The organism is Peribacillus sp. YIM B13472 (assembly GCF_042788005.1).
Classification (GTDB): Bacteria; Bacillota; Bacilli; order Bacillales; family DSM-1321; genus Peribacillus; species Peribacillus simplex_E.
Genome location: NZ_JBHZPG010000022.1, coordinates 1 through 57671, shown reverse-complemented (window position 1 = coordinate 57671; position 57671 = coordinate 1). Strand labels below are relative to the sequence as shown.

At 38.8% G+C, this 57671-nt stretch carries 49 protein-coding genes, 2 pseudogenes, 3 riboswitches and 1 other annotated feature (1 of these 55 running past the window's edge); of the genes and pseudogenes, 41 read left to right on the top strand and 10 right to left on the bottom strand.

Translation table 11 applies throughout. From position 1 onward, the window contains the following. Positions 1 to 240 carry the 3' portion of a hypothetical protein gene (locus ACFX4I_RS16905; RefSeq protein ID WP_230304023.1) on the top strand. The gene continues 39 nt to the left of window position 1, outside the view, so 240 of the gene's 279 nt are visible here — the last part of the coding sequence; its start codon lies beyond the left edge, outside the window; its stop codon occupies positions 238 to 240. A gap of 326 nt (positions 241 to 566) precedes the next feature. On the opposite strand, the gene ACFX4I_RS16900 is transcribed toward ACFX4I_RS16905, so the two are convergent. From ACFX4I_RS16900 to ACFX4I_RS16890, 3 genes are all read right to left on the bottom strand, one after another. Beyond that, positions 567 to 2003, bottom strand: a complete 1437-nt coding sequence (locus tag ACFX4I_RS16900; protein ID WP_230304022.1) for an amino acid permease — start codon at positions 2001 to 2003, stop codon at positions 567 to 569. A 371-nt stretch (positions 2004 to 2374) separates the two neighbouring features. Then, positions 2375 to 3328 carry an arginase gene (gene rocF / locus ACFX4I_RS16895; protein WP_377421897.1) on the bottom strand — a complete coding sequence of 318 codons (954 nt, stop codon included), beginning with the start codon at positions 3326 to 3328 and terminating at the stop codon, positions 2375 to 2377. Between the two features lie 623 nt (positions 3329 to 3951). Next, a complete protein-coding gene (locus tag ACFX4I_RS16890; RefSeq protein ID WP_377421895.1) occupies positions 3952 to 4683 on the bottom strand; it encodes a hypothetical protein in 732 nt (243 codons plus the stop codon). A 190-nt stretch (positions 4684 to 4873) separates the two neighbouring features. On the opposite strand from ACFX4I_RS16890, the gene ACFX4I_RS16885 reads away from it, so the two are divergent. From ACFX4I_RS16885 to ACFX4I_RS16835, 11 genes are all read left to right on the top strand, one after another. Continuing rightward, complete coding sequence (locus ACFX4I_RS16885) at positions 4874 to 5758, top strand: hypothetical protein (RefSeq protein ID WP_377421893.1); 885 nt, start codon at positions 4874 to 4876, stop codon at positions 5756 to 5758. A gap of 304 nt (positions 5759 to 6062) precedes the next feature. Then, a complete protein-coding gene (locus ACFX4I_RS16880) occupies positions 6063 to 7682 on the top strand; it encodes an amidohydrolase (protein ID WP_377421891.1) in 1620 nt (539 codons plus the stop codon). Between the two features lie 91 nt (positions 7683 to 7773). Continuing rightward, positions 7774 to 9006: a Zn-dependent hydrolase gene (locus tag ACFX4I_RS16875; protein ID WP_377421889.1), complete on the top strand. Its 1233-nt coding sequence runs from the start codon at positions 7774 to 7776 to the stop codon at positions 9004 to 9006. Positions 9007 to 9142: 136 nt separating this feature from the next. Continuing rightward, on the top strand, positions 9143 to 9343 hold the full coding sequence (locus ACFX4I_RS16870) for a DUF3311 domain-containing protein (protein WP_095393819.1): 201 nt from the start codon (positions 9143 to 9145) through the stop codon (positions 9341 to 9343). Then, positions 9340 to 10824 carry a sodium:solute symporter family protein gene (locus ACFX4I_RS16865; protein WP_230302876.1) on the top strand — a complete coding sequence of 495 codons (1485 nt, stop codon included), beginning with the start codon at positions 9340 to 9342 and terminating at the stop codon, positions 10822 to 10824. Before ACFX4I_RS16870 ends, ACFX4I_RS16865 begins: the two co-directional genes overlap by 4 nt. A gap of 51 nt (positions 10825 to 10875) precedes the next feature. After that, positions 10876 to 11742 (top strand): nitrilase-related carbon-nitrogen hydrolase, encoded by an 867-nt coding sequence (locus ACFX4I_RS16860; protein WP_377421887.1) that lies wholly within the window; start codon positions 10876 to 10878, stop codon positions 11740 to 11742. 311 nt (positions 11743 to 12053) lie between these two features. After that, the gene (locus ACFX4I_RS16855; protein WP_377421885.1) at positions 12054 to 12371 is read left to right on the top strand and encodes a DUF3870 domain-containing protein; all 318 of its coding nucleotides are present in this window, start codon (positions 12054 to 12056) and stop codon (positions 12369 to 12371) included. 170 nt (positions 12372 to 12541) lie between these two features. After that, positions 12542 to 13702: a DUF819 family protein gene (locus tag ACFX4I_RS16850; RefSeq protein WP_230302879.1), complete on the top strand. Its 1161-nt coding sequence runs from the start codon at positions 12542 to 12544 to the stop codon at positions 13700 to 13702. A 15-nt stretch (positions 13703 to 13717) separates the two neighbouring features. Continuing rightward, positions 13718 to 14800 carry a dipeptide epimerase gene (locus ACFX4I_RS16845; protein ID WP_377421883.1) on the top strand — a complete coding sequence of 361 codons (1083 nt, stop codon included), beginning with the start codon at positions 13718 to 13720 and terminating at the stop codon, positions 14798 to 14800. A 25-nt stretch (positions 14801 to 14825) separates the two neighbouring features. After that, positions 14826 to 15824, top strand: a complete 999-nt coding sequence (locus ACFX4I_RS16840; RefSeq protein WP_377421881.1) for a C40 family peptidase — start codon at positions 14826 to 14828, stop codon at positions 15822 to 15824. 813 nt (positions 15825 to 16637) lie between these two features. After that, a complete protein-coding gene (locus tag ACFX4I_RS16835) occupies positions 16638 to 18437 on the top strand; it encodes a S9 family peptidase (protein ID WP_377421879.1) in 1800 nt (599 codons plus the stop codon). Positions 18438 to 19131: 694 nt separating this feature from the next. On the opposite strand, the gene ACFX4I_RS16830 is transcribed toward ACFX4I_RS16835, so the two are convergent. Next, entirely contained in the window at positions 19132 to 19791 is a 660-nt protein-coding gene (locus tag ACFX4I_RS16830) for a formylglycine-generating enzyme family protein (protein ID WP_377421918.1), read from the bottom strand. Between the two features lie 321 nt (positions 19792 to 20112). Between ACFX4I_RS16830 and ACFX4I_RS16825 the strand changes: the two genes are divergently transcribed. From ACFX4I_RS16825 to ACFX4I_RS16805, 5 genes are all read left to right on the top strand, one after another. Further along, the gene (locus ACFX4I_RS16825; protein ID WP_377421877.1) at positions 20113 to 20910 is read left to right on the top strand and encodes a DUF2935 domain-containing protein; all 798 of its coding nucleotides are present in this window, start codon (positions 20113 to 20115) and stop codon (positions 20908 to 20910) included. A 237-nt stretch (positions 20911 to 21147) separates the two neighbouring features. Further along, positions 21148 to 21798: a GntR family transcriptional regulator gene (locus ACFX4I_RS16820; RefSeq protein WP_377421875.1), complete on the top strand. Its 651-nt coding sequence runs from the start codon at positions 21148 to 21150 to the stop codon at positions 21796 to 21798. Between the two features lie 113 nt (positions 21799 to 21911). Beyond that, positions 21912 to 22700: an SDR family NAD(P)-dependent oxidoreductase gene (locus ACFX4I_RS16815; RefSeq protein WP_230302885.1), complete on the top strand. Its 789-nt coding sequence runs from the start codon at positions 21912 to 21914 to the stop codon at positions 22698 to 22700. A gap of 34 nt (positions 22701 to 22734) precedes the next feature. Further along, entirely contained in the window at positions 22735 to 23487 is a 753-nt protein-coding gene (locus ACFX4I_RS16810) for an SDR family NAD(P)-dependent oxidoreductase (protein WP_309518967.1), read from the top strand. Between the two features lie 52 nt (positions 23488 to 23539). Next, a complete protein-coding gene (locus tag ACFX4I_RS16805) occupies positions 23540 to 24325 on the top strand; it encodes a glucose 1-dehydrogenase (protein WP_230302887.1) in 786 nt (261 codons plus the stop codon). 245 nt (positions 24326 to 24570) lie between these two features. Here the strand turns inward: ACFX4I_RS16805 and ACFX4I_RS16800 are convergent, their stop codons facing one another. Continuing rightward, positions 24571 to 24726: a DUF4021 domain-containing protein gene (locus ACFX4I_RS16800; RefSeq protein ID WP_230302888.1), complete on the bottom strand. Its 156-nt coding sequence runs from the start codon at positions 24724 to 24726 to the stop codon at positions 24571 to 24573. Between the two features lie 228 nt (positions 24727 to 24954). Between ACFX4I_RS16800 and ACFX4I_RS16795 the strand changes: the two genes are divergently transcribed. Beyond that, complete coding sequence (locus tag ACFX4I_RS16795) at positions 24955 to 25602, top strand: lysozyme family protein (protein WP_230302889.1); 648 nt, start codon at positions 24955 to 24957, stop codon at positions 25600 to 25602. Positions 25603 to 25691: 89 nt separating this feature from the next. Here the strand turns inward: ACFX4I_RS16795 and ACFX4I_RS16790 are convergent, their stop codons facing one another. The 4 genes from ACFX4I_RS16790 to ACFX4I_RS16775 form a co-directional block, all read right to left on the bottom strand. Beyond that, positions 25692 to 26243: a DUF402 domain-containing protein gene (locus ACFX4I_RS16790; protein ID WP_377421872.1), complete on the bottom strand. Its 552-nt coding sequence runs from the start codon at positions 26241 to 26243 to the stop codon at positions 25692 to 25694. Between the two features lie 233 nt (positions 26244 to 26476). Further along, positions 26477 to 26977: a VOC family protein gene (locus tag ACFX4I_RS16785; protein ID WP_377421870.1), complete on the bottom strand. Its 501-nt coding sequence runs from the start codon at positions 26975 to 26977 to the stop codon at positions 26477 to 26479. A gap of 264 nt (positions 26978 to 27241) precedes the next feature. Continuing rightward, positions 27242 to 27655: a VOC family protein gene (locus ACFX4I_RS16780; protein WP_377421868.1), complete on the bottom strand. Its 414-nt coding sequence runs from the start codon at positions 27653 to 27655 to the stop codon at positions 27242 to 27244. Positions 27656 to 27720: 65 nt separating this feature from the next. After that, a complete protein-coding gene (locus ACFX4I_RS16775) occupies positions 27721 to 28188 on the bottom strand; it encodes a DinB family protein (protein WP_230302893.1) in 468 nt (155 codons plus the stop codon). A 470-nt stretch (positions 28189 to 28658) separates the two neighbouring features. On the opposite strand from ACFX4I_RS16775, the gene ACFX4I_RS16770 reads away from it, so the two are divergent. Further along, positions 28659 to 29039: a VOC family protein gene (locus ACFX4I_RS16770; protein ID WP_230302894.1), complete on the top strand. Its 381-nt coding sequence runs from the start codon at positions 28659 to 28661 to the stop codon at positions 29037 to 29039. A gap of 82 nt (positions 29040 to 29121) precedes the next feature. On the opposite strand, the gene ACFX4I_RS16765 is transcribed toward ACFX4I_RS16770, so the two are convergent. Continuing rightward, positions 29122 to 29442, bottom strand: a complete 321-nt coding sequence (locus ACFX4I_RS16765; RefSeq protein ID WP_377421865.1) for a 2Fe-2S iron-sulfur cluster-binding protein — start codon at positions 29440 to 29442, stop codon at positions 29122 to 29124. Between the two features lie 270 nt (positions 29443 to 29712). Here ACFX4I_RS16765 and cdaS point away from each other — a divergent pair, with 270 nt between their 5' ends. The 22 genes and pseudogenes from cdaS to ACFX4I_RS16655 all read left to right on the top strand — a co-directional run. Further along, complete coding sequence (gene cdaS, locus ACFX4I_RS16760; protein ID WP_377421863.1) at positions 29713 to 30339, top strand: sporulation-specific diadenylate cyclase CdaS; 627 nt, start codon at positions 29713 to 29715, stop codon at positions 30337 to 30339. Positions 30340 to 30630: 291 nt separating this feature from the next. Beyond that, positions 30631 to 31377 carry a type I methionyl aminopeptidase gene (gene map, locus ACFX4I_RS16755; protein ID WP_377421861.1) on the top strand — a complete coding sequence of 249 codons (747 nt, stop codon included), beginning with the start codon at positions 30631 to 30633 and terminating at the stop codon, positions 31375 to 31377. Between the two features lie 245 nt (positions 31378 to 31622). After that, positions 31623 to 32375 carry a PadR family transcriptional regulator gene (locus ACFX4I_RS16750; protein ID WP_181762328.1) on the top strand — a complete coding sequence of 251 codons (753 nt, stop codon included), beginning with the start codon at positions 31623 to 31625 and terminating at the stop codon, positions 32373 to 32375. 126 nt (positions 32376 to 32501) lie between these two features. Beyond that, positions 32502 to 33749, top strand: coding sequence for a GTPase family protein (locus ACFX4I_RS16745; RefSeq protein ID WP_230302897.1), 1248 nt, complete (start codon positions 32502 to 32504; stop codon positions 33747 to 33749). 115 nt (positions 33750 to 33864) lie between these two features. After that, positions 33865 to 35007 carry an acyl-CoA dehydrogenase family protein gene (locus ACFX4I_RS16740; protein ID WP_377421859.1) on the top strand — a complete coding sequence of 381 codons (1143 nt, stop codon included), beginning with the start codon at positions 33865 to 33867 and terminating at the stop codon, positions 35005 to 35007. Positions 35008 to 35222: 215 nt separating this feature from the next. Continuing rightward, the gene (locus ACFX4I_RS16735; RefSeq protein WP_377421857.1) at positions 35223 to 36494 is read left to right on the top strand and encodes an ATP-binding protein; all 1272 of its coding nucleotides are present in this window, start codon (positions 35223 to 35225) and stop codon (positions 36492 to 36494) included. 107 nt (positions 36495 to 36601) lie between these two features. Then, entirely contained in the window at positions 36602 to 38590 is a 1989-nt protein-coding gene (locus tag ACFX4I_RS16730) for an acetoacetate--CoA ligase (protein WP_377421855.1), read from the top strand. A gap of 326 nt (positions 38591 to 38916) precedes the next feature. Further along, positions 38917 to 39169, top strand: a binding site (T-box leader). A 47-nt stretch (positions 39170 to 39216) separates the two neighbouring features. After that, a pseudogene (locus ACFX4I_RS16725) lies at positions 39217 to 40213 on the top strand (tryptophan--tRNA ligase). Positions 40214 to 41347: 1134 nt separating this feature from the next. Further along, on the top strand, positions 41348 to 41569 hold the full coding sequence (locus ACFX4I_RS16720) for a hypothetical protein (RefSeq protein WP_377421853.1): 222 nt from the start codon (positions 41348 to 41350) through the stop codon (positions 41567 to 41569). Between the two features lie 216 nt (positions 41570 to 41785). Then, entirely contained in the window at positions 41786 to 42973 is a 1188-nt protein-coding gene (locus ACFX4I_RS16715) for an amidohydrolase (protein ID WP_377421851.1), read from the top strand. A gap of 717 nt (positions 42974 to 43690) precedes the next feature. Further along, on the top strand, positions 43691 to 43936 hold the full coding sequence (locus ACFX4I_RS16710; protein ID WP_377421849.1) for a hypothetical protein: 246 nt from the start codon (positions 43691 to 43693) through the stop codon (positions 43934 to 43936). Positions 43937 to 44194: 258 nt separating this feature from the next. Next, positions 44195 to 44294: riboswitch (glycine riboswitch) on the top strand. 3 nt (positions 44295 to 44297) lie between these two features. Continuing rightward, positions 44298 to 44354, top strand: a riboswitch (glycine riboswitch). 301 nt (positions 44355 to 44655) lie between these two features. Then, positions 44656 to 46035: an amino acid permease gene (locus ACFX4I_RS16705; protein ID WP_377421847.1), complete on the top strand. Its 1380-nt coding sequence runs from the start codon at positions 44656 to 44658 to the stop codon at positions 46033 to 46035. 327 nt (positions 46036 to 46362) lie between these two features. Next, positions 46363 to 46467, top strand: a riboswitch (glycine riboswitch). Between the two features lie 180 nt (positions 46468 to 46647). After that, complete coding sequence (glyA, locus tag ACFX4I_RS16700) at positions 46648 to 47898, top strand: serine hydroxymethyltransferase (protein ID WP_377421845.1); 1251 nt, start codon at positions 46648 to 46650, stop codon at positions 47896 to 47898. A gap of 367 nt (positions 47899 to 48265) precedes the next feature. Next, positions 48266 to 49375 (top strand): glycine cleavage system aminomethyltransferase GcvT, encoded by a 1110-nt coding sequence (gcvT, locus tag ACFX4I_RS16695; protein ID WP_377421843.1) that lies wholly within the window; start codon positions 48266 to 48268, stop codon positions 49373 to 49375. A gap of 161 nt (positions 49376 to 49536) precedes the next feature. Further along, the gene (gene gcvH, locus ACFX4I_RS16690; RefSeq protein WP_377421841.1) at positions 49537 to 49932 is read left to right on the top strand and encodes a glycine cleavage system protein GcvH; all 396 of its coding nucleotides are present in this window, start codon (positions 49537 to 49539) and stop codon (positions 49930 to 49932) included. A 1-nt stretch (position 49933) separates the two neighbouring features. After that, complete coding sequence (gcvPA, locus tag ACFX4I_RS16685; protein WP_377421839.1) at positions 49934 to 51286, top strand: aminomethyl-transferring glycine dehydrogenase subunit GcvPA; 1353 nt, start codon at positions 49934 to 49936, stop codon at positions 51284 to 51286. Continuing rightward, on the top strand, positions 51279 to 52769 hold the full coding sequence (gene gcvPB / locus ACFX4I_RS16680; protein WP_377421838.1) for an aminomethyl-transferring glycine dehydrogenase subunit GcvPB: 1491 nt from the start codon (positions 51279 to 51281) through the stop codon (positions 52767 to 52769). Before gcvPA ends, gcvPB begins: the two co-directional genes overlap by 8 nt. Before the next feature lie 249 nt (positions 52770 to 53018). Beyond that, positions 53019 to 53897: a lipoyl synthase gene (gene lipA / locus ACFX4I_RS16675; RefSeq protein ID WP_377421836.1), complete on the top strand. Its 879-nt coding sequence runs from the start codon at positions 53019 to 53021 to the stop codon at positions 53895 to 53897. Between the two features lie 39 nt (positions 53898 to 53936). Next, complete coding sequence (locus tag ACFX4I_RS16670; protein WP_377421834.1) at positions 53937 to 54248, top strand: iron-sulfur cluster biosynthesis family protein; 312 nt, start codon at positions 53937 to 53939, stop codon at positions 54246 to 54248. A 110-nt stretch (positions 54249 to 54358) separates the two neighbouring features. Further along, positions 54359 to 55756 (top strand): dihydrolipoyl dehydrogenase, encoded by a 1398-nt coding sequence (gene lpdA, locus ACFX4I_RS16665; protein WP_377421832.1) that lies wholly within the window; start codon positions 54359 to 54361, stop codon positions 55754 to 55756. A gap of 307 nt (positions 55757 to 56063) precedes the next feature. Further along, positions 56064 to 56933 (top strand): formyltetrahydrofolate deformylase, encoded by an 870-nt coding sequence (gene purU, locus ACFX4I_RS16660; protein WP_377421830.1) that lies wholly within the window; start codon positions 56064 to 56066, stop codon positions 56931 to 56933. A gap of 665 nt (positions 56934 to 57598) precedes the next feature. After that, positions 57599 to 57671 (top strand): annotated as a pseudogene (locus ACFX4I_RS16655) (L-serine ammonia-lyase, iron-sulfur-dependent subunit beta); the annotation flags it as partial.

Below are 57671 nucleotides of genomic sequence, written 5' to 3'. Positions count from 1 at the left end.
TTGTGCATTGCGTTTGAAAGTTGTCTTACGAAACATGACATTACATTTAAATATGTAGATATGACGGAAGATAACGGAATCATATCGTTTATTTTTTGTAATGACCCGGAAAACGCGAGATCGGTCGACATGGAAAGTGAACGTTTCATTGGATTGGATACGGATTACATAGCCAAGGAAATTTTAGAGCCTATCCTGCCTAGATTAAAGGAATATGCACAAAATAAAATCATCGATTAAGATGATTTTTTTGTTTTCATATTTGTTTTTATTGACTAAATGGAACTGGAAATTTAATTTCCTATTATATGCCTATTATCATAGACAGGGAGATAATATTTCTTTGATCAGAAAGTGTATAGTTAGGGGAACTAAAAAAGATGGAAGGGAAAAGGAAGAATTTATAAAGCGGTTTAGCATTGGATAGCTATGCAGGATATGGTGATTAAATAAAAGAAAAACCCTGGGTGTGAAAAAACATCCAGGGTTTTTCTTCTTTGAAAAGCAATCTTTATGGATTGTAAAGATCGCTTTTCACCACTTACTCTACTCCGCAGCGTTCAGGATCAAATGACCATTTTTTTACCGGCAGTTAATTCAACTTCCTGCATTGGAGATTCCACTTTCTTGTTTTTCTTCACTTTAAAGTGATAAACCGCATAACATCCAAGGAAGAATGCCCCCCCGCAATAAAGGGCCATTCGCTGCTCAGGAACAAAAGCTAGACTGATCATGACGATGCAGTTTGCTATCAAGGCAAGAATGGGGATGAATGGATATAGCGGTACTTTGAATTTCAAGTTTTCCACCTGTCCGCCTTTGCGGATATATGATCTTCTGAAAGCAAGAAGACAAGCCGCGATTGCAATCCAGCCAATTTGTGCTCCTAATCCTGCAAGGGAGAGAAGAAAGACAAACACTGTTTTGGCAGCTACTACACTTGAAAGTAAAGACAAACCAGCTATTGCAAGGGTGATAAGCAAGGCATTAAGCGGAATTCCTCGCTTATTTACCATACCGAGCTTTGGACTTGCCATGCCTTCCTTAGAAAGCGAGTAAAGCATACGTGTTGCCGCATAAAGGCCGGAGTTTGCAACGGACAAAAGCGCTATAAGAATGATGAAGTTCATAATGTCAGCCGCATAAGGAACTCCGATACTATCAAGTACAACAACGAATGGACTTTCAACGATCCCTGCCTGTTCCCTTGGAATCATTGCTGAAAGAACAAAGACAGAAAGAACGAAGAAGAAAAGGGTACGCCAAACGGTTTGTTTGATCGATTTAGGTATGACCTTTTCTGGATTTTCACTTTCTCCCGCGGCAATTCCGATTAGCTCTGTGCCCTGGAAGGAAAAGTTCACTGTAATCATTGTGATAAGCAGGGCCGATATTCCATTCGGGAAGAGGCCTTCACTGAAAAAGTTGGAGAAAAATGGTGCTTCTTGTCCACCTTTCATATCAATAAGACCAAACATGGCAGCACCGCCAACTACGATAAACAGGATTATGGCCAATACTTTTATGCTTGAAAAAACAAACTCAGATTCGCCAAATGCCTTTGCTGATAATGCGTTCAGTAAAAATATGAGTAAAGCAAAGATTGCACACCACATCCAAACAGGTGATTCAGGGAACCATCTTTGCATAAGCTGTCCAGCTGCCAAAAACTCCAAGGCGACCGTAACTGCCCAACCTAACCAGTAAAGCCATCCTATGGCAAAGCCGGTTCCGGGACCGATGAATTTAGTCGCATATGTCTGAAACGAACCGGAAACAGGCATGGCAACCGATAGCTCCCCGAGACAAAGCATCGTTAAATACATGATAAAACCGCCGACTATGTAAGAGAGGATAGCCCCGATGGCCCCAGCTTCATGAATGGTGTAGCCTGAACCAATGAAAAAGCCAGTACCAATACATCCCCCTATTGAAATCATAAATAAATGTCTTGCTTTCATGCTCCGTTTTAATTCATTTGGTTGATTTTCTATTGTCTTCATTGAAAAACTCCTTTACCTGATGGGTGCAAACGGTTTCATTTATGTCTGACGTTATTAGGGAATTTGTGTATTTTACTCACAAATGTAAAAGATTTAATTTGAATCTTAGATGTGGTTGAATTCCCTAGAATAAGAGATTATTTCTGCATTTAGAGATAGATAGGTTCCAATGCAGAATTAATATCAGGTAGCGCCGCTTATAAAGAAAAGGAAGCCAAGCGTCAGGAAACTAGGGATGAATGGATTCATGTGGACCATCCTTCAATGGGTAACAAGCACCCTGTTGAAGTAGGGGCTATTTCCACTGGGCCATCTATTTAACGAAATCTCTCATAAGTTTCTACAATACCAGTTATCTAAAAAGATGTCTACTATTTAACATCAACCAGTAAATCAGTGGTATTAAATTGCTCTTCCGCTCCATAAAGTAATTTTTCCCCAAGCAATGAGCCCATTAACGCGACAGCAACTTCAGCCGTTTTGTTATGCTCGTCCAATATTGGGTTTATCTCAACAAATTCTGCTGATGTAATGATATTAGCTTCAGCTAGCATTTCCATGGCAAGATGGCTTTCACGGTAACTAATACCTCCCATTACAGGCGTTCCGACCCCTGGTGCATCATCTGGATCAAGACCATCAAGATCAAGTGATAAATGAACAAGATCCGTACGTTCCTTCAGATAGGCAATCGATTCTTCCATCACTTTTGTCATACCCATTCTATCAATCTCATGCATCGTATAGACTTTAATTCCTTTTTCCCTGATTAACTCTTTCTCACCTTGGTCTAAAGAACGTGCACCAATAATGACAATATTTTCTGGTTTGACCTTTGGAGAATATCCGCCAATGTTAGTCAGTGCAGGGTGGCCAAGACCCAAACTTACTGCTAGGGACATACCATGTATGTTTCCAGATGGGGAAGTTTCGGCAGTGTTTAAATCTCCATGTGCATCATACCATATTACCCCTAAGTTTTCAGTATGCTTCGCTAAACCGGCTAATGTCCCGATAGCGATACTGTGATCTCCGCCCAGTACTAAAGGAAAACGATTTGATTGGATGACTTCATCCACTTTTTGACTCAATTTTTCATTGCCTTCTGCTACATCCTGTAGATTCTTTAAATTTGTGTCTAAATCACTTTGTGCTCTCTCTTGAATTTCTACTTTAATATCACCTTCATCACGAACAGTGTATCCTATGCTTTCAAGTCTTTCACTCAATCCTGCATATCTGATTGCGCTAGGACCCATATCGACTCCTCTTCTAGTTTGACCAAGATCCATTGGAACACCAATGATTGAAATTTCCTTCTTCATGTATAATTCTCCCCTTTCAATTTTTCTTCCCTAGTATAAGGGTAAAAGTATAGATGACTCAACTCAACATTTTTTTGAATATTTATACGATTAAGAAAAGGGTGAAAGTCTTGGGTTAATATCCCTATTTTTAATTTTGTGAAAATGCCGAAAGTTTTACAGGATAGGGTATATTGTATGATTGGAAAGTGCGTTAAATACAATAAAATCCCCACTCCAATTGAATTTTAAAATTCAATTGGAGTGGGGGGGGATCTTCCGATTAACATTTATCGTTAATGGTATTAAAGAGTTAGTGAATAGATTTTACTAGGTACATTTATTTATAAAATAAGGCTATAACTCAGATGGAAGGATTAATAATTTTCATAATGAATAATAAGAAAGTCTAAAAATAGATGATTTTACACTTCATTTCACTTTGTTAGCATAATATATTTTCCCGAAATATATATATATTATCTGAAATATAATGTACTTTTTACCAAAAGTAAGGATGAAAACAGTGGGAAAAAGGCTTGGAGTCAAAGGTTTGAAAATATTTGGTATTTATCGAACCGCTGGTCTAGAAAAAATTGATAAAAATTTTTGCTGTGTATTTTATTTAAAAAAATCTCAAACCTTTAAAAAGATTTGCTCCATTCCTCATCTTCTAAAAGCACACCATTGGTACTAATATATTCTACAATCATATTTCCATGTTTAAGAACGCCATCTTTTATTAGGGCATTGATAATTTCGATAAAGCGGTCTTCATCTGCGTCCTGTTTCTTACGTGAAAGGGTAATCCGAATGGTTGGGGAAACTTCGTAATCTTTATAGCTGGCCGGTTTATTCGGATCAATCTTCAATTTTTTCCCGATCTCCTCATCAAAGACCAAGAGTAATTGATTATGATCACCTATTTCTTCCTGAATCTCCTTCCACTCATTACTCTCTGCAATATCTGCCATTTCCTTGGAAATCAATACGTCACCAAGTTCTTTTTCAACATAAGGCCTGATTTCTTTTTCTGCATCATCTTGCCATTTATCAGATATGAATGTATCCTCCATTTCCCCTGTTTCATCATTAAAGAAAACTAGAAATTGAGTATCATATTTTTCATGTTTCACTTTAGCTGCGTATTTAAAATAGCCCCGGTTTCCCAAATTGTCGTATAGGACATCATATATTTCCGTTCGGTCAAGAAAAGTTTTTTCTAAATATCGTTCAGCTTGATCCCGGACCTTCTTTTCTTCAGCGGGATCTGCTTTCATACTCTGTGTGAATGAAAACACAAGTATCACCACTCCGGCGACGATGATTGAAAAAATACCTAGTAAAGTAAGTAAAATCTTTTTTGTTTTGCTCAAGGAACACCCTCCTGTAATCGCTGCTACATATCAATAATTACCATATTATTCTAACATTATTATGGATCATTTTACTATGGAAATTGAGCCGATCTTTTCCAGTGCGAAATCTAAATTGCCCGCCCTCCAAAATATCGGGATACTTTGTTACAATAAATAAATCGTTAGTACCCTAAAGGGAGAGATTGACTTGGAAATCTATCAAAGAAAAATGAATCATAATCGGGATGAATACAGAAAGTTGCGGTGGCAACCGCATCGTATACAAGTTACAGGGCTATTCGATGCCGTTTTTTCGAAAAAAGCGTTCGCAGATAAAGTGGCTATCGTTGGTGCAGGCAATTGCGATGATTTGGATTTAGAGTATCTGGAGGCTAAATGCAACTCCATATATTTATTTGATATTGATATGGAAAGTATGGAAAAGGGTACGGCGAATTTGCCTGAACGGATCCGTAAGAAAATTCAACTTGTTGAAATCGATGTAACAGGCCTCGATAAAGTGGATTTTGATCACCACCTTTCTTCCATGCTGAATCGTGGTGAAGTGGAAAAGGGAATCATTCAATATTTAAAGGAAACCGAAAATCTGTTAGGCCAGCTTTCTGAAAGTGTTTTTGCTAATTATTATAATGATTTTGATATCGTGGCAACATCCGCCATTTATACCCAACTATTTTATAATTGGGCCAAGGAACTGTTTTCTGATTATGAACACCAATATCAAAAAAAAGGCGCAGAAGAGATCAAGAATGGAATTTTAGATTTAAGGGATGAAATCGTACGTAAAATGAATCACTCTATTTCTAAATGTATCAAGCAAAATGGATTCTGTATTACATGGACTGATATCTTAAAAATCGAACCTGAATATATGGATACAATTAATGAAGGGATGAATGCCATCTTTGCATTAGCCTCGAACGTGGGATATGGGGCAGCATTGATTGGGGTAAAAACGTTTATTGAAAAAGTGGATAAAAGTGAATTAAGCCTTCGCTACTGGACTTGGGATTTTAATGCAAACAAACAGTATTTGACCATTGGCATTATTGGAAGATTGAATGGATTGTAAAAAAATGAAAGGCGGGATAGGTAAGCATATCAGCAGCTATACCTATCCCTTTTTTATTGGTTATAGACCCCTTAGGAAATTATTGGTCACTTTTGCGTGATAAAAGGGGGATCAGCAAATCATAGGGAATAAGACATAATTATATAAAAGGTATAAAAAAACGATGAAATTTTTGACTATTTGTCTAATGATTTCACAGTCTGGTGTGGATATAATGAATCTGTTGAAAACAGAATATTCCGATAAGTAAAAAAGGAAGAGGAAGTGCTAATAGGGGTGAAACAATAAGGAAGGGGTGTGTTGTTTGAAAGCTGATATCGTATTCATGAACGGCGAGGTAATAACCGTAAATCAAAAAAATGAAGTCGCAGAAGCCCTGGCAATTAAAGGTAATCGTATCTCGGCAGTCGGTACGAATCATGAAATCAAGGTATTTATCGGAGAAGAAACAAATGTGATCGATTTGCAGGGGAAGTCATTACTTCCCGGGTTTATAGATTCTCATATTCATCTTATATTGTACGGAGTCAATCAATTGGCAGTAAGTTGTAAAGCTGAACATATCAAATCTGTAGAAGATTTATTGATCGATCTCAAGAAGAAAGCTTCGACGACCCCTAAAGGTGAATGGATTCGCGCCTGGGGCTTTAATGAGACCACTGTGAAAGAAAAACGTTATCCAACAATAGCGGAGTTGGATGCTATTTCAACAGACCATCCCATCATGGTAACCCGTACATGCAGCCATATAAGCGTGGTGAATAGCAGGGCGTTAGCGATTGCCCGAATTGATGGGAACTCAGAGAATCCAACTGGAGGGTTCATTGAAAAGGATAGGGTTGGGAGGATTACAGGCAAACTCATTGAAACAGCAAATATGATAATGGCCGACAGAGCAAGTTATTCAGAAAGTGAACTGTTGAAAGCAGTGAAAATAGCCTCGGAACATTTCATCGCAGCAGGCATAACAAGCATTCATGAAGCTGGTGCTCATGGTCCTGAAAGTTTCCGTTTAATGCAGCAGGCCATAAAAAATAACGATATTCGTGTCCGTATCTATGCGATGGTCGGTTCATTGAATAATTCTCATGAATTTGTAAATAAAATGGTGGATTCGGGAGTCATAACCGGAACTGGGGACGAAAGATTCAAAATCGGACCAGCTAAATTGTTTACGGATGGCAGCAGTACCGGTCCGACAATCGCTACCCGTGAGCCTTATTCGAGTGATCTTGGCAATTTTGGCATTCTTTATTATAAAGAAGAGGAGATCTATCAAGTATTAGGTCAGGCGCATAAAAAAGGATATCAGATCACAGTCCATGCCCAAGGCGACAAAGCGATAGAGATGTATTTGAATTGCGTGGAAAAGGCTTTGAATGAATCGCCCAGAAAAGATCATAGACATAGAATTGAGCATGCTGGAATATCTTCGCCAGATTTACAAATGAGGATGAAAGAACTTGGAGTCATCCCAATCCCCAACCCCCCATTTCCTTATGAATTCGGCGATATATATATTGAACACTACGGCAATAGGGTCAACCACATGTACGCCGCCCGTGATTTTATTGATAATGGCATCTTGGCCGCAGGAGGATCCGATGCTCCCGTTACTGATCACGACCCTTTATTAGGCATGCACGTTGCTGTTAATAGAACAAGCAGGTCTGGTACGAAAATAGGTCCGGTTCAATCTATTAGCGTATTGGAAGCCATAAAACTATACACATGGAATGGCGCGTTTGCGAGTTTCGATGAAGATGTCAAAGGCAGCCTGGAGGCAGGCAAGCTGGCCGATCTAGTAGTATTGGATGATAGTATATTGAAAGTGGACCCCCAAAATATCAAGGATTTAAAAGTTGAGTCAACGATTCTGAATGGGGAAATTCTTTATCATAGGGGAACATTAGTAGAAATATAAATCTAGCGTAACTATTCTAAAACAACAATACCTTCACTTTCATTTTTGGCTTAAGCGAACGCATGTAAAATTTAAAAGGGGGATATTCGCTATGAAAAAGCAAAAATTATTAATTAATGGTGAGAGGCTGAGTCGTACGCTCGAGAATTTTGCTGATTTTGGAAGAACAGAAAACAATGGAGTCACACGGCTATCCCTTTCCGAAGAAGATCGATTAGTCCGTGATTACTTTTGCGCTTGCTGTAAAGAATTGGGTATGACCATTAAGTTTGATGATATGGGTAATATTTACGCAACTTTGGCGGGACTTGAAAACAAACCGCCTATTGTGATGGGATCACATATGGATACCGTAAAAAAGGGCGGGCGGTTTGATGGTATCTTGGGTGTAGCTGCAGGCTTGGAAGTCGTGCGGACTCTGGTGGAAAATAATATCCAACCTAAGATCCCGGTCATGATCGTCAATTTTACGAACGAAGAGGGAGCCAGATTCGAACCTTCCATGATGTCTTCTGGAGTTCTTTCAGGTAAATTCGAAAAATCCATCATGCTGCAAAAGACAGATAGTGACGGAACGACTTTCGAAAGTGCTTTGAATGCCATTGGATATGCAGGGGATAAAAAGAATCGTTTAAAAGAAGCGACTGCATTTCTAGAATTGCATATTGAACAAGGGCCGATTCTTGAACGTGAATCACTAACGATCGGTGTCGTTGAATGTGTCCTTGGTATGGTGTGCTATGAGATAGAAGTTACAGGAGAATCCGATCATGCCGGAACCACCCCGATGAATATGAGAAAAGATGCTTTCTTCACTGCGAATAGCTTGATTATGGAGGCTCGTCAGAAGCTAGGCATGCTTGATGACGATTTGGTTTTTACGATGGGAAGGGTAAATGTGTTTCCTAATATCCATACGGTTATCCCTAATAAAGTGGTTTTTTCGCTAGAAGCGAGACATAAGGATTCCAATGTCATCGAAAAGGTGGAGGAAGTCATTGAAAGCCTTACAACTACAGGTTCAGAAGGCGGCTGCGACATCCAAGTAAAAAAATTGTGGGACAGGGATACCGTTTGGTTCGAAAAATCCATTTGCAATTTGCTTGAGCAATCGAGCAATACATTAGGTCTACCCTATAAGAGGATGGTAAGCGGTGCAGGACATGATGCGCAGTTTATAGCCAGTTATATACCGACTGCCATGGTTTTCGTTCCAAGCATCAACGGTAAAAGTCATTGTGAAGAGGAACTTACTACTTGGGAAGATTGTGAAAAAGGCGTCAATGTACTATTGGAAACGGTCCTTGCCATCCAGTCCGCTTAAAACGCATATATGGTTGGTTGAAAGCAGCTAATGACAGTAAGCCACGGATGCTATCAGACCATCAGTTCAGTTTGAAAGTAGGCTTGACTGATGGTGATACATCCATGTTCGTAACCTAATTAGGGGAGGGTATAATTTGGATGCTATTAAGCTATTGCTTTTTGTTCCATTTATAGGGTTCTTAGGTTTATTGCCCTATGCAAATAAAATAGAACCGTACATATTGGGTATGCCTTTTTTGTTATTTTGGGTAGCATTTTGGATGGTCATGGCATCGATCATTTTAATGATTGTCTATAAGTTCGATCCTGATAATAAAGGGAGTGATTCTGAATGAATATATCATTACTCATCATTTCCATCTTCTTGGTTCTGGCACTTTATTTAGGGATAAAAGCAAGAAAAGGGAAGGATATGGACATGGAGCAATTTGCCGTAGGGGGCAGGGGCTTCGGTACATTCTTCATTTTTCTCTTGATAGCAGGTGAAATTTATACAACTTTTACATTTCTGGGCGGAAGTGGGTGGGCTTACTCAAAGGGTGCCGCTGCTTATTATGTTCCCGCCTATATTTTCTTAGCCTACGTCCTATCATATTGGCTCGTCCCTAAAATATGGAGATATTCAAAACGCCATTCCATTATCTCTCAGCCAGACTATTTTGCATCTAAATATAAGAGCAGGACAATGGGGATGATCGTGGCTGTATTGGGAAGCTTAGCCCTCGTGCCGTACATAGTCATACAGCTCAAAGGACTAGGTATCATTGTTTCCGAAGCATCTTACGGAGCAATTTCTCCAGTTGCTGCAAGTGTCATCGGTGCTGTTGTCGTAACTACCTATGTAATGATTTCAGGCATTCATGGATCAGCATGGACAGCCATACTGAAAGATTTCATGATCTTGGTGGTCGTTATCTTTTTAGGGATTTACATTCCATTTCATTACTTCGGAGGCATACAGCCAATGTTCGAGACCGTCCAAGCTGCTAAACCGGAAATGTTGGTTTTTGCAGATCAGGGATTGAGTCAGTCCTGGTTTGTGTCCACCGTTTTGCTGAATGCACTAGGATTTTATTTGCTGCCACAAACATTCATGGTCGTTTTATCGTCCAATGGGGAAAGGACCCTTCGCAAAAATGCGATTGCTTTACCCTTATACACATTGTTACTGCTATTCGTTTTTTTCATCGGATTTACAGCCATCATGGAAATCCCGGGTTTGCAAGGGGCTGATGGGGATCTCTCACTTTTAAGGCTTGCGATTCAAACATTCGATCCATGGGTGATAGGGGTTATTGGAGCTGCAGGTTTATTGACGGCCCTAGTACCGGCTTCAGTCATGCTAATGGCTGCATCGGTAGGTCTGACAAATAGCTTTTACAAAGTTCTGGTCCCTGCTGCGACTGAAACACATCAATTGATTGTCTCCAGGATCATCATCATCGGTATCTCAATCATTGCTTTAATTGTAACCGTAACAGGCGGCGAGGCTTTGGCCATCTTGAATATCATGTCATACAGTTTAATTACACAACTGGCACCTTCCTTGTTTTGCAGTTTACCAAAAACCAATATTATCAATAAGTATGGTGCAATGGCAGGGATATTGGCAGGCGTCCTGATTGTTTTATATGCGACAATTGCAGATGTGAAGGTTGCTACATTCCTGCCGGATATCCCACATGTAATTAATGATATCAGTACAGGCGTCATAGCATTGTTGTTTAATATTCTTGTAACATTCATTGTAAGTGCACTGACTAAACATATCTCTATGCAACAGACCGAAATGAATGATCTGGACAAGATATCCTGATTTCTTTTAACCAGGATAATGGAATAAGAAGCATGATTTGGGAGGGCTTTTGTGAAAATTAAAATAACAGCTTGTCAATTTCGTGTAGAAAAAGTGTCGAATTTCAATGAATTTCAGGAACAAATAGAAGACTTGATCACCCAAGTTCCCGAAAACTCGGATTATATCATTTTTCCTGAATTGTTAACCATCGGGTTATCAGCGGCCTTTGGAGAACAAGATGCTTCGTCCGTTATCAGGATTGATGAATATACCAATCAATACAAAGATCTTTTCCGTTCACTTTCCAGAAAAAGAAAGCAGGTCATCATTGCGGGCAAGCATCTGGAACGCCGCGAAAATGAATACTTCAATATCGCATACATTTTTGATAAAGACGGATCAGTCGTTGAGCATAAAAAAACTCATATCTTTCCTGCGGAAGCGAATTGGCATACCTCTGAAGGTGATGATCTGGAAGTTTACTCCGTAGGTCCGGTTAAGATAGGAATAGCGGTATGTTATGAAGCCGAGATACCTGAAATTTCAAGGATATTATCCGTGAATGGGGCCGACATCATTTTTTGCCCATCATACACATTTACTGAGTATGGTTTTTGGCGGGTACGCCATTGCGCACATGCACGTGCAATCGAGAATCAGGTATATTTTGTTCATTGCCCCACTGTTGGTGAACCAGGGAAACCGCTGCCGAACGGATACGGCCGCGCCAGTATACTTAGCCCCTGTGACAGCGCTTGGCCAGCAAATGGAATAGTAGCCGAGGCGGCAATGAATGAACATACAATCATTACCGGTACGGTCGATATGGACGAACTATATGAGAATCGAAAAAATGGTGCGGCGACCACTTTCAAAGATCGTAATCGCCGAAAAGATATGTATGCAAAATATGAGCCATACGAAGGGCTGAAATAATCAGTTGTAAAAGGCACTATTAATACAATAGTGCCTTTTCCTCTTTTATCTTCTAATTAAATATAGAACAGAAGGAATCATAACATTCTAGTTTAAGATTTGCATGAATTTCCTTTCCATGGGCGTATTAGCTATAGAACTTATCTATTCTCTTACGCAGAAATCGAGAATTGACTTAATATACAAAATATATTGTCAAATGCATGTTGCATATATTAAAATATATGTAACCATTTCATATTGTAATAATATAGATAGTCACCCTATTTATACCTGTTATAATGTCTGTAATGGCAGGAGGCATAATAAATATGTTTCATCAGAACACAGTATATATAGTTGGCGAATCGAAGGCTGCATCCAATAATCCAATTACACAGCAATTCAACTGCTTTTTTATCGGGTTCGTCATTGATAGTGATACGCATGAAATAGTGGATGCGGAATGCTCGACTACAATTTCGATTACTTCACGCTTCATTCAATCCATGTTAGTGGGTAAATCCATTCTTCGGCCCGATGAATTGGAGAAAGAAATTGAGAAACGGTACTTTGGTTCATCTCAGAAAGCACTGACCGTCGCTCTAAGAAATGCGAGCATTAAATATCAGCAACTTTATAAGTTATAGCTGCTTCTTTTGTCAGTCGCAATTGAAATCCAGCTGTTAAAGAGTGTGTACACGCTCTTTGGCAGCTGGATTTTTTTATGTAGGTCTATGCAAGACTCATTGGTCGGTTTGAATAAAATGGAATTACATTTTATTAGCAAAAATCCCCTAAATTTAAGGAGGTATGGAATATGATTCAAGATGGTGTGATGTTTGTCTGTTTTTTATTGGCATTTACTGCCGTGATTGCGGTAGCGGAAAAAAAGATAGGAGGAAAGTTCTTCAAGTATGTTCCTGGTATTGTCCTTATTTATATTGGAGCTGCTCTAATGAAAACATTTGGGGTATTTTCAGACAGTGAATCAGTCGAAAGCGCATATAGCACCATACGAGGACTCCTGCTACCCGCCATGTTGATGCTCATGCTTTTGCAATGCGATATGCGAAAAATAATCAGACTTGGACCAAAGATGCTTATAACTTTTTTTGCCGCTTCATTCAGCATCATCGGCGGGTTCACTCTTACTTACGTTTTAATGAATGGTTTTTATGCTGAAGGAACATGGAAGGCGTTCTCGGCTTTGAGCGCAAGCTGGACAGGGGGATCTGCCAATATGGTGATCTTGCAAGGAATACTCAATGTGCCGGAAAATATTTTTGGCTATGCGTTGATCATGGATACAGTCAATTATTCCATTTGGGTCATGTTCTTGTTTTGGCTGGTTCCTCTTGCTGGAAAATTCAATATTTGGACTAAAGCGGATACATCTTTCATTGATCAAATGACTTCCGAGCTTGAAGCGGGGGAAACCGCCAAGACGGAATTTGGATTCGTGGAATTGATCGGTTTCTTGGCGCTGGCTTTAATTGTATCAGCAGGGGCAACCAAAATTGGGGAGAAACTGCCAGTACTGGGCGCCGCTGTGAATGGAACCACTTGGACGATCATCATCGCTTCGACCGTAGGTTTAATTCTGGCTGTCACAAAGGTTGGACGTATAGCCGGTTCCATGGAAATTTCAAAAGTCATGCTTTATATTGTTATTGGTTTAATTGCTTCCCATGCCGATTTTTCACAGCTGTTTCAAGCGCCTGTGTATATTTTATCCGGATTTATGATTCTATTCTTTCATGGATTAATCATGGTCATTTTGGCCAAAATCTTTAAGTTGGATCTATTTACAATGGGAGTTGCCTCATTGGCCAATATAGGGGGAGTGGCATCAGCCCCTATATTGGCAGGTGCATTCAACCGGGCGCTAATACCGGTCGGGATATTGATGGCTGTACTTGGCAGTCTTCTGGGCACCTATTTTGGAATTCTTACATCATATATACTCTCAAGCTTTTAAGGAAGGGTTGTTAATATGAAGATTGAAAGTTTACAAGTATCAGTGGAGACCTTGCCACTTGTCAAGCCATTCAAGACGGCACTACGCACAGCAATGGAAATTGAAAACATCATGGTTTCCGTGATGTTGGAGGACGGAACGGAAGGTTTGGGGGCTGCAGCCCCTACGGTTGCCATCACAGGTGACTCTACAAAAGGAATCATGACGGTCATTGAAGAAGTGATCTCGCCACATCTAATTGGCCGCGACATCGAGAATATCAATGCATTGTCTCAGCTGATCCAACGATCCTGTGTAGGTAACACAAGTGCAAAAGCTGCTGTTGAAATCGCTTTGTACGACGCAGTCAGCAAACGATGGCAGCTCCCTTTATATCAATATCTTGGCGGTAAATCGAATGTCCTGAAAAATGATATGACAATCAGCGTTGATGAACCCGAAGAAATGGCAAAGGCGGCATTATCCCTCATAGATGGTGGATTCACTACGATGAAGATAAAACTGGGGAAAGACTGGAAGAGTGACGTGGAGAGGGTCGCCTGCATTCGTGCAGCTGTTGGTGACCAGGTCATGATCAGGATTGACGCAAATCAAGGGTGGACAACAAAACAAGCGATTTCAATCATTCATGAGCTCGAGGAAAGAGAACTGAACGTTGATTTGGTGGAACAGCCCGTGCTGGCCCATGATATCGAAGGGTTGAAAGAAATAAAGAGGTCTGTCCAAGTGCCGATCATGGCCGATGAAAGTTTGTTTTCCCCTCGTGATGCCATGAAACTCCTGAATGAACATGCTGTTGATTTCCTTAATATTAAATTAATGAAAACAGGAGGAATTCGACATGCACTTCAAATCGCCGATATCGCAGAAGCAGCCGGGGTGGAATGCATGATCGGGAGTATGATGGAATCAACTGTGAGTGTAGCGGCCGCGGCTCATCTGGCAACTGCCCATCCAAATATAACGAAGATTGATTTAGATGCCCCATTATGGATTAAGAATGAACCATTTGAAGGCATTCAATTTGTGAAAGATCAACTTCTCATTTCCGAGAAACCTGGACTAGGAGTTAAGAGGAAATCCTCATTTACTCAATAAAAACTATTTCGAAAGGGTGATTATTTTGAAAAGGTTAACCGTTTTAGTGCTAACTTTATTTGCTCTAGGTAGTTTATTCAGCCCTATTGAAGCAAATGCAAATGAAAAGGAGAGGATTGCCTATGTAGATGTAGCCGTGGCAACTCTTTGGACGGAGCCGGGATTATTAAGGGAAATCGATGCTCCTTCTGCATCGAATCCCGTTGATTTGAATGGCTGGATCGGCTCCATGAATTATGAAGACAAGCTGTGGCTTGTGGGTAACCTGGAAACACAAGCGTTATATGGTTCAAAAGTGACGATTTTAGAAGAACGGGGTGAATGGGTGAAAGTAGCCGTTGCCAATCAACCGACGCCCCGCAATGATATTGGTTATCCAGGATGGATGCCAAAGGCACAATTAAAAGACGGAAATTCTTTTGAGAAGCAATTTAAACGAGGATTTGCCCTTGTAAATGCCCCGAAGACTTGGCTTTATTCGGATTCGAAACTTCGGTCGAAATTTATGGAGATCAGCTTCGATACCCGCCTCCCGCTATTGCAGGTAAAAAAAGATAAAGTGCAGGTGATGACACCGAGTAATGGAGCAAAGTGGATAGAAAAGCAGGGCGTGTCAATCTATCAAAATGAAAATCAAATACCAGCTCCAACCGGTAAGGACATCGTTGAATCAGGAAAAGGATTTTTAGGACTTCCTTACCTATGGGCTGGAATGTCCGGTTTTGGATTTGACTGTTCTGGATTTACCTATACAATGTACCATGCTAATGGAATAACGATCCCAAGGGACTCTTCCATTCAGGCGCAATATGGCAAAAAGGTGGAGCAAGAAAACCTTCAACCAGGTGATTTACTATTTTTTGCCTATGATAAAGGGAAGGGAAGGGTCCATCATGTCGGAATGTATATAGGTGACGGCAAAATGATCCATTCGCCTAACAGCTCAACACATGTAAGGATAGATGAAATAAAAACTTCGGGATACGGAGAGGAATATGCCGGAGCAAGAAGATATATCGATTGATGCTTAATGATACACAAACTCCATTAAAAAGGGTATCTGATAGGTTATGAAGATTGATTAATATTTTGATAGTAAAAATGAGAATCGAAAAATGAACTATTGAGGTCTATGATCAAGTGAATGGTTGGTTTAAACACGATGCATCACTAGTGGGTCCAAGTGGCGTGGTATTGACTAAAGGCTCGTTGAGCAGCTCAACTGAGGTTTAGTAATATTTAAAAAAACTTCTCAATAAAGAATATGTAAATACCGAGAAAAGTCCGAAGCTTGAATACTAGTTTTATTCTTCACTTAAAAAGCATGAATGTTGTTAAAACGTCATTCGTGCTTTTTTATTTTGGCGATTTTACCTTTGGTAGGGGTATGACCCTGTTTCCTGTTAAATTTCAAATGTGAATTAACCGTATGTTTAAAATGTTCAGAAAAATAATGCGTGATATATAATAATGACTATAAATAAAGGAATGGTACTTTATGTTGGATTTTCTTAAATTTAGACATAAAAAAAGATTGCCTGCACTGGGACCATCAATATACACTTCTATCAAGATGTGCCGCTCCTCGAGTTTAATAGTTAATATGCTTCAATAAAAAAACGTTTCATATAAAATTAAGATTGAAACATGAGAACTTCGTCCAATTCGTCAGTGGTTTGTGTGCAAAATTGATGGCATTGACAAAAAAACATCTTATCCAAAGCGAAAGAGTTTTCACACGCCAAGTTGTATCGATAACACCTGCAGTTATCAGGGAAAATATGGTATAATTAATTACAGATTTTTCTTTATATTATAAATGTGAGGGGTTGCCAAAATGATCACTTTTCCAAAACCTGATGTTGAGCAATTTTTACGAACCTTTTCCATTGCTGATTTTGCTGTAAGTCCAGATGAAAAACATCTGGTTTTCAGTACCAATTTGAGCGGCAAGTATAATTTATGGGGAATGGATTTGCCAAACTCTTTTCCATATCCGCTTACATCCATTGATCAGAGCTGCCAAGAGCTGATATATGATAAGAAGAGCCGGTTTATAATTGCTGGTTTCGATCAAGACGGTAATGAAAATACCCAGTTTTACGGGGTTCCTTTGAATGGCGGGACAATGAAGGAAATCGTCCATCATGAAAATACACGTAATTTCATGCCAAAATTATCGAATGACAGTAAAAAGCTCTATTACACGACATCCAGAGGAAATCCTTCCTTTCTAAATTCCTATTGTTTAAATTTAGAATCAGGACAGGAGAGGCTGGTACTGGAGGGGAAAGACGCAGCGACCTATTTATTTGGCTTCAGCCCAGATGAAGAAACCTTACTTTACTATAAACACTATGCTAATACATATACCCTTCTCTATGCAAAAAAAGGGAACGAAGATATCCTGCTCACTCCGCCCTCTGAGAAACAACACACAGTGAATGATGGTGTTTTTGTTTCGGATTCGATGATATATTTATTGACTGATTATGATTCGGACTTTACCTATTTGGCTTCATACAATCTTGAAACAAACAAATTCAGTAAAGTTAAAGAATTGGAGAATGAGAGTTTTACTGCCATTAAATATAGTAAAGAGAATCAACTATTATATATAACCAGTCAAAAGGGTGTAGAGGATCAATTATATGAATTCAATCTGCAAAATGAAGATTGGAGAAATATTCCCGTGCCGTGCAGCGTCATTAATAAACTTGAGGTTGCTGCATCAGGAACGCTTTACTTATTTGGCATGAGCGCAACAAAGCCTCATAATATCTATAAAAAAACAGGTGATGAGTGGGTATCATTAACTAAATATACTGTTCCTGGCGTCGATTCCATAGAATTGGTTGAACCGGACATCATTACGTACCCTTCCTTTGATGGACTGGAAATCGAATCGTTATTTTTTAGGGCAAAAAGGGAAAATGACAATGGTGAAGTCATTTTTTGGCCACATGGAGGTCCTCAAGCGGCAGAACGGAAGTCATTTAGGGCATCATTTCAATTTTTCCTGAATCACGGTTACAGTATTTTTGCGCCAAACTTCCGCGGTTCTACTGGTTATGGTTTGGAATTCACGAAAATGGTGGAAGGAGATTGGGGAAATGGCCCACGACTTGATAATGTAGCCGGCCTTGATTGGCTCATTAACCAAGGGCACGCACAAAAAGGTAACATTCTATTGATGGGCGGAAGCTTCGGAGGGTATATGGCACTTCTGCTACACGGACGACATGCGGATTATTTTAAAGCGGTTGTCGATATTTTCGGACCATCCAACCTCTTCTCATTTATCAATTCCGTTCCAGAAGACTGGAAGCCAGTCATGGATCAGTGGGTAGGAAATCCGGAAAAAGATAAAGAAAAACTAATCGAGTATTCGCCTATCACTTATTTAGAATCCATGATAAAGCCAATGCTTGTCATTCAAGGAGCAAACGACCCCCGTGTCGTCAAAGCAGAATCAGATCAAATCGTTAAAGCATTGAAGGATAAAGGAAGAGATGTCGATTATATGCTTCTGGAAGATGAAGGGCATGGATTTTCCAAAAAAGAAAATGAAATTGCCGTCTATCAAAAAATACTCACATTCTTAAAGCGATTCACAGCAGTAACAGAAAAGGTATAATCCGCATCAAAACTTCGTTTATTTACAATTTAATTGGAAACCCTGCCACTCACTTTCAAAGTGACGAAGCAGGGTTTTTATGTTTGAAAACTGGATGTTATTTTAGGTCCGGCGGTTTGGGGAGTTAGTAAATAGCTTCCAAATATGGCGTGTTAATAAAATCCTGACATTTAAAATTCAGAATTCCCTGAATAAACTCTAGTCACCTAGTCATAAAGTGCTATATAATATACGGAAAAAGTATTTTTTTGTTAAACGGAGTTGATCGCATTGCCACGGGGATTATTGTTATACATACTCGTAGTTATAATGGCAGGTGTTTTAAGCTTGTTCCTGTGTTTATTTGCACAGTTAAGGATCAAGGATGCACCTGGAGCAAAACCCTATATTCTCGTGACATATTTCTCTGGTAATCAAATGATGAACAAAATAAAAAACCTGAAAAATTATCAGGTTTTTTATTTTGTTCACAATCGGAATATAAAAAAACTGGAAAGAAATATAAATAGCAGTACGGCTAAGATACATGTAAGCCGGTTCTTTTTTCTGGATTTAATCTCTAATCGTTCCTTTTTGTTGAACCTACTTCTTTTTTGGGGTTCATCAAATAGATAAAGCTGATCTCTCTGTTTTCCTCCTGTTATCCGATAGTAAAACTGTAAAACCTTGAATTAAGTTGGCTTGATTGCTGAAGTTAAAAAGACCGGGCAAGACGGAATCCTAGGTCGTCTATGCAAAATGTCGGATGGCTGCGTCGACGACATGAAGCTCCACAACCCCTGGCATCCTCAGCCCAGCTACCTCCTCGAAAAATACGGTAGGTGCCGTACACTTGTTCATCATATAAATCCCAGCACCACTCCCAAATATTCCCTAACATATCATGCAGCCCCCATGGATTCGGCTCCTTTGTTCCTACTTCATGAATTATGCCACCTGAATTTTCGTTATACCAGGCAATCTTATTCAGCTCACCATATCTATAACCAGCAGTCCCAGCTTTACATGCATATTGCCACTCTGCTTCTGAAGGAAGTCGAAAACCGCTTGATTCCCAATCACAAACTATGTTTTCACCATTTTTAGAATAACACTCTCCAAGTCTTGCTTTCCGTGAAAGTAGATTACAAAAAGAAATTGCATCATTCCAAGAAATATTCACAACAGGTTTTAAATCTCGTTCAAAAGAATTAGGCGATTTATTTGTAATAGCATAGTAGAAATCCGTAGTAACAGTATAACGGGCAAGAAGGAATGGTCTTATTTGAGCTTTCCATTTGCTTTTAATTCTGTCGTCCCTTAATTCTATTTCTCCCCCTGGAATTTTCACCATTGGACAGTCAATGTTACTCATTATTTCCTTTGACAATCTACCCCCTCCAAAAAATCATATTTTTACAAGTTTTACCACGATCAAAAGTGTTAAATCAATACAAATATAGATTCAAATAAGTACAAAAACCACCGTTTTGAAAAAGGTATGCGGAGTAGATGTGATTATGTAATGCAATTATGATTGGAACACATTAATTTTTCTTGGGGCATGAACTATCGAGCGGGGAAGGAAGCAAGCTTAAGCTTCATGACCCCCATTTAATTTAGATTAATAAGTTTGTAGGTTTTGGAATACAAATTATAAGTGAGTTTCGATACTTTAAATTATGGGGGAGAGCGAATGAACGAGTTTTTGGAAAAAACAGCAAGATTCGAGCATCGATTTTGGCTGCAAATCTTAGGAGACCATGGCAGGTTCATCCATGAGTCTTTAGCTCCGGTTGAAGTGGAAAACATTGAAATTGCCTCAGAATTCATTCAAATCTTTGATACTCTCCTTGGTAAAGCCAATTCAGAAGAGATTTCGCAACTAACTGCCATGGCAGAAGAAGAGGCATTAAGGTTTAGAGATTTTAAGCTATGCCTACTTAAAGAACATCTGGTAGGTAAAATAAAAATACATCTTTCACCTTCATTCATTAATCATATGGTAAACGAAATAGAAGAATATATAAGATTATTGAAATACTTCAATTCAAATCAAATGCCGCCTGTTTTCCATGAACTTCATCATCATTTGATTTGGCTGTTAGATGCAGCTGGGCATGCAAGTGCAATATCATCCAATATGGATGAAGTTGAAAAAAGATTAAAGGAGAAAAGTGACCAATATAAAAAACATTTTAATGATTTTTACTTAAAAGCTGTTGAAATGGCTGGATATTTACGAACCAACCTGTCAACATTCCCAGCATTGGAAAAAATGAATCAGGACGTTACATTGGAAATTAAATTATTTCAGCACTTTCTGCTGGAATTGGAGGAGCTTGACCTCAGTGCGCAGGCTCTTGGAACGTTTTCACCATTAATGGCAGATCATATGTGGCGTGAAGAATGTTATTATTTAACGAAACTCGCTGAATCGACAGACACAGAAAAGCCAAACTGCGATCCAGCGAAACCTAGGCTAGTGGAATAAAAAGTGGACCATAAAGCCCTTTCTATAAAAGGGCTCAAATCTGTTGAATTTAACTTCAAACTCAGTAGGATAGTTGACTATTTGAAGAAGCGTTCGGTCATCTTGTCTTTCAGATCTTCGCATGTTTTAATACGTTTTCTTGGTTGGTTAACTTTACGGAGTTTAATTTTTAAGGAAGTTAATTCCTATCCTTATGTTATACTAAAATTAATTATAGAAGTATAGGAGTGCTGAAAGATGTTTGGAAATACTTCCAATTTGACAGATGGCATTTATTTTGGAGAATCGTTACCACAACAAATCGCAAAACACATTTTAAAAAAAATCATTGAAGGGGAAATAGAAGCTGGAGAGAAAATCGTCGAAGAAGACATTTCCAAAGAATTGAATACAAGCCGTGCACCAGTACGCGAAGCCCTTTATCTATTGCAGGTTGACGGTATTGTTGAGAGGATACCAAGACGGGGAACGATCGTCAAGCCATTTTCACAAAAGGAAATCATTGAATATAATGATGTTACGATCGGGCTGATCCAGATGGGCATTGAATTTTCCCAAGGGAGGTGGCACGAAGAAAATAAGCAATCATTACGAAAGCATTTGGAAAGCGCAACGGATGAGTGTAAGAAAAGTAATGTAATCGAGTATCAAAAAAAAGCTGAACAGATATTTCGATATATTTTTTCAATCGCTAATAACAAAGCATTATCCAGATTTTTTGAGGAAGCCAGTCATATCCTCATGGTTTTTGCCCAAAGTCAATGGAATGCAGAAACGATGGAAAATTTCCATTTAAGATTAAAAATGTCTATTGAGGCCATTATCGAAGACGATTTCGTTAAGGCAAAAAATGAAATTCATGAAGCTCTGAATCGCGGAGTGATGTAGAGTCTTTGACTCTAAAATCAAATTGTCGACAATCGACAAAATTAGTGTTATGATGTAATCGTATTCAAACAATAATATCATCACCAAGATCAAAGGGAGAAAGGGAGAATATTATGCAAGCATTTGATTTTACAGAAAAAGTAGCAATTGTTACCGGCGGCGGCGGGGGTATCGGCCGGGCAGCTTCTATTACACTTTCTGAGAATGGAGCCAAAGTGGTTGTTGTAGACCTTTCTGAAGAGGCTGGCATGTTAACGGTAAATGAAATCAAAGAAAAAGGCGGCGAAGCGAAGTTCGTTAAAGCCGATGTTACAAATGAAGACGATATAAAAAATTATGTCCAAAAAACGATAGATTCTTATGGAAAAATCGATATTTTCCTGAATAATGCAGGGTGGGAAGGCAAAATCATGCCACTTGTCGATTATCCTACTGAAGTTTTCGATCAATTAATGTCAATAAATGTACGCGGCGTTTTCTTGGGTTTGAAACATGTATTGCCCTATATGATTGAACAAAAAAGCGGGGCGGTCGTGAATACAGCTTCTGGAGCTGGTTTACTCGCAACGCCAAACATGGTGGCGTATGGTGCAAGTAAACATGCCGTTCTTGGAATGACGAAAACTGCTGGTGTCGAAGTTGCTCCCCATGGTGTCCGGGTGAATGCCGTTTGCCCTGGTGTCGTCAACACAGCTATGATGCGGTCGATTGAAAGCGGATTTGGTCAAGGTGATTCCGCGGCAGCTGAAGCGGCTAGAAAACAGTTGGAAGCAACGACTCCGGATGGTCGGTATGCTGAGCCGCAGGAAATTGCAAATTTAATGATGTACTTAGTGTCAGATCTTTCCAGCCACATTACGGGTCAAGAACTCGTAATCGACGGCGGGTCCATTTTAATCTGATAAGCAATAAACATTATTATAGGGGGACGAATACATGAGTTTAAAAGGAAAAGTCATAGTAATTACAGGAGCAGGCAGCGGAATTGGAAAGGAAACGGCGTTTAAATTAGCTGAACAGGGAGCTATTGTCGTAGCGGCGGATTACAATGATGCTGCTGCTAAAGAAACGGCTGAATCTATTCAACAAAAGGGAGGAACGGCTTCTTTTGTGAAAGTGGATGTAGCTAAAGCGGAAGAAGTGGAAGAGATGGTAGAAGCTGCAGTTGCCAATCATGGCACCATCGACGGTATTTTCAACAACGCTGGAATTGGACTAGTAAAACCATTTTTAGAGATGGATCCAGAGTCTTACCACAGAGTCGTTGATGTTGACCAACACGGCGTTTACTATGGTATGTATTTTGCAGCAAGGAAGATGGTGGAGCTTGGTGTAACCGGCGCAACGATCGTTAATACAGCCTCAATATATGGGACGATGGTTTCAATTGGCAGCTTTAATTACCATGCTGCAAAAGCTGCAGTCATCGCCATGACTAAATCTGGAGCAATTGAACTTGCGCAATATGGGATTCGTGTTGTCGGTGTTGCACCAGGTTTTATCGAAACGCCGATCATTGGTGATGATCAAGAGTTCCTGGACAGTTTGGCACAACTTCATATGAGGAAAAAATTGATTCAGCCAGAAAAAGTTGCTGAAGTTGTAACGTTCTTGTTCTCTGAAAAAGCGGATGCCATTAATGGACAAGTCATTCCTGTTGATGATGGATTCTTAAGCTTTAAGGGGTAATCATTATAATCAAATAGATTTTCCAGATAACTTAAAAAGGGAGTTTTGACATATGAGCAAACGATTCGATGGCAAAGTAGTAATCATTACAGGTGCAGGATCAGGTTTAGGACAAGCAGCCGCATTGGAAATGGCTAAAGAAGGAGCTAAACTTTCATTAGTTGATTTAAACGATGTATCATTGGAAGAAACAAAAAAATTAATCTTTGAAATTGCACCAAATTCAGACGTACTTCTGATCACTGCAGATGTTTCAGATGAAAAAGCAGTAAAGAACTATGTAGACCAAACAGTCAGCAAATATGGTAGAGTCGATGGTTTTTATAATAATGCGGGTATCGAAGGTAAACAGGCACCTACGGCTGAATACGATAGCAACGTTTTCAACAAAGTAACGGACATCAATATTAATGGTGTATTTTATGGCATGAAATACATCCTGCCAATCATGAAAGAACAAGGATCAGGGGCAGTGGTGAACGTGGCTTCTGTAGGCGGAATTCGTGCTGTGCTTAACCAAGCTGCGTACGTTGCAAGTAAACATGCTGTAGCAGGATTAACAAAAACAGCTGCCATAGAATATGGTCAATACGGAATCAGCATAAATGCCATTGCACCAGGAGTAATCTTAACAGCGATGGTAGAAGGTTCATTCAGGCAAATAGGCGGGGAGAATTGGGAAGAAGCAATGGCGGATTTCGTCAGTGTGAATCCTAAAAAACGCTTTGGTAAACCTGAAGAAGTCGGCCGTTTAGTCGCTTTCTTATTATCAGGGGAATCAGAGTTCATCAACGGGGTAGTCATTCCGATTGATGGCGGACAATCTTCACAATACTAATTGAACAAAGGGAGTGGCAGCATTTGGTCACTCCCTTTTAATGGTATCCTTTATAGTTAATGACCAAACGTATTCAAATTTGGAAGAAACGAAGACTTTCTGGGTTTTCGTTTTTTTGCATATGTAAAAAATCAGTTTATAGCCTAAATGCGACCCGTAAGAAAAGATTCAGAAGCTAAAACAGATGAACTCATTAAAAAAAAACGCCATACAAGGCGCTTAACAAAATTTCAAGAAACCATTCGTTATTTTTCTTTATCATGAAGCTTATCTTCATATTCAGTTTCCAACATACCATACAGACCATTCATTTCTTGTTCATCAGGATCTGCCCCAAACTCAGTTCTATTTTTTTTCTTTTTATCATCAAGGATTTCTTCTTTATCATTCTTCCTATCCATACATATCACCTCCACACAATAGGGTGTCACATTATCTGAAAAAACATACGCTGAGTGACTCAGGTCTTTTTAAGTTTTCTTGCGTTTAAATTAAGAGTTAAAGATAAAATACTAATTCATTGCTAGTTATCTCATTTTCAAGAACATTTAATTGGTATTCTAAATAGTTATTACTCTTACTATTTGTTAAGATATAAATATATAACTTAGAGATAACGGAGAGAGAGTGTGAAGAAGAAACGTAAGAAATCAAAGAATATTTTTGTCATTTTTATCCTCATCTTTGCATTTTTGCTAATAAAGGAGATCATGCGAACCCCCAATTCCGAAAATGTTTCCACATCAGTAAATACGCTTGATTCTTTTGCGAACGTGAAAAAGTATAGTTCACTTCTCCGGGACGAGTTGGCTAAATACGGGCTTGAGGAGCATACTTCGACATTGATTGCTTTGATGCAGCAGGAAAGCCGAGGACGGGGCGGTGACCCAATGCAGGCATCTGAGTCAGTGGGTCTTGATCCAAATACAATCACAGATCCAACGGAAAGCATTAAGTATGGAGTGAAACATTTTAAGAGAATCAATGAATATGGCAATGAAAAGGACGTGGATTTTGCCACGATCATTCAAGCATATAACATGGGAATTGGTTATATTGATTTCGTTGCGAATAAAGGGGGCAAGCATACTGAGGAGCTTGCGAAGAAGTTTTCCATGCTTCAGGTCGAAAAAAACCCTACCCTTTATGATTGCGGCGGAGACAAAGAGAATTTTCGATACCCATATTGCTACGGTGACTACTCATACAGTGCGAAGGTATCTAAGAACATTGAGGAGCTTGCCGACAGTATATCGGCTCAAGCTGATGGGGAGTGAGGGAGAACAAAAAGCCTACTGAATGAAGTAGGCTTTTTGTTCATGCTAAAGGTTTCACAATTTCGGAGTTCAAAGTATCAAAACCAATGTCATTTGTTGTTCAACCATGGAAGGAGGTCTTTATGTTTATAGAGTTTCTCGGATTCTGAAATGGTTTGTGAAAGAAGAATATCAATGGAATCAAGTAAAGAGTTTAGGGACTGTTTAACAGAACCACTCACATATTTCTCTAAGGGCACAGGTAACTCTTCCTCGTCTAAAATAAAATGTGCCCCACCCGGAAGCACCAAGATATCAATGATCAAATCCTCAAAGGAAACCAACTTATCCTCCATAAATGTATTCCTTACAATATTAAAATAGGATCCTAAATAATTTCCTTGGTTATTTCTCCAAATGTATAAATTATAAGGACGGTCTTTCCAATAATGAGCAATCGTATAACTGCCTATAGGAATGGTTAATTCTATAAGACCCGTTTTAATCGTGAACGAATCCATGATTTCATGAAAAAGCACGACATGTTGATTTTGTGCTTTTAACAGCAAACAGTTATATTCCACAACTAAGGAGTCATAGCGGATTTTTCTTTCTATTATTTCATCGCCACGTTGTAGTGCTGGTGTAAATATTTTGTCCATCGTTTCTATTTCTCCCTTAATAACTATCTAGATCATTTATGTCATTATACTTAATAAGGTTTTTCTTTTCTAATAGGGAATCGCCAGGGAAATGGGGATTAAAACTTTAAGGAAATTCAAATATCAAAACCTAATTTCACACCTAAAATAACGAGAAACTAGGTTTTAGTTACTTTAAAATCGTACTCTTTTCTGGAATAAACACATCTTGCAAGATAGTTGTTTCTTGGATCCTATCCTTTATACACCTGCTTTAAAGTTTTTATATCAATTTTCTTCATTTGAAGCAGTGCTTTCATAACCCTTTCCGATTTTTCAGGATTGGCGTCATTTACCATCTCGGTTAGATCCGCAGGGACAATTTGCCATGACACACCAAATCGATCTTTCAGCCAACCGCACACTTGCGCTTTTTCGTCTCCGCCTTCGGTAAGTTTTTCCCAATAATAATCCACATCTACTTGCTCCTCGCAATGGATGATAAATGAAATTGCCTCTGTGAATTTGAATTGAGGACCGCCATTCAATGCTACGAATGCTTGTCCTTCCAATTCAAATTCCACGGTCATCACTGATCCCTCTTGCTTCCCGTGGATTTGATTTCCTTCATTTCCATAGCGAGTAATTCTTCCGATCTTAGAATTTTCGAAGATGGATGTGTAGAACTTCGCCGCCTCTTCAGCTTGTGTATCAAACCACAAGTTAGTTGTGATTTTTTGAATTTTGTTTTTCATAATTTCTCCTTTTCAGTTTAAATATATTAGGGTTATAAGGAAAATTTGTTTTTTCGATTACTAGCCAGTCATTTAGGTGATTCCTTTAATTTTAATAACCTTTATATAGCATCTCCTAAGGGGTAACGAAAAATTATTTCCTTATGCTAGTTACAGTATCTTTGCCCCTGGTGATGGAAATAAAAAAGGATATAGAAACTTTTCACCAGTGAAAAGACCTATATCCAAATTGAAGATTAATCAATAAAGAGTCATGTTCATTTCTCAGCTCTCGAAGTTAAATTGCCATTTGATTCCGAATTTATCGGTTAACTGACCGTAAATTTTACTCCAGAATGTTTCTTGGAGCTCTAGACCAACCGTGCCGCCTATACTTAGTTTGTTAAAGATCGATTTAATTTCATCCAAATCATTACCGACATATGCCAGGCTGATATTGTTACCTTCAACAAAGGGCATACCAGGAAAAGTATCGGAAAACATGACATTGCTTCCATTAATATTTAGCCTTGTATGCATGACTAAATCTTTCGCTTCTTCTGGAAGGGCAAATTCCGGATTAGGCGGTGTTTCCCCAAAGGTCATGATATTTGGTTGATCCGTTCCAAAAACCTCTGCGTAGAACTCTACTGCTTCTCGACAATTCCCATTAAAATTAAGATATGCATCTACTGACATTTATCTCACTCCTATTTTATTATTTTTTATTCGTTGTTATAAGTTTAATGATATATGTTTCATTATTACCTGACGAAAAATTCCGGTGGTTCAATTCCGAGCGTTCTAAGATAGATATAACCCTGTCCCCTATGATGAATCTCATTTTCCAAGGCATATTGAAGTCTGTCAAAGTGGCTTTGTGAGGGACCGAAAAAGGGATCCTTTTCCACCACTGCAAGCGTTTCCTCGGTCATTTCCTCCCACAGTTTCCTAGTATCATCCCTTACTGCTTCGCATGCTGAAACTAGTTCCTCTTTGGTGGAAATTCCAGCAAACGAATCTGGGTACTCCCAAATACTAAGTGCAATACCACGCATATATCCAGTCTCAATGTTCATGATTTCTTTAACCATCTCTGCGAAAGGGCGAAGCTTCCCGGCCGGGGTATAGTGAAATAATTCCTCTTCAGGAAAAGCTTCAACCACCCGCATCGTTAATCTCCTGTTGCCTTCTAATATATTTAACAAACCCTCTTTCAATAGAACCACCATTTCACTCTCCTTTGAGAAATACTCTGTATAGAAGTTCTGGGGAAAATTGAAAAGTCCTGCAACTCCTGCAAATTCTGTTTGTAAAGTTTGCACAACCTTTTTTAACTACTCGGGAAAGCGTCCTAAAAAATATCATTTTTCTTTTACACTTGATGAATTGAATAAGCATTAAAACATAGACGGTTTTTTACTCCAATAAAAGATTTAGAGTTATAGTACCATTAACTGTGGTAGCGCAATATCTGGAAGGGAATTCACACATACAGATTATTTGGATTATGCAGAAGAAATAATTAAGCAAAATTAGTAAGAAATTGACTTCCCAAAGTCGGTAAATGGAATCTTGGTAAAAATTGATTAAATCTTGTATTTATTATACGATTCAATTAGTTATATATTTCCAACCAGCAATATGCTTATACGTAATGGATATCATTAATAACAGAGCCACTAGAAAGGGAGATAAGCAAATGATTAATAAAGTCGGTCAAATCATGTTATATGTAAATAACCAAGACGAGTCATTGAAATTTTGGACGGAAAAATTCGGTTTTAGTGTTATTTCTGAAGAAGATAACGGCCAAGGGCTAAGATGGATTGAAATAGCCCCAACAAAGGAAGCACAAACGAGTATCATCCTGCATAATAAGGAATTCATTGCTAAAATGCAGCCGGAATTAAATCTTAATACACCTTCGTTAATGTTTTACTCGGATAATCTTGATGAATTATATCAAGACTTTTCGGAGAAGAATATCAAAGTGGGGGAACTTGTGAATATGCCATCTGGAAGAGTCTTCAATTTTGCTGATAATGAAGATAATTACTTTGCGGTCATGGAAAAGAAGTAAATCATTTAGCAAAAGATAAAAGAACATCAAAACGACTAGAAAAACTATTTTTAGTCATTTTGATGTTTTTTGATACCACTATTTAGTCTGCAGGCCTTGTCCCAGCAGGAAGTCCAGAGTTCTCAACCGTCTTGATCGGCCGAACGGTTATGTCTCCATTCACGTAAATTTGACAAGATAAACGCAAATGATCTTCCATTCCTTTTTCTTCAAAGACCTTTTTTTCTTTATGTGTGACCTCCAAAAAATCACCTGCCAGTATTTCCACTCTGCAAGTTGTACATTTAGCCTTTCCGCCGCATCGGTGAAGAATATTAATACCGTTATCCTCCAATGCTAATACTAACTTTTTTCCATTTTCAACTTCAAACGTTCCATGGTCAAATACTGTTACGTTAGGCATCTAATACCACCTCTTATTATAAGATATCTATCAACAGGTCATTAACATATCTATTCTTTTACCTTGTCCATATGACATAAAAAAATGTGAAGTCATTACTGATTGATAGTTAAGATGAATAATTAATTATCTTGAAGACAAACTTTAAGTACATTCATAATTATAAAATTAACAACGCATAAATAGAGCTAGGGAAAATAAGAATGTTCTTTTAGAGAGACAAACAAGAATTATTGAAAAAAAGAGAGTGAAATAATAAAAGGGAGGTGCATGCCTGTGACTAATGGCAATTGTGATTTTTCACCAATGAAACAAATGTTAAAAGAGGAAATTCGTCAAGTAATATCGGCATTACAGGATAACTTAGAAGCAATGGGTGATGAAAATTATTGTCTTCTTGGAAATTTCGAGAAAATAAAGGATAAATTCGTATACATCGATATGAAAGCAGCAACATTTTATTTGAACTGTTATTTGTCACCATTTACAGACAAATATCCCGAATTATCAATTTGCGTACAAAATTTGTCGAACTTGAGACATGGCGGGTTGATTGTTATTCAACGGGAAGATTCTCTTGATTCTTTGATCCAACCAGGTATTTCAATAGGAGCGGAGTTAACCCATTCTTTATTGGAATCAATTTTTTTCCCTGGAAATCCACTGCATGATGGTGCCGTATTGGTTAGTCAAAATCAGATTGTTTCCGCAGCAAATGTCCTTCCGCTTTCAGACAGATCAACAGGGGGAAAAAAACTTGGAACTCGCCATCGCTCTGCTTTAGGTTTATCTGAACGAAGTGATGCCCTTGTATTGGTAGTATCAGAGGAAACAGGAAGAGTTTCATTTGCGTTAAATGGAAATCTGTATCCAATTAATGCTCATGGACCTATATAGAATTTTCGAGACAATTAAGTCCCATAGTGATTATAATGTTGTAGGTAATTCACCCCCGGAAAAATAATCATTGAGCAAATGGGTAAAGGAAAACGTAAAAGTTAGCTTTCATTTTTATCATTTTTGTAATTCAAAAGCTTATTTTTCTCGGAATTACAGGTACGGAAAAGGTCATGAATTAATTAACCCGGTGATTTTTACCGGGTTTTTGGTTGCTTTTTATATAAAAAAAGGCATATGATAAATAAGGAGTCTCAATCAGAAAAGTTATAAAACGAAAGAGGATTTTAAATGATAACCATTAAAAGTGAACGAGAAATAAATTTGATGCATGAAGCGGGCAAACTTCTTGCTGCGACGCATAGAGAAATTGCAAAAATGATAAAACCTGGCATCACGACTTGGGAAATCGAAGAATTTGTCGATAAGTTCTTGGCAGAGCATGGTGCTACCCCTGAACAAAAGGGATATAACGGTTACAAATATGCGACGTGTGCATCAGTGAATGATGTAATCTGCCACGGCTTTCCGCAAAAGAAAGCCTTAAAAGAGGGAGACATCGTTACGATTGATATGGTGGTGAACCTTAACGGAGGTTTGGCGGATTCAGCTTGGACATATGCAGTCGGTGAAGTTTCCGATGAAGCTCAGCGTTTAATGGATGTAACCAAGAATGCTTTATATAGAGGCATCGAAGTTGCACGGGCAGGAAATCGTCTTGGGGACATCGGGCATGCAATCCAGTCATATGCAGAGGGTGAAAAGTTTTCTGTTGTTCGCGATTTTACAGGGCACGGAATCGGTAAAACCATGCACGAGGACCCAACCGTCCTACATTATGGTAAGCCAGGTAAAGGTGCCCGTCTAAAAGAGGGAATGGTCATCACGATCGAGCCAATGTTGAATGCAGGAACATGGCATATGAAAATGGACCAAGACGGCTGGACGGCGAGAACGGCAGATGGAAAACTCTCCGCACAATATGAACATACCATCGTCATTACAAAAGAAGATCCGATCATTTTAACGGAACAGTAAACAAAAAGAAGAAACGGCCTTATCATGTGCCGTTTCTTCTTTTTGTTTTATTAAAATATTTCACAATAAACCTCGACAGAATATTCTGTATTCCATCATCCCACAATAGATCGAATTCGAAAAATTAGTACTAGGCAGTTAGGCATTAAAAACTTTACTATTATGTGGGAGCACAGGATAATAAGGGGAAGGAAGAAAAAATTAATAATATGTTATATATACAGTATATAAAGGGGGTAATGACTGTGAAGAAAGGGGAGAAACTGTCTGCAACGGTTGAAACGGTTGGGTTGAGCCAGCGGGAATTTTTAACGATTTTTTTACTACACTCTTTGAGAATAAAAGCGAATTATCCAAGGGCGATTCATCAGGACCTAAAAAATACGTTCACTGGAAAAGTGCATAGCTATGACTATCTATGTAAAATATCCAATACGCTAGTCGAATCCAACCATTTATCATTATATACGAATAAGGGAAGAAATTATTATCAAATTACTGAAAAAGGCAAAGAGCTTTACATATGGTACCAAGAAAATTTCCTGGAACGGTTTTCCGAGGTGAAAAAGGTCATTGATCGCTTCATGTTCGATTTAAGGGGTTCTGGTGAAAACCCACCGGTTATTAATGAACTTCCAGAAGAATACAGGTCGTATTTCTCGAAAATTATATCGGTGAAAGACCTTGTCCGTTATGTAACTTTAAAAGCCGCTTTCACTAAGAAGCCCATTTATATGGGGGAAATTGGCGATCTGCTTAAAAATCAGTTCGGTTGGATCGCTTCAAACGGCTATTTATACGATTTATCTCATGAAATGGAAGAGAACGGCCTTCTTGTCGGCAGGTGGGAAAGTGAAAAACGAACTAAACGGTATTTACGAATCACCGATGAAGGACAGCATCATTACAAACAGATTGCGGATTCTGCAGCCTTTCAAGTCCAGGAAATCCAAAAATACATGGCCAGTGTCGTTATGTTCTTAAAAGAAAAGAGTTAAATGAGTTAAATGAATATAAGAGATGGAGCCCCTTAATTTTGCAAGGAGATTGAAGTTACATGCTTAAATTGAATCGTTCAAGGGTAAATGTTACTTAAAAAACTTCTTAACAAGGGGGAATGACTGATGGTAGAAAAACAAGAAGAAATGGGAAGCATATTCAGTTTCATTAAAGGCCAGGTAGATAAGCTGCCCATTTCACAATCGAAAAAGAACAAAATGCTCGACCAGCTTCTAAGGCTTAAAACGATGACGGTTGATGCAAGGGAACCGCGAATTGCTCTTGTCGGAAGGCGGGGGTCCGGAAAATCATCACTGATCAATGCGATGTTTGGTCAGGAACGGCAATATGTCAGTTCCGTTAAATCTGGAACGGGTAAGGGAAAATGGCTCTGGTACCCGAGTGATGCCGAGCCCAAAATCCGTTTGCTGGACTCTCGGGGACTGGGTGAGAGTGAAGCTCCTACGGAAGATTTCGAAGAAAAAACACCAATGGATGAATTGATAAAAGCGGTAACCGAAGAACAGCCTGATGTGTTTCTTTTCTTGATTAAAGCAAAAGAAACGGATTCAAGGGTTGAAGAAGATTTAAAAGAGTTGAATAAGCTGCGCAAAATCGTTAAAGAGAATCACCATTATGATGTACCCGTCATCTGTGTGGTCACCCAAGTGGATGAATTAGATCCGCCACATTATAAACAAGCACCTTTTGATGCCAATCCTAAGAAAAAACAGAATATTGATGAAGCCATCGCTTTGATGTCAAAACGATTTAAAGAGAGTGAAATACCACTATTGAACATCATTCCTATTTGTTCGTATATTGATTTTGATGAAAACGGAAATATTGAATATGATATGCGTTGGAACATAGATTTGCTTTCTGATTACTTGATCGAGGCCTTACCCAGTGAAGCGAAGCTGAAGACCGCCAAAGCGATGCAGAGCCAATTCGTTAAGAAGAAATTCGCGCGGACGATAGTGGGAACGTTTACGGCAATAGCCGGTTTAATAGGTGCAGAGCCAATACCTTTCGCCGATTTTCCCATTTTGACCGGCATTCAAGGTTTGATGATTGTGGTGATTGGTTTTATCGCGGATAAAGAAATCAATACAAAAACTGCAAGTGAATTCATTGCGGCATTAGGGATCAATGTTGGAATCGGTCTCCTTGTCAGGGAAGGTGTCAGGGCTGCAGTCCGTTTCATCCCAGGAGCTGGTCTAGCCGTTTCCGGTGCGGTAGCGGGCGCGGTCACATATGGAATCGGGCAAGCAGCGATAGCTTACTTTCTCGAAAACAAAGATATTAATCAGGCGAAGGAAGCTTACAAGAACGCGAACAAAGAATATAAAAATGAAGATATTGACTCTTAATGGGCAGAATCAAATCATAAACTACACTAAGGTGATATGATAAAGTGGAGTTCGCAGTTCTGTTACTGCTGCTGGATGGTTCAGGATTTTGTTTACTACAGGAGGGATGATCTTCATGTCGTTTTTTCAATCACAGAAGCAAAAAGAATATATACAAAAATTAGAGGAAGCGATTCAATCCTTTTCCGCCCGATCTGAAGCGCTTGATGATTCAAAGGGATTTCCTTTTGAAAACATTAAGGAGTTAAAGGAATTCGGATATCCCCAATTAACTTTAGCAAAAGAAGATGGCGGATATGGCGGTTCCTTATATGATTTTCTCCTATGCCAAGAAAAAATAGCCCAATATTGCGGCCCGACAGCCTTAGGAATAGGCTGGCATGTCGGAACGGTCCTATCCTTAACGGAGAAAAGACCATGGGAAAAAGGAGTCATGAATGAATTGTTTGATGAAGTGTCGAAAGGCGCTCTCATCAACACTGCAGCATCCGAGGCTGGAACGGGAAGCCCGGCGCGCGGAGGCCGACCGGAAACGATCGCTATCAAAAAGGGTCAACAATGGAATTTGAATGGCAGAAAGACTTTCACTACACTCTCTCCCGTCCTTGATATTTTTCTAGTAACGGCATGGGTTCCCGAAGATGAGCGGCTAGGCACATTTTTAATTCATCGTGATGTAATGGGGGTAAGTATAGAAGAAACTTGGGATATGATTTCCATGCAGGGGACAGGAAGTCACGATTTGGTATTAAATGACGTCAGCCTGCCTGAAAAGTATTATGTCATGAAAAGCAATCTTGGTGAAAAAAGAAAACCTGAAGCGTGGCTATTACATATACCGGCTTGCTACTTGGGAATCGCAGTGGCTGCCAGAAATTACGCCGTCGAATTTGCGAAAACCTATTCTCCCAATAGCTTACCAGGACCAATCAGGGACCTTCCGAATGTTCAACGGACAATTGGGGAGATGGAACTGGAATTGGGCGAAGCACACCATTTCCTCTACTCTGTCGCAGAAAAATGGGTGCGGCACCCTGAAGAACATGATGAATTATCGAAGCAATTGGGTGCTGTTAAGTTATCGGTAGTCAACAAATCGATTTCCATCGTCGATAAAGCGATGAGGGTCGTCGGAGCCAAAAGCTTACAACGAAATAACCCTCTGCAACGTTACTACAGGGATGTACGCGCAGGACTTCATAACCCTCCGATGGACGATGCGACAATCACCATGCTCGCAAAGTCAGCTCTTTATTAAGTTCGTATTCGAATATTTTTTTGATGGCACTGAAATGACTTCGTCGTTTCAGTGTTTTTTTCGTGCGCCCTGAATCATCCGCTTTCTTTGTTGGTCCCTCTAGCTGTATCTTTTTTAGTCCCGCATGTTAATTTCACTAGATTATCATTCTCTATCTTGTTATGATTGATTTACCTGTCTAAATCTTCGAAAAATATCGAAAGTTCGGTGTAAAAATGAATCTTATGACAAAAGATTTACTGATTAACTTTTTAATTATCCTTTTTCCGATCTTTTTATTGCAAATGAGCTATCTAGTGAGGTACGTCTATCGTTTAGATGCATTAAAAGGATCCTTCCTATCGATTTTCCCTATTCTTTCACTTGTTCTATGCATGCTATTTCCCGTTGTTATAGAAGAGGATTTTGTTTGGGACCTCAGATGGATTCCTTTTCTTTTAGGCGGTTTATATGGAGGCTACCGGTTAGGAATCATATTGATAGTCATCACTCTTTTTATTCGCTATTTATCAGGGGGGGATAATGGATTTTATATATCATGCATCACTTTTCCACTAATGGGAGTTTCCTTGTTTTTTATATCTAAATACTATCTAAAAATGTCTGTCAGTAAAAAAATCTGCATTGGTATATCATTAATATTCATTGTTCATATTCTCACACAGTTTATTTCAACAGTAGTATTTGAACTTACTATCGGCATAAGTTTATGGAAACAATACTTCACGATCCAAGTCATAGGAATCGTTGTTGTGATCATATTATGGGAAGTTATCCTCACTAATTTTCAGGTTCTCGAAAAATTAGTGAAAGCGGAAAAATTGCAGATCGTTAGTCATCTGGCTGCAAGCATATCTCATGAGGTCAGAAATCCCCTTACAGTTACTAGGGGATATATTCAAATGTTAAGCGAAGACGTGTCTTCCCATAGCAAGGTCAATTATGCAAATATTGCACTGAAGGAATTAGATCGGGCCACGGATGTCATTAATGATTATTTGACGTTTGCTGCCATATGCCCTGAAAACACAGAGCGATTAAGGGTATCCGAGGAAATTCAGCATGTCGTGAACAACATAAAACCATTGGCTAACAATAATCGAACAGAATTGAAGTTATCCCTAATCGAAGATGGAGCTTATTATATCATGGGGGAAAGGAAGAAATTCCAGCAATGCTTGTTCAATATCTTAAAGAATGGGGTAGAATCGATGGACCATGATGGTGAAATATACATACAGTTAATTCGTGCTGCCACCACCTTCCAAATTAAGATTCAAGATCAGGGAATTGGGATGACACAGGAACAAATATACCGTTTAGGTGAGCCTTACTTCACGACAAAAAATAAAGGGACGGGTTTAGGCATGATGGTTTCATATAGCGTTATCAAAAGCATGGATGGAACGGTACATGTATCAAGTGTACAAGGGAAAGGGACATGTTTCTCGATTAACCTGCCCATACATAGAAACGAGCATATTTAAGTTTAGTGTAAATTGACGGTTTTAAACTCATAGATTACAATTTAAGTAAACTACCAATATTATGAAATGATTCAATTACGCATTTGATACCTAAGGGAGATGACGAAATGAAATCGCTTACAGATGGACAAATCATTTGGGAACCGACAAAGGAACAAATCGAGCAAACGGTATTGACTCTATATGTGAAATGGTTAAAAGAAAAGAAAGGTTTAACATTTCATGATTATCATGAATTATGGAAATGGTCGGTAGATGAACTGGAGGAATTTTGGGCTTCCATTTGGGAATATTGTGATGTAAAAGCAGCCCGGAAATATGACAGGGTTTTAGCGGATCAATCAATGCCAGGTGCGAAATGGTTCGAGGGGGCAAGGCTTAATTATGCTGAAAATGCATTATTGAATGATCAAGAAGAAAAAACGGCGATTTTTTTTCGTTCCGAACATATCAGTCAGCAAGAGGTTAGCTGGAAAGAGCTGAAAGAAAAAGTAGCTTCTGTCGCCCATTCATTAAGGAAACTTGGTGTGAAATCCGGTGACCGTGTTGTTGCCTATATGCCGAATATTCCTGAAGCGGTCATAGCTTTCTTGGCAACAGCGAGCATAGGTGCGATCTGGTCCAGTTGCTCACCTGACTTTGGGGCAAGAAGTATCATAGATCGTTTCAAACAGGTTGAACCGGTTGTATTACTGGCGGTTGATGGGTATCAGTACAATGGAAATGTATATGATAAAACATCAGTCGTCTCACAGCTTAAACAGGAATTGGTCACTCTCAAGCATACCGTTTTGGTTTCTTACATAGAAAAAAAGATTTTGGAAGTGAATCTGGCAGATGTGATTCCTTGGGAAGACCTTTTAAAAGAAAAGGCAGAATTATCTTTTGAAAGTGTTCCGTTCGATCATCCGCTGTGGATTCTTTATTCATCAGGTACAACCGGGATGCCAAAACCAATTGTACAAGGGCATGGCGGTATATTATTGGAACATTTTAAATCAACAAGAATCCATCAAGGCATGACTTCCGAGGATACTGTATTCTGGTTTACGACGACAGGCTGGATGATGTGGAATCTCCTTATGGGCGGTTTGCTTAATGAAGGGACCATCGTCCTTTATGACGGCAGTCCTTCTTTTCCGAATATGGATGCCCTTTGGGAATTGGCGGAAGATACAGGCATGACTTTCTTTGGAACAAGTGCACCTTTCCTTACCAATTCCATGAAGTTAGGAAACAGACCCATGGGAAAATATGATTTATCCAAATTGAGGGCTCTTTTTTCCACTGGAGCTCCATTGTCTGGCGACGGTTATAAATGGGTGTATGAGAATGTCAAGAAGGATATCTGGCTCAGTTCATCCAGTGGCGGAACCGATGTTTGTGCCGGTTTTGTCGGCGGTGTCCCAACATTGCCCGTGAGAATCGGAGAAATACAAGGAAGGGCATTAGGTGTTTGTGCGGAAGCCTTTGATGAGCATGGTCAAACATTGATTAATGAAGTCGGTGAATTGGTCATTGCCAAACCGATGCCGTCCATGCCGCTATACTTCTGGAATGATCAAGACGGGTCAAGATACTACGAGAGTTATTTCGATACGTATCCTGGTATATGGAAACATGGTGATTGGATAAAAATCGACGACAAGGGCAGCTGTATCATTTATGGACGTTCCGACTCGACCATCAACCGTTCTGGTGTACGGATGGGAACTAGCGATATCTACCGGGTCGTCGAAGCGATAGACGAGGTGATGGAAAGCCTTGTCATTGATAGGGAAGTGCTTGGCCGGGATTCCTCACTGTTGCTGTTCGTTGTTCTTAAGCCCGGTAAAACCCTGGACACTGCATTGACGGCAAAAATCAAGGAACAAATCAGAGGGCATGTGTCCCCTCGCTTTATTCCTGACCAAATCCATGTCGTTGAACAAATTCCAAAAACATTGAACGGAAAGAAAATGGAAGTCCCGATTCGTAAAGTGTTATTAGGGTTCGAGTTTGATAAGGTAGTGAATGAAGACTCCATGGGAAATCCAGAATCGCTACAGTTCTTTAAAGAATTAGCTCTCGAGTTGAATGAGAAAAAAATATTCTAGCATTAAGGCGGAGCAAAAAGCTCCGTCTTTTTTTGTTACTGGAGGTGATAAATTTCTAATTATAAAAGCACAATGAAACTTTTTAAAGAAAATAATAGAGATTATCACATATATCTAAAATAGCATTATAATCAATATCAATTGCTTTTCTTATTTTTTTTTACTTCTCCTTATATCAAGATAAATAATTTATGATTATTTTATTGTATATGGGCACTTATCTAAGTAATTCTAGTATTCCTTAATTAATAATTACTAAAAAAAGTATTTTTTATAATGTAGCCTTGTCCTTTATTTATCCATGTTCTAGAATAAATTTAATAAATAGGAGAGCAATGATGAAGAAGCGTAAACATTAAGAATGTTGCAGAGAGCTGAGGTATGGTGGAAATCAGTACAGGATTATCGTTGAATGGGCTTCTGAGCTTCTAGATTGAAATAAGCAGTAGGTCTTGGCGGAACGTCTTACCGTTAAAAAAGACTAAGTATTGAAGAAATTTTATTGTTTCCGTACGGATAAGTGCGTTTACATAAAAAGTAAGCGAATGAAGGTGGCACCTCGGGTTACTCGTCCTTTTTTGGATGGGTAGCCCTTTTTGTATTTATTTTGATAAAGGAAGGGTTTTATGAAAAAAACAATATTAACTGGAATCAAACCTACTGGGCAAATCCATCTGGGTAATTACATTGGAACTATCAAGCCATCTTTAGAACTAGCTAAAGTGAAAGATTATAAACCTGCATACTTTGTTGCAGATTATCATGGTATTACAAAGAGTCATAATGTAGAGGAGTTTGGACATTTAACATACGGAATAGCAGCAACTTGGCTTGCATTGGGGCTAGACCCCGATAAGGTGATCTTTTATAAACAATCAGATGTTCCTGAGATTTTTGAATTAACTTGGATATTTAGCTGTTACACACCTAAAGGTTTAATGAATAGGGCTCACGCATACAAAGCGATGGTTGTTGGCAATACAAAATCGGAAAAGGAAATAGATTTCGGTGTTAATCTGGGGTTATTTAATTACCCAGTTCTAATGGCAGCAGATATTTTGATGTTTAAAACAGAGATTGTTCCTGTAGGGAAAGACCAAGTTCAGCATATAGAAATTGCTAGAGATATTGCTGAAAGTTTCAATCATAAATATGGGGAAACATTCTTATTGCCAGAGTACAAAATACAAGAAGAGACTGCTATATTACCAGGATTAGATGGTAGGAAAATGAGTAAAAGTTATAATAATACAATTCCACTCTTTGAAGAGCCAAAAAAGTTACAAAAACTCATAAATAAAATCAAAACTGATTCATTACCACCAGAAACACCAAAAGATCCCGATACATCTATTATATTCACGTTATATAAAGAATTTGCATCTTATTCTGAAACTGAAAAGATGAAAGAGCAATATTTAAAAGGGGTTGGCTGGGGCGAAGCAAAAAAAGGAATTGTTTAATGTAATGAATAGATTTATTGAAGGACCGCTTGAGAAATATAATGAATTAATGTCTTCTCCAGAAACTTTGGATTAAATTTTAAAAGAAGGGGCAGATAAAGCAAGAGAAATTAGTGTACCATTCTTAAAAGACATTAAAAGCAAGATTGGTATTAGGTGAGAAATTCGAAGCTATAAGAAATCTTGGACAAATGTACTAAACTAGCGATAGCTTTTCTTTATAAGGGGAAAGCTATTCTAGTGCAATAAAAAGGCAGGTTAAAGAAACTTCCCTGAATAATTGACAGTTACTTGAAATACTGACCAACTATTTTAACACGATGCATGAAGAAGGAAAGCTCATTCACACAGATCCAGAGCTGCAGGCGTTGTCGTTCATGATGATGAGTTTAGGTGCATTTATAATCAACCTGGATGCTGATGAAAGCTATCCAACCGTGTCCCTGGGGGCATTTATAATGGAGAGTGTCCAAACATTTACTAGGGATTTGACTCCCTAGTTTTTTTTCATAAAGAATAATGACAGTTAGCACTGACGAACCTTTTATAAAAGGAATTACCGATTTTTAACGAATTTAGATAAATAATTTAAATGACAGGAGATAATGAATATGAAATCAAGTAATACAATAGTATGAATTAATGTATTTACACAAGCTGAAGAACTCAAGGTGTTCCTGGTTGGATTAGTAGCCGTTGGCATCGTTCTGTTGATAATAATAAGGCAATTATGGTAACTACTTTTGAGAGTATTGATTTTAATGAAAATTGGTTAGGAAAAAGTGAATTTTGGGAACATTTTAACAAAATGCAACATCTCATTAAAGATACAGAAGGTGGGTACTATACGTTAGTGGAAGACATTGAAAATTTGTAAACTTTAAATTCGATTACACTGGCTTGATCATATTTTTTCATTACCATGATTGCTTTGAATGTATTTATTAATTACGGTGGAGATTTTGGATGGACAAGCCTGCATAGGTTTTATTGTTTTCATCAAAGTTGAAAAAAATAAAGAGATCGTACTGATTGACTTTACTGTATTTCAAAATAAACCATATACAGGTGCGTCTATTTCAGATTTTTGCTAAATGTGATTGCTGATACACTAGTTATAGCTAATACTTATGTACAAGTAGGTCGTGGATATAATTCATTCATCAGGCTTGTTATCACTTGGTTATTTAGTAGCTGTGCTTAAGATGTTTCGTGTAGAAGAGAAAATATTACAAAAGGCAGGGCCAAAATCATAATGATTTGGGGTGCCTTGGTTACGACAGGTGTGGCGGCGATGAGCTTAACCTTTTTAGCTGGCCTTACTAATACAATTGTCGTCATTGGATTTGCGCTATTTGGACTTGGAATTTATGAGACCCCATCACATCAACAGATACATCTGTATCTAATGAACCTGCTGAGAAAGTCGTTGAAGCAGCTGCTGTTTCTAAAATGGCAAGCTCACTTGACAGTATATTCGGCGTCGCAATTTCTACAGCTATTTACGCTGGAATAACGGCTTCAATAGGTATAATCGTAAACGTTATATACGGTGCACTTTCAATATTATCTATTATCTTTTGATGCCAAAATATGCCGGTAAAACATCTAATGCTTCTAAAAAATCACCGGCTGGTAGCAACCGAACCCTATTGCAGAATAATTAGTAGATGGAAATGCAAAACGCCTCCTTTAGTGGCATTTTCAAAAATAATGAAAGGATGAAGAGATTATGAAAAGTGATTTAATGGATATGCTAGAATCCCGTAAAGTTGAAATGATTGAAATTCGTAGGCACCTACACGAAAATCCTGAGCTATCTTTTAAAGAAGAACAGACAGCTGAGTATATTATTGATTTCTATAAAGGAAAAGACGTGGAAGTTCAATCGAATGTAGGTAATGGATACGGAATTATCGTGACCATTAAAGGTGGAAAACCCGGAAAAAACATCGGTCTTCGCGCTGATTTTGATGCGCTTCCAATCGCCGAAGAAACGGAAGTACCCTTTAAATCAAAAATTGAAGGCGTTATGCATGCGTGTGGCCATGATGGTCATACAGCCTATTTATTAGTCTTAGCGGATTGCCTCATTCAATTAAAAGATGAAATTCCAGGTACAATCAAAATTATTCATCAACATGCGGAAGAAGTTCCGCCAGGCGGGGCAAAGAGTATTGTAGAATCCGGCGTGCTTGACGATTTAGATAATATATTTGGAATCCATCTCCTGCCAATGGATTCAGCAGGAGTGGTTGGTTATCATGCTGGATATTCTTTTAACGGCAGAGCTTATATGAAATTAAAAATACAAGGTAGAGGTGGACATGGTTCCTCACCACATCTAGCGAATGATGCCATTGTGGCTGGTGCCCATTTTGTTACAGCCGCACAAACGATTATTAGCCGTCGATTAAGTCCATTTGATATTGGTGTGATTACGATTGGTTCTTTTGACGGAAAAGGAACATTCAATGTCATTAAAGACAGCGTAGAGCTTGAAGGCGATATCCGTTATATGACAGTTGAAACAAAAGCAACGATTGAAAAAGAAGTGAAACGTCTTGTAAAAGGACTTGAAGAAGAATTTGGCGTAACATGTGATCTAACCTACACGAATGACTATCCCCCTCTATACAATGATCCTGAATTAACAGGAAAGGTTGCTGAGATTCTGAAGAATGCAAATGATAAAGATATTAAAGAAGTGAAGGAATTTCCAGCAATGCCGCCTTCTGAAGACTTTGCTTACTATGCTGAAAAAATTCCTTCCTGCTTCTTTTACATTGCTTGTACACCTAGAGGAGTAGAAAAACCTTATTTTAATCATAACCCTAAATTTGATATCGATGAAGATGCCCTTCTCGTGGCAGCAAAGGCAGTAGGATATGTTGTTTATGGTTATTATGGGTTAGATTAGGGGTAGAATCATTTTTAAGGTGCGGTACAGATGACCACATGCTTTGCTGTATTAGATAATTCTATTCATAAAAAGCATTACGATTACCGAGAAAGGCTAATAAAGGTTGGTTGTAGCTGATAGACAAAGCTCCGTGTGGAGGGAAACTTTCATGCACGGTGCGAGGTAAGGGAGACTGTTTCTATAAATAAAAAATTTAACCAGCCTATTCCTATGGAAAATGCAACGATAACAACGAATTTTCACCTATCATTAAATAGGAAATACAAATAAATCAACCCTTTTTATAAAATAATGATTCGATTGAATTTCTAATAAGGGCGTGTTTTGATCAATCTAAATATGTTATTTTAACAAAGTAATGTATTGATTTGATCATACTTTATAAACCAGTTTTAAAAGGTGCTGCTAACTAAATTAAAGTCCTAGTTTGAAAAGACAACAAGATGTGGTTTTTGTCTTTTCTTTTTAATGTGGACAAAACTGTAAACCTTACTACGTAGGAATATTCATCAACTTCCTCTCATCCGAAATTCCACAATAAAAGGGTTCGTAAATCCTCCTTTTTTATATTTGGTACGAATACATTATGATTTAACAAAGAAAGTCAAAATGAATACGTAATGATAAATTTAAACCTTGTTGTTCTAAATTATGTTATTCTATTTCTGTTTACAACAGTCCGACTGAGAAACTGTAAAGGGGGTATGAGGTAAAATGGATAAGGAAAAGAAAAGCAAGCTAAAGAGGCCAAAGAAGTCGTGGGTATGGGTTCTAGCAATTATCATCATTGCTAATATAGCAGGTGGTGGGGACAAAGAGGAAGTTGCTAAAGAAAAGGAAGCTTCTGAATCTACTGCTGAACTTAGGGAGGAAGCTCCAAAGCAATCTATACTGCTGCAAGCATTCTCGCGAGTCTCGAATTTTCTCTTTTTCCATACATCAATTATGTTAAAACTATAGACATTATGTCCTTTCCCATCTTTAAAATTTAGCCGTATTGTCAATCGGAAAAATGTAAAAATGTTTCGCTTATACATAAGCTTGTTTGGATTCCTTGCGACATAGAAAAGCAACTAATAACATCTAAATTATACCTGTTCATAAAGTTCAAAATTGTCTATGTTAAAATTTCAGAAAATAAAGTTTTTTCAGATAATCATTGAAATATCCATTAAAACCCGATAATATACAACTATTAAAACAACTTTATATCAGCGGATGATAATTGTGGGAGAGACTAAACATTGTTTAGCACCGAAGGAGCAAACCCTAAAAAGCAGGGGACTAATCTCTCAGGTAAAAGGACTACAATTGGACGCGTCTCTGAAGAGAGCCATAGGCCACCGAAGGAGTTAAACTCTCAGGTAAAAGGACAGAGGAAGGTAGGAAAATCCCTATCTTTCCTCTGTCCTTTTTGTACTAGGAAAGATAAAAAGAGAGGAGGTGCAATAAGACCTGTAGATATATGAGTCTATCTTTGGATTTGTACAATTAACGCCATATTTTCAAAAAGGTTGGTAGATCTGTTTCAAAAAAACTATATCTAGTACCTAACCAAGAAAGCGCTTACATCTGTAGGGCAGTTCCCCAGTACGTTAATAATTCACACTCATTGAAGGACTGACCCTTTATTGGAAAAAAATCCAAGTATCCTATAAAAGTAGAAAGTGGGAATTCGTATGCAGGAACAAAAGTTGGATAGAGGGCTAAAAAACAGGCACGTACAACTCATCGCTATTGGTGGGGCAATCGGAACGGGATTATTTCTTGGAGCAGGAAAATCTATTCATTTAGCCGGGCCATCAATTTTAATTGCTTACATGATTACAGGCGTCATTTGCTTTTTAATCATGCGCGCACTTGGAGAACTACTCTTATCTAATTTGCACTATCATTCCTTTGTCGACTTTGTAAGAGACTATTTAGGTAATATGGCTGCATTTGTAACCGGCTGGACCTACTGGTTTTGCTGGATTTCAATCGCAATGGCCGACTTAACGGCAGTTGGTCTTTATACTCAATATTGGTTTCCCTCTGTACCACAGTGGATGCCAGGGTTAATTGCTCTTGTCATTCTGCTATTTATGAACCTTGCAACCGTAAAACTTTTTGGCGAAATGGAATTCTGGTTCGCATTAATTAAAGTCATAGCTATTCTAGCACTAATTGTTATTGGTATTTTCATGATTATTAAAGGCTTTTCCACTGATTCAGGCGCAGCAAGTTTCACGAATCTATGGAGTCATGAAGGTATGTTCCCAAATGGAATAAATGGTTTTGTCCTCTCATTCCAGATGGTAGTGTTTGCGTTTGTTGGCATTGAACTTGTAGGACTAACAGCAGGTGAAACTGAAGATCCTGAAAAAGTTATCCCCAAAGCGATCAATAATATTCCTATTCGGATTATAATTTTCTACATTGGCGCACTTATTGTCATAATGAGTGTTTATCCGTGGAACGCAATCATCCCAACGGAAAGCCCATTTGTCCAAGTATTTGTGGCTGTAGGTATCGCTGGAGCTGCTGGTATCGTCAATTTTGTCGTCCTTACATCGGCTGCTTCTGCATGTAACAGCGCAATCTTCAGTACAAGCCGGATGGTATACTCACTTGCCAAAGATAAAAATGCACCTGTACCGTTTGCAAAACTTAATGACCGTAAAGTGCCTTCCAATGCATTGCTCTTTTCAACTGTTGTCATTTTAATTTCCGTTGTTTTGAACTATTTAATGGCTGAAGGAGTATTTACCTTAATTACAAGTATTTCTACAGTATGTTTCATCTATATTTGGGGAATTACAGTCATCAGCCATTTGAAATATCGTAAAACAAGACCAGATCTAGTGAAAAAGAACAAATTTAAATTACCACTTTATCCATTTTCCAATTACTTGATCCTTGCTTTCCTAACATTCGTCCTTGTTGTTCTTGCACTTGCGAACGATACTCGTGTTGCCTTATTCGTAACTCCTGTTTGGTTTATTATGCTGATTGCGATTTATAAGGTGCGCAAAACGAAGGTAGAACAGGCGAATCAGAGAGAGGTAGCGGGGAATTAAAAGGCAAGAAACCCTTTTGATTCTATTAACGGTGTTTGTCCAGATAGCTGACGCTCCATATTTTCCAACTCGGTGAGAAAAAAATCTCCGTTATAAAAAGCTTTAAGATATCTGGATGATCATATTATAATTTGAAAAAATATTTTAGAATAGTTTTGTTAGCGCTTTCAAAAATGCTTGACATAATTATTATCAACAACTATTCTAAATGTACCAAATTGAATAAGCGGATGACAGTTGTGGGAGAGTGCAAGCGACAAGCCACCGAAGGAGCAAGTTCCAAAAAGACCCTTGGAACAAATCTCTCAGGTAGATGGAACCACAAATGGACGCACCTCTGGAGAGCGCGTATAAACATATACGCCACCAAAGGGGAAAGGCTCTATTAAAAAATGGAGCTAAACTCTCAGGTAAAAGGACAGAGAAGGGTAGAGAACGCTACGACCCTTTTCTGTCCTTTTTTGCGTGCAAAAAAGGTTGTAAAGCATACTGTTTTTAACAGTTTTCATAGAAAAGTAGGCTTGTAGCGGGAAAGAAGCTTTAGTGTCTAGTACCGTGTTAAAATTCAGAATTGAGTAAAAATTCAGCAATAACGTTTAGGAGGAAAATAAAATGAGTTTACAACAAAATGATTCAACCATTTTTGAAGCGATTGAGAAGGAAGGACAACGTCAACATCAAACACTGGAATTGATTGCATCAGAAAACTTTGTTAGCCCTGATGTATTAGAAGCCATGGGAAGCGTGATGACAAATAAATATGCAGAAGGTTATCCAGGAAAGCGCTATTATGGTGGATGTGAATTTGTCGATGTGGCAGAACAAGCAGCTATTGAGCGCTTAACAAAACTTTTTGGTGCCAAATATGCAAATGTTCAGCCTCACTCAGGTGCACAAGCCAATTTCGCAGTTTTTTTCGCACTGCTTCAGCCTGGTGATAAGGTGATGGGAATGAACCTTTCACATGGTGGCCACTTAACTCATGGAAGTCCAGTCAGCGTTTCAGGAAAATGGTTTGAAGTTGTGTCTTATGGAGTTAGAAAAGATACTCAGTTAATTGATTATGATGAGTTGGAAGCTATCGCAAAGAAAGAACAACCTAAATTGATTATTGCAGGGACAAGTGCCTATCCAAGAACGATTAATTTTGCACGTTTTAGAGAAATAGCTGATCAAGTTGGTGCAAAACTTATGGTGGATATGGCTCATATAGCCGGACTGGTGGCTGCTGGTCTTCACCCATCCCCAATCCCATATGCAGATGTTGTGACAAGTACAACACATAAAACATTAAGAGGACCGCGGGGGGGAATCATTTTAACGAATGATGAGGTAATGATTAAAGCGATTAATAAATCCGTATTCCCAGGAATTCAAGGCGGTCCACTAATGCATATCATTGCAGCAAAAGCAGTTGCTTTCAACGAGGCTTTACAACCAAGCTTTAAGGATTATGCGAAACAAGTCATTGAAAATGCTGCAACACTTGGAGAAACATTAAAAAATGAAGGTGCAGCCCTTGTTTCTGGTGGAACAGATAATCATATTGTCCTTTTAGATTTGCGTCCGTGGAATTTAACAGGAAAAGAAGCGGAGAAATTATTAGAAGACGCGGGCATTACTGTTAATAAAAATACGATTCCCTATGATCCAGAAAAGCCCTTTGTTACGAGCGGTATCCGAATGGGGACAGCAGCTTTAACAACTCGAGGCATGAAGAGGAAAGAGATGGTGAAAATTGGTGAAGTGATTGCAACCGTTCTAAAGAGTAAAGGTAATAAAGACGTTCTTCAGAAAGCAAGAGAAACAACCAAAGAGATTTGTGATGTTTATCCGTTATTTCAACAGCCAACCACTGTGTAATGAAAGGGGCAGATTAACTGAGCAACGGCCATGGCAGCTGGGACAATCGTTGAGTTGAGGAACTCCAAAGAAAGCCGTGAAACGAAAGACATTGCATTGAATTTCACGATTGATTTGTGATCAAGTCGTACATGTTGAAGTTCCTTCCATCAAGCTGAATGTGATTGGAACCTCCTTTACATCTTCAGTAGCCGACATGTCCCTTACAGGGATTGAGAGCCGCATTGTAATGAGATTATTCAAGCTTTGTATAAAAGATTTACCAAGGATCCTTCGAGATATGTCTTTTGGAATCCTGGCAATGAAAGTAACCGGTAACAGGTGAAAGAACATCTATTTAGCAGAAAATCATAATTGGGGGTAGAACATGGGTATTGAAACAGCATTAAAGCAAACACCGCTTTTTGAAGTATATAAGAAATACGAAGCAAAAGTTATAAATTTTGGTGGCTGGGCTCTACCGGTTCAATTTACCAGCATTTTAGAAGAGCATGAAGCTGTTCGAACAGAAGCAGGACTTTTTGATGTTTCTCATATGGGAGAAGTACTTGTGGAAGGGAAAGATGCCGAGAGTTATATTAACTACCTTGTTACAAACGATGTAACAAAGCTTGGCATCAATCAAGCACAGTATACCGCAATGTGTTATCCAGACGGTGGAACGGTCGATGATTTATTAGTTTATAAATTAGGAAATGAAAAATATTTACTTGTCATTAATGCTGCAAACATTGAGAAAGATTACGAATGGATGAAGCAGCATGTAAAAGGAGAGATGGAGCTCCAAAATATTTCGGAAGACATCGCTCAGCTTGCCATCCAAGGACCAAAGGCAGAAAGCATTTTGCAAAAGTTAACGGAAATTGATTTATCAGAAATTGGTTCTTTTAAATTCGCCCAACATGTCAACATCTCGGGGATTACTGACGTACTTGTATCCCGTACAGGTTACACAGGAGAAAATGGATATGAACTTTATTTATCTGCAGACAAAGCGGTAGCACTCTGGGAAAAGATCTTAGAAGCAGGAGCCACGAGTGGATTAAAACCATGCGGACTTGGTGCACGGGACACGCTTCGGCTGGAAGCACGTCTTGCACTCTATAGCCAAGAACTAAGTAACGATATCAGCCCGCTTGAAGCAGGAATCGGCTTTGTCGTAAAGACGAACAAAGAAAGTGACTTTATCGGAAAATCTGCTCTTACAGAACAAAAAGAAACTGGATTAAAACGAAAATTAGTAGGGATTGAAGTAACAGGCCGGGGGATTCCGCGTCATGGTTACAAGGTAATTTCTAAAGATGGAGAGGAAATAGGTATTGTTACATCAGGAACTCAATCACCATCTTTGAAGAAAAGCTTAGGTCTTGCCTTGGTATCAGCCAATCAAGCTGAAGTGGGGACGCCGATAAAAGTGGAAATCCGAAATAAACAGATTGAAGCCGTTATTGTTAATGCACCATTCTACAAAAGGTAAGCGGAAATAATTTAATAGAGTTATCGTGTAGTTTTCATGTGTCGCTTTCCGTTACCTTGCATGCAGCCTGGAATCGACTACCTAAGAGTAAAATCACCTAAAATATATTCTGAATTATGAAAAAATAAAAAAACAAAAAGAAAAGAAAAGGGGAAAATACAATGACGAAATTATTATCAAGTTTTCGATATAGCAAAGAACATGAGTGGGTGCAACAATTAGAAGGAAACCGTGTTCGTATTGGAATCTCGGATTATGCACAAAAGGCGTTAGGTGATATCGTCTTTGTTGAAAATCCAACGATTGATGATGAAGTAACTGTCAATGAATCGATGGGAACGATTGAGTCAGTTAAAGCAGTTTCCGAACTTTACTCCCCTGTTTCAGGTACAGTAGTTACTGTAAACGAAGAGTTAGAAGGCGCTCCAGAGACGATTAACGAGCATCCATTTGAAGCAGGGTGGTTAGTCGAAGTAGAAATGTCCAATCCAGAAGAATTAGACTCACTTTTAAACGAAGATGAGTATCAAGCATTTACTAATGAAGGAGAGGAATAATATGACAGCCACTTATAGATACCTTCCTGATACGAAACAAGACCAAGATGAGATGCTCACATTTTTAAATATTTCTTCTATAGATGAGTTATTTGAAGATATTCCAGCTGAAATCAGACTGCAGGGTGAGCTAAACATCCCAAAGGCGGTTCCTGAACCGCTTCTTTTGAAAAGAATGAACCAGCTTGCTACAAAAAACAAAAATGCGAATCATTATCCGACTTTCCTCGGTGCGGGTACATATGATCACTACATTCCAAGTGTGGTGAACCATATGATTTCACGCTCCGAATTTTACACGGCCTATACACCTTATCAACCGGAAATCAGTCAAGGTGAATTACAAGCAATTTTTGAATTTCAAACGATGGTCTGTGAGTTGACAGGAATGGATGTGGCTAACTCTTCCATGTACGATGGTTTTACATCGCTTGCAGAAGCTGCATCACTTGCAGTTGCAGCTACGAGACGTTCGAAAGTTCTTGTTTCCAAAGCGGTACATCCTGAATCCCGTGCTATTTTACATACAGTAGCAGGAGGTCCGGGATACACAGCTGAGGAAGTAAACCTAGCTGATGACGTTACAGATTTAGGGAAGCTGCAAGAACAAATTGATAAGGACACTGCTGCCGTTATTGTTCAATATCCAAATTTCTTCGGTTCCATTGAGGATATAAAAGCAATTAAGAAAATTGCGGAAGAAAAAGGTGCCCTTTTAATCGTAAGCGCCAATCCCCTTGCACTAGCACTCTTGCAGGCTCCTGGGAAACTTGGGGCAGATATTGTGATCGGTGATATGCAGCCATTAGGAATCCCGATGTCCTTTGGCGGTCCACACTGCGGCTATTTTGCGGTAAATAAAAAACTCATGCGCAAAATCCCAGGACGAATTGTAGGCCAAACAGCAGATGAAAAAGGACAGCGTGGATTTGTGTTAACACTTCAAGCACGTGAACAGCATATTCGCCGTGATAAAGCTTCATCGAATATTTGTTCCAACCAGGCATTAAATGCTCTTGCCTCTTCTATTTGTATGACATCACTTGGAAAGCAAGGGATTCGTCAAATGGCACAGCTAAACATTGAGAAAGCTGATTACATGGCGAAAACTCTAGAACAGAAGGGCTATACCATAATCAATGAGGCACCATTCTTCAATGAGTTTGTTGTCGGGCTTCCACGTTCGGTAAAGGAAGTCAATGCAAAACTTCTTAAGGCCGGGATTATCGGTGGATTTGATTTAGAAAGTGATTACGGTTTTGAAAATAAAATGCTGCTAGCTGTGACTGAGCAGCGAACAAAAGAAGAAATTGACCAATTTGTTGATGCTTTGGAGGCGATTGTAAATGGTTGAATATAATGAGTTAATTTTTGAAATAAGTCGTCCAGGACGGGTAGGTTCAAGTATTCCGGATAGTGACGTTGACTATGTTGATACAAATGAAAAATTCCCAAAGCATTTAATCCGTGACGAACCTGCAGAGCTCCCAGAAGTATCAGAGTTGCAGCTTGTTCGCCATTACACAGCGCTCTCTAATAAAAACCATGGAATCGATAATGGATTCTATCCACTGGGTTCTTGCACGATGAAGTACAACCCGAAAATAAATGAAGATGTGGCACGTTTGGAAGGCTTTAGCCGCATTCATCCCTATCAGCCCGTTGAAACAGTACAGGGTGCATTAGAAGTTTTATATGAATTACAGGAAGAGCTAGCCGTCATTACAGGAATGGATGCTGTAACATTACAGCCATCAGCTGGGGCTCAAGGGGAATGGACAGGTTTAATGATGGTTAAGGCGTATCATGCTGAAAAAGGCGAAACCAGAACGAAAGTACTTGTTCCAGACTCAGCGCACGGTACAAATCCTGCAAGTGCAAGTGTTGCTGGTTTTCAAACGATCACGATTCCATCCGATAAAAATGGATTAGTCGACCTAGAAGAATTAAAGAAACATGTAGGATCTGATACAGCTGCGCTAATGTTGACGAATCCGAATACTCTTGGACTTTTTGAAAAAGAAATAGTGGAAATCGCTCAGGTTGTTCATGAAGCAGGGGGCCTATTATATTATGACGGAGCGAATGCCAATGCCATTTTAGGTAAAACAACACCAGGTCAAATGGGCTTTGACATCGTGCACTTAAATCTTCACAAAACATTTACGACTCCTCATGGAGGTGGCGGTCCAGGGGCAGGTCCTGTCGGTGTGAAAGAGAAACTTACTCCATACTTGCCAGTTCCGCGCATAGAAAAAGAAGGTGATAAATATGTGCTGAACGCTAATTATTCGCACTCTATCGGAAGGGTAAAAGGGTATTATGGAAACTTCGGAATTCTCTTGCGGGCGTATACTTATATTCGCACGATGGGGCCTGAAGGGCTTCGCCAAGTATCAGAAAGTGCCGTGCTTCATGCTAATTACCTTCGTAAAAGATTGGAGCCATACTTTGAAGCGCCATATTTACAAATTTGCAAGCATGAATTTGTCCTATCCGGATCCAGACAGAAAAAGCTGGGTGTAAGAACGCTTGATATGGCAAAACGCCTGCTAGATTTCGGCTATCATCCGCCGACCATCTATTTCCCGTTAAATGTTGAGGAATGTTTGATGATTGAACCGACAGAAACAGAGTCGAAAGAAACACTCGATGCATTTGCGGAGGTAATGATTACAATTGCCAAAGAAGTGGAAGAAAACCCAGGGGTTGTTTTGGAAGCACCACATACTACAGTGATTGGGCGATTGGATGAGGTACAAGCGGCTAGACAACCTATCTTGCGTTATTCCAAAGAAGAAGTACTAGTAGTAAAGGAAGCAACGGTAACGTCATAAATGAATGATTGAATGAACATGAACCACCAAGGATGGATTATAAAGACAAGAATCTCAATATTTCATCCAAGGTGGTTCATATAAGCGTGTTTATAAAGGATGAAAAAAGTGCCAAGAGGCGGAATGAGAAAATAGTCTTGAGAACTAAAAAGACAGAGCAACGGAGAAACTCTATCGGTCTTTTTTTTGGCCTATGGAACAACCTCTTTAAAGCTAAAATTACATCTGCTCATAGGAGTGAGAAATAAAATGTCCATCACTGATCTTCGTAAACCAGAATGGCTAAAAATTAAATTAAATACGAATGAACAATATACAGGCTTAAAGAAAATGATGCGTGAAAAAAAACTTCATACTGTTTGTGAAGAAGCAAGATGTCCTAATATTCATGAATGCTGGGCGGTACGAAAAACGGCAACTTTCATGATTTTAGGAAGTGTATGTACCCGGGCTTGCAGGTTCTGTGCAGTTCAAACAGGGCTACCATCAGAACTTGATTGGGAAGAGCCCGAACGTGTTGCAGAATCAGTAAAGCAAATGAACCTAAAACATGTGGTGATTACCGCTGTCGCTCGTGATGATTTAAAAGACGGCGGAGCAGAGGTGTTTGCAGAAACTGTAAAGGCAGTGAGGCGGCAAAATCCATTTTGCAGCATTGAAGTTCTCCCCTCGGATCTGAATGGGGAATATGACAACTTAAAAACATTAATGGATACAAGGCCAGACATTTTGAATCACAACATTGAAACAGTTAAACGCTTATCCCAAAAAGTTCGTGCACGTGCAACATACGAACGTTCATTAGAGTTTTTAAGGCGGGCAAAGCAAATGAATTCCACTATCCCTACGAAATCAAGCATTATGATTGGTCTAGGAGAAACAAAAGAAGAAATTATTGAAACAATGTATGATCTTCGTGCTAACGATGTTGACATCATGACTATTGGTCAATATTTGCAGCCGACAAAACGACATTTGAAGGTCGAAAAATATTGGAGTCCAGAAGAGTTTGAAGAACTGAAAAACATTGCCATGTCAAAAGGGTTCAGTCATTGTGAAGCCGGTCCGCTTGTTCGCTCCTCTTATCATGCAGATGAACAAGTTCGTGCAACTAAGGTTAATGCCTAACCATTTTTTCAATAAACCATTAAGAAAGGGGAGAATCAGATGATAGTCAAAATAAAGATAACAGAAGCAGCCATGAATAAACTGAAGGAAATGACATGTAAGGGTGCGCAAATTCCTCGCATTGACGCTGATATTGCCGGCGGCTGCGGGGTGTCGGTGAAGTTCTCCCTCTTATTGGACGAGCCCCGCAGAAATGATGTAATTATTGAATATGAGGGAGTTCAGCTTAGATTAGATCATTTTACAAAACGCTATTTAGATGAAGAAACACAAATTGATTATATAGAAGATAGTGGCTTTATTGTTGGAGAAAGCTTTGCATCCAATGCATGTGCCATTGAAATAAATTAAAGTATCGTGATCGTTTACCTATTATATAGAATGGATCGTGTTTAATAAGTTAGTTGTTTTCTTAGAGTTTATATCACTATGGTTATGAAAACAAAAGGGGGAAGTATTAGGTGAATCAAAAATATGACGTTGTTATCATCGGTGGCGGCACCGGTGGATATGTTGCGGCCATTCGTGCGACTCAATTAGGATTAAAAACGGCGGTAGTTGAACAAGGTAAACTTGGTGGAACATGCCTTCATGCAGGTTGTATTCCAAGTAAAGCATTATTAAGGAGTGCAGAGGTATATTCGAATGCAAAAAATGCAGATAAATTTGGTGTTATTGCACCGGAAGTTGGCCTGGACTTCTCAAAAGTACGGGCCAGGAAAGAAGAAATTACTGAACGCTTATTTAAAGGTGTACAACATTTAATGAAAAAAGGGAAAATAGATGTGTTCGAAGGGAAAGGAAGTATTTTACAGTCAAGAGATGTTTTAGTGAGGTTGAATAATGATGAACGGGAAACAATATTAAGCTCTCGAAATATTTTAATAGCTACAGGATCTCGTCCAAGGACATTACCCGGCCTAGAAGCGGATGGCGAATATGTGATGACATCGGATGAAGCGCTACAAATGAAAGAGCTCCCAAATTCCATCATTATTGTCGGCGGCGGTGTTATTGGAATAGAATGGGCTTCGATGCTTATTGACTTTGGGTTAGAAGTGACTGTGATTGAGTATGCCGAGCGCATTTTACCGACGGAAGATAAAGATATTTCAAAGGAAGTACAGCGACTAATGAAGAAAAAAGGTGTGAAAATCGTAACAGGGGCAAAGGTGCTTCCAGAATCGTTAGAAAAAGGTGATGGTGTCTCTTTAAAGGCGGAATATAAAGGGAAAGACACGACATTTTCAGCAGAAAAATTATTAGTATCTGTCGGAAGATTAGCAAACATAGAAGGCATTCACCTTGAAAATACCAAAGTTGAAGTCGAACATGTTATTCAAACAAATGAGTATTATCAAACGAATGAGCCAAACATTTATGCAATTGGAGATGTGATTGGAGGATTACAGCTTGCCCATGTTGCTTCACATGAAGGGATCATCGCAATTGAACATATGGCAGGAGAAAACCCTGTGCCACTTGATCAATCTCTTGTTTCAAAATGCATATACAGTAACCCGGAGGTAGCTAGTGTTGGCTTAACAGAAGAGGATGCGAAGGAGAAAGGGTATCAAGTAAAAACAGGGAAGTTTCCCTTCCGTGCGATTGGAAAGGCTCTTGTTTTTGGTGAATCAGACGGTTTTGTCAAACTCGTTGTTGAAGAAGAGTCTAGTAAGTTGTTAGGAGCGCATATGGTTGGGCCTCATGTAACCGATATGATTTCAGAAGCTGGTCTTGCACGAGTATTAAATGCAACAGCTATGGATATTGCGCATACGATACACCCTCACCCTACATTAGCGGAAGCAATTGGGGAAGCTGCCCTAGCTGTATATGGTAAGGAAATACACTCATAGATATGAAGATAGTAAAAGAAGAGTTGAATACTTATTCCTTTAGGGGAGAGGCGAACCATATGTATGATAGGTGGGAGAAGCATGGTATTAAGTATCAAGTAGTTTCACTATGAAAACTGGTTATGTCCGAACAATGCCGTTACTACAATATCATTTCTAGCAATCTTGAACTACGTTGATGGGGGCGATAGACCTTAAAGTTTTTTTCTGACAACCGCTTCCCCTATAGCGGTTGAGTTTAGACAGCATTCTGAATTCGAAAGTTTTTACATATTTTAATTACAAATCTAAGGATGGTGAGAGACCATTGTATAAAGAAGTGAATGTTAACCGAGCTAAATTATTAATATCTTGTCCAGAGAAACCAGGTATTATCTCGGCTGTATCTAACCTATTATTAGAAAGCAGAGCAAATGTTGTTCATTTTGACCAACATACGACGGATCCACAAGCTGGTATGTTTTTTATGAGGATCGAATTCGATTTAAACGACTTTGATGCTTCCTATGCAAAACTTGAAGAGGACTTACATGTGCTGGCCCAGGCTTATGCGATGGAATGGAGCTTAAGCGGTAATAATAAAAGAAAGCGAATGGCCATCTTTGTATCCAAAATGGATCACTGTCTTATGGAGCTTATATGGCGTTGGAAATCGAATGAACTTCCAGTGGAAATTCCGATGGTGATCAGTAATCATCCTGATTTAAAAAACATAGTAGAAAGTTATGGCATCCCTTATTATCATATTCCTTTAGCTCATGAAACGAAGCAACAAGCAGAACAAAAAGCACTAGATCTATTGAAAGGTAAAGTAGACTTTATTGCCTTGGCTAGATATATGCAAATTCTTTCCCCTGCATTTGTTTCGGAGTTCCCAAATCAAATTATTAACATTCATCATTCTTTCTTACCGGCGTTTGTCGGTGCAAATCCTTATGCGAGAGCCTATAACCGTGGTGTTAAGTTAATTGGAGCAACTGCTCATTATGTTACGAATGATCTTGATGAAGGACCTATTATTCAGCAAGATGTAAAGCGGGTTAATCATAGACATACAATCGAAGAATTAAAGGTTACCGGGAGTCATGTGGAAAGACAGGTTCTTGCCCAAGCTGTTTCTTGGCATATTGAAGATAGAGTTATTATTCATGGGAATAAAACAATCGTGTTTGATTGAATACAATCTTATGATGCTTTAAAGATAGGAAATAAACTTTACAATATTTTTAGAGATTTTTCTCTACTAATTCTATTAGAGCAGACGACAAAATCCTCGACCTTGGGAGCATTTTGTCATATCTCAAACGGGACATCATTACTTTATATACCTATTCCTATATTAATATCCACATTTCAATCTCTATTATAATTGAAACAATTCCATAAAAGGTTTCCTTCGTTTACTTAAACGAATAACAGCTTGATTCATCTTGTGCATTTTTGATTGAGGCGATTCACTGCCAATTTCGGAGGATTATCAATATAAACAAGCATTGTAAGATCGAAATGTACTTTACCTTTTTCGCCTTTTTTAGCATTGACGCGCTCTACCGCCTTTCTCGTCTTTTAAAGCTTTTGCTGCTTCTGACCCATAATGTAACCGGGACGACCACACCTATCGCAGGGTCGGAAGTTTTGTACGGTTTCAATGACCCTGTAAAGGTGACTTATCACAGCTGGAATATGTGCAGTTGTTGGAGTAACGGTTGGTTTCCTTGGTTCGATCGTGTTCAAGAATTATAAGATCAGGACCGTTTCAGAAATAAGGGTGAATGAAGAACAAAAAGCGGCATAATGAAAGGCCGTTTAAAAAATATTTTGCCAGAAAAGGGGCATATCACGATGAAATACAGATCTGCATTCGATATAATCGGTCCCGTCATGATTGGACCTTCAAGTTCACATACAGCAGGAG

Excerpts from the sequence above, each read along its gene's own strand:
- ACFX4I_RS16900 (WP_230304022.1), bottom strand. The coding sequence starts at position 2,003 with ATGAAGACAATAGAAAATCAACCAAATGAATTAAAACGGAGCATGAAA.
- rocF (WP_377421897.1), bottom strand. The coding sequence starts at position 3,328 with ATGAAGAAGGAAATTTCAATCATTGGTGTTCCAATGGATCTTGGTCAA.
- ACFX4I_RS16875 (WP_377421889.1), top strand. The coding sequence starts at position 7,774 with ATGAAAAAGCAAAAATTATTAATTAATGGTGAGAGGCTGAGTCGTACG.
- ACFX4I_RS16865 (WP_230302876.1), top strand. The coding sequence starts at position 9,340 with ATGAATATATCATTACTCATCATTTCCATCTTCTTGGTTCTGGCACTT.
- ACFX4I_RS16855 (WP_377421885.1), top strand. The coding sequence starts at position 12,054 with ATGTTTCATCAGAACACAGTATATATAGTTGGCGAATCGAAGGCTGCA.
- ACFX4I_RS16850 (WP_230302879.1), top strand. The coding sequence starts at position 12,542 with ATGATTCAAGATGGTGTGATGTTTGTCTGTTTTTTATTGGCATTTACT.
- ACFX4I_RS16845 (WP_377421883.1), top strand. The coding sequence starts at position 13,718 with ATGAAGATTGAAAGTTTACAAGTATCAGTGGAGACCTTGCCACTTGTC.
- ACFX4I_RS16835 (WP_377421879.1), top strand. The coding sequence starts at position 16,638 with ATGATCACTTTTCCAAAACCTGATGTTGAGCAATTTTTACGAACCTTT.
- ACFX4I_RS16830 (WP_377421918.1), bottom strand. The coding sequence starts at position 19,791 with ATGAGTAACATTGACTGTCCAATGGTGAAAATTCCAGGGGGAGAAATA.
- ACFX4I_RS16825 (WP_377421877.1), top strand. The coding sequence starts at position 20,113 with ATGAACGAGTTTTTGGAAAAAACAGCAAGATTCGAGCATCGATTTTGG.
- ACFX4I_RS16820 (WP_377421875.1), top strand. The coding sequence starts at position 21,148 with ATGTTTGGAAATACTTCCAATTTGACAGATGGCATTTATTTTGGAGAA.
- ACFX4I_RS16815 (WP_230302885.1), top strand. The coding sequence starts at position 21,912 with ATGCAAGCATTTGATTTTACAGAAAAAGTAGCAATTGTTACCGGCGGC.
- ACFX4I_RS16810 (WP_309518967.1), top strand. The coding sequence starts at position 22,735 with ATGAGTTTAAAAGGAAAAGTCATAGTAATTACAGGAGCAGGCAGCGGA.
- ACFX4I_RS16805 (WP_230302887.1), top strand. The coding sequence starts at position 23,540 with ATGAGCAAACGATTCGATGGCAAAGTAGTAATCATTACAGGTGCAGGA.
- ACFX4I_RS16800 (WP_230302888.1), bottom strand. The coding sequence starts at position 24,726 with ATGGATAGGAAGAATGATAAAGAAGAAATCCTTGATGATAAAAAGAAA.
- ACFX4I_RS16790 (WP_377421872.1), bottom strand. The coding sequence starts at position 26,243 with ATGGACAAAATATTTACACCAGCACTACAACGTGGCGATGAAATAATA.
- ACFX4I_RS16785 (WP_377421870.1), bottom strand. The coding sequence starts at position 26,977 with ATGAAAAACAAAATTCAAAAAATCACAACTAACTTGTGGTTTGATACA.
- ACFX4I_RS16780 (WP_377421868.1), bottom strand. The coding sequence starts at position 27,655 with ATGTCAGTAGATGCATATCTTAATTTTAATGGGAATTGTCGAGAAGCA.
- ACFX4I_RS16775 (WP_230302893.1), bottom strand. The coding sequence starts at position 28,188 with ATGGTGGTTCTATTGAAAGAGGGTTTGTTAAATATATTAGAAGGCAAC.
- ACFX4I_RS16770 (WP_230302894.1), top strand. The coding sequence starts at position 28,659 with ATGATTAATAAAGTCGGTCAAATCATGTTATATGTAAATAACCAAGAC.
- ACFX4I_RS16765 (WP_377421865.1), bottom strand. The coding sequence starts at position 29,442 with ATGCCTAACGTAACAGTATTTGACCATGGAACGTTTGAAGTTGAAAAT.
- cdaS (WP_377421863.1), top strand. The coding sequence starts at position 29,713 with ATGCCTGTGACTAATGGCAATTGTGATTTTTCACCAATGAAACAAATG.
- map (WP_377421861.1), top strand. The coding sequence starts at position 30,631 with ATGATAACCATTAAAAGTGAACGAGAAATAAATTTGATGCATGAAGCG.
- ACFX4I_RS16745 (WP_230302897.1), top strand. The coding sequence starts at position 32,502 with ATGGTAGAAAAACAAGAAGAAATGGGAAGCATATTCAGTTTCATTAAA.
- ACFX4I_RS16740 (WP_377421859.1), top strand. The coding sequence starts at position 33,865 with ATGTCGTTTTTTCAATCACAGAAGCAAAAAGAATATATACAAAAATTA.
- ACFX4I_RS16735 (WP_377421857.1), top strand. The coding sequence starts at position 35,223 with ATGAATCTTATGACAAAAGATTTACTGATTAACTTTTTAATTATCCTT.
- ACFX4I_RS16730 (WP_377421855.1), top strand. The coding sequence starts at position 36,602 with ATGAAATCGCTTACAGATGGACAAATCATTTGGGAACCGACAAAGGAA.
- ACFX4I_RS16720 (WP_377421853.1), top strand. The coding sequence starts at position 41,348 with ATGAGCTTAACCTTTTTAGCTGGCCTTACTAATACAATTGTCGTCATT.
- ACFX4I_RS16715 (WP_377421851.1), top strand. The coding sequence starts at position 41,786 with ATGAAAAGTGATTTAATGGATATGCTAGAATCCCGTAAAGTTGAAATG.
- ACFX4I_RS16710 (WP_377421849.1), top strand. The coding sequence starts at position 43,691 with ATGGATAAGGAAAAGAAAAGCAAGCTAAAGAGGCCAAAGAAGTCGTGG.
- ACFX4I_RS16705 (WP_377421847.1), top strand. The coding sequence starts at position 44,656 with ATGCAGGAACAAAAGTTGGATAGAGGGCTAAAAAACAGGCACGTACAA.
- glyA (WP_377421845.1), top strand. The coding sequence starts at position 46,648 with ATGAGTTTACAACAAAATGATTCAACCATTTTTGAAGCGATTGAGAAG.
- gcvT (WP_377421843.1), top strand. The coding sequence starts at position 48,266 with ATGGGTATTGAAACAGCATTAAAGCAAACACCGCTTTTTGAAGTATAT.
- gcvH (WP_377421841.1), top strand. The coding sequence starts at position 49,537 with ATGACGAAATTATTATCAAGTTTTCGATATAGCAAAGAACATGAGTGG.
- gcvPA (WP_377421839.1), top strand. The coding sequence starts at position 49,934 with ATGACAGCCACTTATAGATACCTTCCTGATACGAAACAAGACCAAGAT.
- gcvPB (WP_377421838.1), top strand. The coding sequence starts at position 51,279 with ATGGTTGAATATAATGAGTTAATTTTTGAAATAAGTCGTCCAGGACGG.
- lipA (WP_377421836.1), top strand. The coding sequence starts at position 53,019 with ATGTCCATCACTGATCTTCGTAAACCAGAATGGCTAAAAATTAAATTA.
- ACFX4I_RS16670 (WP_377421834.1), top strand. The coding sequence starts at position 53,937 with ATGATAGTCAAAATAAAGATAACAGAAGCAGCCATGAATAAACTGAAG.